58 protein-coding genes and 1 pseudogene (2 of these 59 cut by a window edge) are annotated in these 56,512 nt (G+C 63.7%); 4 read left to right on the plus strand and 55 right to left on the minus strand.

What is annotated here, in order from left to right; translation table 11 throughout:
- A protein-coding gene (gene ccmB / locus K8374_RS16090; RefSeq protein ID WP_411969532.1) for a heme exporter protein CcmB crosses the window boundary here: on the minus strand, positions 1-173 show its beginning. The gene continues 505 nt to the left of window position 1, outside the view; the window shows 173 of its 678 coding nt (coding positions 1-173); it begins with the start codon at positions 171-173; its stop codon lies off the left edge, out of view.
- Positions 161-793 (minus strand): cytochrome c biogenesis heme-transporting ATPase CcmA, encoded by a 633-nt coding sequence (gene ccmA / locus K8374_RS16095; protein ID WP_224456376.1) that lies wholly within the window; start codon positions 791-793, stop codon positions 161-163. Before ccmA ends, ccmB begins: the two co-directional genes overlap by 13 nt.
- Positions 794-971: 178 nt before the next feature.
- On the opposite strand from ccmA, the gene K8374_RS16100 reads away from it, so the two are divergent.
- Both K8374_RS16100 and K8374_RS16105 read left to right on the plus strand, forming a co-directional pair.
- Positions 972-2,537 carry a flagellar hook-length control protein FliK gene (locus K8374_RS16100; RefSeq protein ID WP_224456377.1) on the plus strand — a complete coding sequence of 522 codons (1,566 nt, stop codon included), beginning with the start codon at positions 972-974 and terminating at the stop codon, positions 2,535-2,537.
- Positions 2,534-2,863: an EscU/YscU/HrcU family type III secretion system export apparatus switch protein gene (locus K8374_RS16105; protein ID WP_224456378.1), complete on the plus strand. Its 330-nt coding sequence runs from the start codon at positions 2,534-2,536 to the stop codon at positions 2,861-2,863. Before K8374_RS16100 ends, K8374_RS16105 begins: the two co-directional genes overlap by 4 nt.
- Before the next feature lie 176 nt (positions 2,864-3,039).
- Here K8374_RS16105 and K8374_RS16110 read toward each other — a convergent pair whose 3' ends face one another.
- The 53 genes from K8374_RS16110 to flgB form a co-directional block, all read right to left on the minus strand.
- Positions 3,040-3,435 (minus strand): DUF2802 domain-containing protein, encoded by a 396-nt coding sequence (locus K8374_RS16110; RefSeq protein WP_084858209.1) that lies wholly within the window; start codon positions 3,433-3,435, stop codon positions 3,040-3,042.
- 1 nt (position 3,436) lies between these two features.
- Positions 3,437-3,916: a chemotaxis protein CheW gene (locus K8374_RS16115; protein ID WP_016393802.1), complete on the minus strand. Its 480-nt coding sequence runs from the start codon at positions 3,914-3,916 to the stop codon at positions 3,437-3,439.
- Positions 3,917-3,956: 40 nt separating this feature from the next.
- Positions 3,957-4,820, minus strand: a complete 864-nt coding sequence (locus K8374_RS16120; protein ID WP_224456379.1) for a CheW domain-containing protein — start codon at positions 4,818-4,820, stop codon at positions 3,957-3,959.
- Complete coding sequence (locus tag K8374_RS16125) at positions 4,820-5,608, minus strand: ParA family protein (RefSeq protein ID WP_084858211.1); 789 nt, start codon at positions 5,606-5,608, stop codon at positions 4,820-4,822. The genes K8374_RS16120 and K8374_RS16125 overlap by 1 nt, the downstream gene beginning before the upstream one ends.
- Before the next feature lie 91 nt (positions 5,609-5,699).
- Positions 5,700-6,557 carry a flagellar motor protein MotD gene (gene motD, locus K8374_RS16130; RefSeq protein WP_224456380.1) on the minus strand — a complete coding sequence of 286 codons (858 nt, stop codon included), beginning with the start codon at positions 6,555-6,557 and terminating at the stop codon, positions 5,700-5,702.
- A 3-nt stretch (positions 6,558-6,560) separates the two neighbouring features.
- A complete protein-coding gene (locus K8374_RS16135; RefSeq protein WP_084858213.1) occupies positions 6,561-7,301 on the minus strand; it encodes a flagellar motor protein in 741 nt (246 codons plus the stop codon).
- Complete coding sequence (locus K8374_RS16140) at positions 7,301-8,431, minus strand: chemotaxis response regulator protein-glutamate methylesterase (RefSeq protein ID WP_224456381.1); 1,131 nt, start codon at positions 8,429-8,431, stop codon at positions 7,301-7,303. The genes K8374_RS16135 and K8374_RS16140 overlap by 1 nt, the downstream gene beginning before the upstream one ends.
- Before the next feature lie 45 nt (positions 8,432-8,476).
- A complete protein-coding gene (locus tag K8374_RS16145; RefSeq protein ID WP_224456382.1) occupies positions 8,477-10,705 on the minus strand; it encodes a chemotaxis protein CheA in 2,229 nt (742 codons plus the stop codon).
- A gap of 12 nt (positions 10,706-10,717) precedes the next feature.
- Positions 10,718-11,506 carry a protein phosphatase CheZ gene (locus K8374_RS16150; RefSeq protein WP_084858216.1) on the minus strand — a complete coding sequence of 263 codons (789 nt, stop codon included), beginning with the start codon at positions 11,504-11,506 and terminating at the stop codon, positions 10,718-10,720.
- An 18-nt stretch (positions 11,507-11,524) separates the two neighbouring features.
- Positions 11,525-11,899, minus strand: a complete 375-nt coding sequence (locus K8374_RS16155; protein WP_011534888.1) for a chemotaxis response regulator CheY — start codon at positions 11,897-11,899, stop codon at positions 11,525-11,527.
- 105 nt (positions 11,900-12,004) lie between these two features.
- Positions 12,005-12,745: an RNA polymerase sigma factor FliA gene (fliA, locus tag K8374_RS16160; RefSeq protein ID WP_084858217.1), complete on the minus strand. Its 741-nt coding sequence runs from the start codon at positions 12,743-12,745 to the stop codon at positions 12,005-12,007.
- A complete protein-coding gene (fleN, locus tag K8374_RS16165; protein ID WP_224456383.1) occupies positions 12,742-13,575 on the minus strand; it encodes a flagellar synthesis regulator FleN in 834 nt (277 codons plus the stop codon). Before fleN ends, fliA begins: the two co-directional genes overlap by 4 nt.
- Before the next feature lie 88 nt (positions 13,576-13,663).
- Positions 13,664-14,974, minus strand: coding sequence for a flagellar biosynthesis protein FlhF (gene flhF, locus K8374_RS16170; RefSeq protein ID WP_224456384.1), 1,311 nt, complete (start codon positions 14,972-14,974; stop codon positions 13,664-13,666).
- Between the two features lie 11 nt (positions 14,975-14,985).
- On the minus strand, positions 14,986-17,115 hold the full coding sequence (flhA, locus tag K8374_RS16175) for a flagellar biosynthesis protein FlhA (protein ID WP_084858220.1): 2,130 nt from the start codon (positions 17,113-17,115) through the stop codon (positions 14,986-14,988).
- A gap of 137 nt (positions 17,116-17,252) precedes the next feature.
- Positions 17,253-18,395 carry a flagellar biosynthesis protein FlhB gene (flhB, locus tag K8374_RS16180; protein ID WP_224456385.1) on the minus strand — a complete coding sequence of 381 codons (1,143 nt, stop codon included), beginning with the start codon at positions 18,393-18,395 and terminating at the stop codon, positions 17,253-17,255.
- Positions 18,396-18,397: 2 nt separating this feature from the next.
- Positions 18,398-19,174, minus strand: a complete 777-nt coding sequence (fliR, locus tag K8374_RS16185) for a flagellar biosynthetic protein FliR (protein ID WP_084858222.1) — start codon at positions 19,172-19,174, stop codon at positions 18,398-18,400.
- A gap of 7 nt (positions 19,175-19,181) precedes the next feature.
- The gene (gene fliQ, locus K8374_RS16190) at positions 19,182-19,451 is read right to left on the minus strand and encodes a flagellar biosynthesis protein FliQ (protein ID WP_224456386.1); all 270 of its coding nucleotides are present in this window, start codon (positions 19,449-19,451) and stop codon (positions 19,182-19,184) included.
- 21 nt (positions 19,452-19,472) lie between these two features.
- Positions 19,473-20,240: a flagellar type III secretion system pore protein FliP gene (gene fliP / locus K8374_RS16195; protein ID WP_224456387.1), complete on the minus strand. Its 768-nt coding sequence runs from the start codon at positions 20,238-20,240 to the stop codon at positions 19,473-19,475.
- Positions 20,240-20,674, minus strand: coding sequence for a flagellar biosynthetic protein FliO (gene fliO, locus K8374_RS16200; RefSeq protein WP_224456388.1), 435 nt, complete (start codon positions 20,672-20,674; stop codon positions 20,240-20,242). The genes fliP and fliO overlap by 1 nt, the downstream gene beginning before the upstream one ends.
- A 12-nt stretch (positions 20,675-20,686) precedes the next feature.
- A complete protein-coding gene (gene fliN, locus K8374_RS16205) occupies positions 20,687-21,151 on the minus strand; it encodes a flagellar motor switch protein FliN (RefSeq protein ID WP_084858327.1) in 465 nt (154 codons plus the stop codon).
- A 47-nt stretch (positions 21,152-21,198) separates the two neighbouring features.
- Complete coding sequence (gene fliM / locus K8374_RS16210; RefSeq protein WP_084858225.1) at positions 21,199-22,167, minus strand: flagellar motor switch protein FliM; 969 nt, start codon at positions 22,165-22,167, stop codon at positions 21,199-21,201.
- A 9-nt stretch (positions 22,168-22,176) separates the two neighbouring features.
- Positions 22,177-22,674, minus strand: a complete 498-nt coding sequence (gene fliL, locus K8374_RS16215) for a flagellar basal body-associated protein FliL (RefSeq protein WP_084858226.1) — start codon at positions 22,672-22,674, stop codon at positions 22,177-22,179.
- A 177-nt stretch (positions 22,675-22,851) separates the two neighbouring features.
- Positions 22,852-24,111, minus strand: coding sequence for a flagellar hook-length control protein FliK (locus K8374_RS16220; RefSeq protein ID WP_224456389.1), 1,260 nt, complete (start codon positions 24,109-24,111; stop codon positions 22,852-22,854).
- 70 nt (positions 24,112-24,181) lie between these two features.
- The gene (locus tag K8374_RS16225; protein WP_224456390.1) at positions 24,182-24,529 is read right to left on the minus strand and encodes an Hpt domain-containing protein; all 348 of its coding nucleotides are present in this window, start codon (positions 24,527-24,529) and stop codon (positions 24,182-24,184) included.
- A 60-nt stretch (positions 24,530-24,589) separates the two neighbouring features.
- Complete coding sequence (locus K8374_RS16230) at positions 24,590-26,281, minus strand: fused response regulator/phosphatase (protein WP_224456391.1); 1,692 nt, start codon at positions 26,279-26,281, stop codon at positions 24,590-24,592.
- A 7-nt stretch (positions 26,282-26,288) separates the two neighbouring features.
- Positions 26,289-26,594 carry an STAS domain-containing protein gene (locus K8374_RS16235; RefSeq protein WP_224456392.1) on the minus strand — a complete coding sequence of 102 codons (306 nt, stop codon included), beginning with the start codon at positions 26,592-26,594 and terminating at the stop codon, positions 26,289-26,291.
- Between the two features lie 170 nt (positions 26,595-26,764).
- On the minus strand, positions 26,765-27,217 hold the full coding sequence (gene fliJ / locus K8374_RS16240; RefSeq protein WP_224456393.1) for a flagellar export protein FliJ: 453 nt from the start codon (positions 27,215-27,217) through the stop codon (positions 26,765-26,767).
- A gap of 6 nt (positions 27,218-27,223) precedes the next feature.
- Positions 27,224-28,582: a flagellar protein export ATPase FliI gene (fliI, locus tag K8374_RS16245; RefSeq protein WP_224456394.1), complete on the minus strand. Its 1,359-nt coding sequence runs from the start codon at positions 28,580-28,582 to the stop codon at positions 27,224-27,226.
- Positions 28,572-29,348 carry a flagellar assembly protein FliH gene (gene fliH / locus K8374_RS16250; protein WP_224456395.1) on the minus strand — a complete coding sequence of 259 codons (777 nt, stop codon included), beginning with the start codon at positions 29,346-29,348 and terminating at the stop codon, positions 28,572-28,574. Before fliH ends, fliI begins: the two co-directional genes overlap by 11 nt.
- Positions 29,349-29,515: 167 nt before the next feature.
- Positions 29,516-30,535: a flagellar motor switch protein FliG gene (fliG, locus tag K8374_RS16255; RefSeq protein ID WP_084858232.1), complete on the minus strand. Its 1,020-nt coding sequence runs from the start codon at positions 30,533-30,535 to the stop codon at positions 29,516-29,518.
- Positions 30,528-32,309, minus strand: a complete 1,782-nt coding sequence (gene fliF, locus K8374_RS16260; protein WP_224456396.1) for a flagellar basal-body MS-ring/collar protein FliF — start codon at positions 32,307-32,309, stop codon at positions 30,528-30,530. The genes fliG and fliF overlap by 8 nt, the downstream gene beginning before the upstream one ends.
- A gap of 14 nt (positions 32,310-32,323) precedes the next feature.
- Entirely contained in the window at positions 32,324-32,656 is a 333-nt protein-coding gene (fliE, locus tag K8374_RS16265) for a flagellar hook-basal body complex protein FliE (RefSeq protein WP_084858234.1), read from the minus strand.
- 105 nt (positions 32,657-32,761) lie between these two features.
- Entirely contained in the window at positions 32,762-34,123 is a 1,362-nt protein-coding gene (locus K8374_RS16270) for a sigma-54-dependent transcriptional regulator (protein ID WP_224456397.1), read from the minus strand.
- On the minus strand, positions 34,123-35,340 hold the full coding sequence (locus K8374_RS16275; protein ID WP_224456398.1) for a sensor histidine kinase: 1,218 nt from the start codon (positions 35,338-35,340) through the stop codon (positions 34,123-34,125). The genes K8374_RS16270 and K8374_RS16275 overlap by 1 nt, the downstream gene beginning before the upstream one ends.
- 147 nt (positions 35,341-35,487) lie before the next feature.
- A complete protein-coding gene (fleQ, locus tag K8374_RS16280; RefSeq protein ID WP_224456399.1) occupies positions 35,488-36,963 on the minus strand; it encodes a transcriptional regulator FleQ in 1,476 nt (491 codons plus the stop codon).
- A 170-nt stretch (positions 36,964-37,133) separates the two neighbouring features.
- Entirely contained in the window at positions 37,134-37,427 is a 294-nt protein-coding gene (locus K8374_RS16285; RefSeq protein WP_224456400.1) for a flagellar protein FliT, read from the minus strand.
- A 17-nt stretch (positions 37,428-37,444) separates the two neighbouring features.
- The gene (fliS, locus tag K8374_RS16290; protein WP_084858239.1) at positions 37,445-37,840 is read right to left on the minus strand and encodes a flagellar export chaperone FliS; all 396 of its coding nucleotides are present in this window, start codon (positions 37,838-37,840) and stop codon (positions 37,445-37,447) included.
- Positions 37,841-37,910: 70 nt separating this feature from the next.
- Positions 37,911-39,266, minus strand: coding sequence for a flagellar filament capping protein FliD (gene fliD, locus K8374_RS16295; RefSeq protein WP_224456401.1), 1,356 nt, complete (start codon positions 39,264-39,266; stop codon positions 37,911-37,913).
- Positions 39,267-39,346: 80 nt separating this feature from the next.
- The gene (locus K8374_RS16300; RefSeq protein WP_224456402.1) at positions 39,347-39,697 is read right to left on the minus strand and encodes a flagellar protein FlaG; all 351 of its coding nucleotides are present in this window, start codon (positions 39,695-39,697) and stop codon (positions 39,347-39,349) included.
- A gap of 78 nt (positions 39,698-39,775) precedes the next feature.
- Positions 39,776-41,713 (minus strand): flagellin, encoded by a 1,938-nt coding sequence (locus K8374_RS16305; RefSeq protein WP_224456403.1) that lies wholly within the window; start codon positions 41,711-41,713, stop codon positions 39,776-39,778.
- A gap of 379 nt (positions 41,714-42,092) precedes the next feature.
- Entirely contained in the window at positions 42,093-43,022 is a 930-nt protein-coding gene (locus tag K8374_RS16310) for a ketoacyl-ACP synthase III (protein WP_224456404.1), read from the minus strand.
- 367 nt (positions 43,023-43,389) lie between these two features.
- On the minus strand, positions 43,390-44,955 hold the full coding sequence (locus K8374_RS16315; protein ID WP_084858244.1) for a flagellar hook-associated protein 3: 1,566 nt from the start codon (positions 44,953-44,955) through the stop codon (positions 43,390-43,392).
- Between the two features lie 14 nt (positions 44,956-44,969).
- Positions 44,970-47,012: a flagellar hook-associated protein FlgK gene (flgK, locus tag K8374_RS16320; RefSeq protein ID WP_224456405.1), complete on the minus strand. Its 2,043-nt coding sequence runs from the start codon at positions 47,010-47,012 to the stop codon at positions 44,970-44,972.
- A gap of 10 nt (positions 47,013-47,022) precedes the next feature.
- Positions 47,023-48,177 carry a flagellar assembly peptidoglycan hydrolase FlgJ gene (gene flgJ, locus K8374_RS16325; protein ID WP_224456406.1) on the minus strand — a complete coding sequence of 385 codons (1,155 nt, stop codon included), beginning with the start codon at positions 48,175-48,177 and terminating at the stop codon, positions 47,023-47,025.
- Positions 48,178-48,189: 12 nt separating this feature from the next.
- Positions 48,190-49,299 carry a flagellar basal body P-ring protein FlgI gene (locus K8374_RS16330; RefSeq protein WP_084858247.1) on the minus strand — a complete coding sequence of 370 codons (1,110 nt, stop codon included), beginning with the start codon at positions 49,297-49,299 and terminating at the stop codon, positions 48,190-48,192.
- Between the two features lie 11 nt (positions 49,300-49,310).
- Positions 49,311-50,006 (minus strand): flagellar basal body L-ring protein FlgH, encoded by a 696-nt coding sequence (gene flgH, locus K8374_RS16335; RefSeq protein ID WP_196144946.1) that lies wholly within the window; start codon positions 50,004-50,006, stop codon positions 49,311-49,313.
- Positions 50,007-50,039: 33 nt separating this feature from the next.
- Entirely contained in the window at positions 50,040-50,825 is a 786-nt protein-coding gene (flgG, locus tag K8374_RS16340; RefSeq protein ID WP_196156517.1) for a flagellar basal-body rod protein FlgG, read from the minus strand.
- 47 nt (positions 50,826-50,872) lie between these two features.
- Positions 50,873-51,613, minus strand: coding sequence for a flagellar basal-body rod protein FlgF (gene flgF / locus K8374_RS16345; RefSeq protein WP_084858250.1), 741 nt, complete (start codon positions 51,611-51,613; stop codon positions 50,873-50,875).
- A gap of 163 nt (positions 51,614-51,776) precedes the next feature.
- On the minus strand, positions 51,777-51,968 hold the full coding sequence (locus K8374_RS16350) for a hypothetical protein (RefSeq protein WP_224456407.1): 192 nt from the start codon (positions 51,966-51,968) through the stop codon (positions 51,777-51,779).
- Positions 51,969-52,016: 48 nt separating this feature from the next.
- Entirely contained in the window at positions 52,017-53,339 is a 1,323-nt protein-coding gene (flgE, locus tag K8374_RS16355) for a flagellar hook protein FlgE (RefSeq protein WP_224456408.1), read from the minus strand.
- A gap of 30 nt (positions 53,340-53,369) precedes the next feature.
- Complete coding sequence (gene flgD, locus K8374_RS16360; RefSeq protein ID WP_224456409.1) at positions 53,370-54,068, minus strand: flagellar hook assembly protein FlgD; 699 nt, start codon at positions 54,066-54,068, stop codon at positions 53,370-53,372.
- A gap of 12 nt (positions 54,069-54,080) precedes the next feature.
- Entirely contained in the window at positions 54,081-54,524 is a 444-nt protein-coding gene (gene flgC / locus K8374_RS16365) for a flagellar basal body rod protein FlgC (RefSeq protein WP_084858254.1), read from the minus strand.
- A 2-nt stretch (positions 54,525-54,526) separates the two neighbouring features.
- A complete protein-coding gene (flgB, locus tag K8374_RS16370; RefSeq protein WP_224456410.1) occupies positions 54,527-54,934 on the minus strand; it encodes a flagellar basal body rod protein FlgB in 408 nt (135 codons plus the stop codon).
- A 404-nt stretch (positions 54,935-55,338) separates the two neighbouring features.
- Here flgB and K8374_RS16375 point away from each other — a divergent pair.
- A pseudogene (locus K8374_RS16375) lies at positions 55,339-55,920 on the plus strand (DUF6861 domain-containing protein); the annotation flags it as partial.
- A 128-nt stretch (positions 55,921-56,048) separates the two neighbouring features.
- Positions 56,049-56,512, plus strand: the 5' portion of a protein-coding gene (locus K8374_RS16380) for a GAD-like domain-containing protein (protein WP_224456411.1). 154 nt of this gene lie beyond the right edge of the window; 464 of the gene's 618 nt are visible here — the first part of the coding sequence; the start codon lies at positions 56,049-56,051; the stop codon falls past the right edge of the window.

Raw genomic sequence — 56,512 nt, forward strand, 5'->3', positions numbered from 1 at the left:
ACCAGGCCTGGCGACAAGGTTTGCAACAATTGTGTCTCAGGCCCGACCGCCAGTGGGAACAAGGCGACGACGATCGCGAAGAACACCAGCGGGTTGGCCAGCTCCGCCGGACGACGACATAACAGGCGCGCCTCGCGGCGCAGCAACAGGATGAATACGCTCATGCCGCCCATTGCCCCAGGTTCAGTTCGCGGTAGCCGGAGGGCTTGCGCTCGAGGTTGTGGTGAGTGGTCAGTACTACCGTCCCCCCCTGCTCGCAATGGGCCGCCAGGTGTGACTCGAGCTGGGCCACGCCCTGCTTGTCCAGGGCCGTGAAGGGTTCGTCCAGGATCCACAACGGTGGGCTGTCCAGGTACAACCGGGCCAGGGCCACGCGGCGCTGCTGGCCGGCCGACAAGGTATGGCACGGCACATCCTCGAAACCCCGCAGGCCTACCGCAGCCAAGGCCTGCCAGATCGCCTCGGTGCTGGCCGGCTGGTGCAGGGCACACAGCCAGGCGAGGTTTTCCTCGGCGGTGAGCAGGTCCTTGATGCCGGCGGCGTGGCCGATCCACAGCAGGATACTGGCCAGGGCATGGCGCTGCTCGGCCAATGGCTGGCCACCCAGCAGGATCTGCCCGGCCGTCGGCTGCATCAGCCCGGCCAACAGGCGCAGCAGGCTGGTCTTGCCGCTGCCGTTGGGGCCGCTGATCTGTAGCATGTCACCGGGCCGCAACTGGAATTCCAGGTGCTCGAAGAGCAATCGCCAGTCGCGCTCGCAGGCCAGGCCTGTGGCTTGTAGGTGAAGGGTCACGGTTTCGCCTTATACAGGTTGGGCCCAGGCTCGCTGCTTGAAGGCGGCAGCGAACCTCGACCCTGTGTCTCAAGTCGCCCCAGCCACTGCCGTTATAGTGGCAATGGCGGACGGGCGGGCATTATTACATGCAACGTCCCGCTGCCAAGAGGGCTGGTCCGACAGGTTGTATACAATCATGACTGAAATCAATAGTCTCGGTGCACAAACCGTGCTGGGCCTGCAGGCCGGCAAGGCCGCGATGACTGGCGAATTGCTGCGTCTGCTGCAGCCCCAGCCGGGCTTGATGGCTCCCGGCGAGACCGCCCGGGCCGATGTATTGTCGTTGCGCCAAGTCGGCCAGGATTTCCAGTTGTTGCTGCGCCTGACCCTGGCCAACGGCAACCAGACCCAGCTGCAAGCCAGCGCCAGCCAGCCCCTGCCCCAAGGTAGCCAGTTGACCGTTACCCAGACCGAAGGCAACCGCCTGGCAATCCTCGTGCAGCAGGCCAATGCCGGTAACAGTGCGGCCCTCACCCGCCTCGATACAGCCCAGGTGCCGGTAGGCACCCTGTTGCAAGGCAAGGTGCTGACCAGCCAGGCCCTGCCGACGAACCCCGGCGAAGCGGCCAGCTTCCGTTCGCTGGTGAGTCTGCTCAACAGCCCCCAGGCCGGCGCTACCCTGACCGTCGACAGCCCGAGGCCGTTGGCGGTGGGCAGCCTGCTCAGCGCCCTGGTACAGGGGGACCAGTCGCTGCGCTTCGTGCCTCTGGGCGGTCGCCAGGATCATCTGGCCATTACCCAAATGCTTGGTGCACAGCAGAGCCGCCAGGCCTCGCTGCCGGGGTTGCTCGATGCCTTGCAACAACTGGCCCGCGCCCCGAACGGCAACGGCGATCTGCGGGCCAGCGCCGAACGCCTGCTGGCCAGCCTTCCCGAGGCACGGCAACTGGGCGACGCCAAGGCCGTGGCCCAGGCGCTGCACAGCAGTGGCGCTTTCCTCGAAGCGAAGCTGCTGGCAGGGCTGGCAAGCGGCGTGGCAACGGACCTGAAGGCGCAACTGATCCGCCTGGTGGCCCAGGCCATGCCTTCCCTCCCTACCGGGACGCCCTTCAACCCAGCGCTGGCCAATACGCTGGCGCAGGCCTTTCCCGGCATGGCCCGAGGCGCCTTGGGCATGCTCGAGCGCAATACGCCCAAGCCTCAACCCGGCGCATTCCCTCTACCCTCGCGGTTGCTGAAGAGCCTGGAAGAGGAAGGCGACCTGCAGCAGTTGCTGCGCCTGGCCGCCGCCGCCATCGCACGCCTGCAGAGCCATCAGCTGTCCAGCCTGCAGCAAACCGGCATCAACGAAAACGGCAACCTGCTGACCACCTGGCAGTCTGAAATACCGATCCGCCATGGCCAGGAATTCATACCCTTGCAGGTCAAGCTGCAACGCGAGGAAACGCCGGAGCAACAGGCCGACCCGCAACGAGAACAACGCGACCCACTGGCGTCGTTGTGGCGTATCGAACTGGCATTCGACTTGCCACCGCTCGGCCCCTTGCAGGTCCAGGCACAGTTGAACCAGGGTCGGCTCTCGGGCCAGCTGTGGGCGCAGTTGCCCCAGACCGCGCAACTGATCGAACGTCAGTTGGGTGAGCTGCGCGAACGGCTGGTGGCCCGCGGCCTGGAGGTCGGCGACCTGGAGTGCCACCCCGGCACCCCGCCGCAAGGGGCCCGCACACGCCTGGAACAACGTTGGGTGGACGAAAACGCATGAGCAGCAAGCAACCGCGCCAGGCCATCGCCCTGAGCTACGACGGCCAGCAAGCCCCGACCTTAAGCGCCAAGGGTGACGACGAACTGGCCGAGGCCATTCTTGCCATCGCCCGCGAACATGAGGTGCCGATCTATGAGAATGCCGAGCTGGTGCGGTTGCTGGCGCGCCTGGAGCTGGGGGAACAGATCCCCGAGGCGCTGTACCTGACCATCGCCGAGATCATCGCCTTCGCCTGGCAGTTGCGTGGCAAGGTGCCTGCGGGCTTCGATGACAACCTGGCTCCCGAGCGCGACATCACGCCCACGCAGCTGCGTCTGCCCTCATAGCGCGAAATTCATTGATCTGACAGAAACTTGAGCGGCCTTGAGCCGCGATGGGGCGCAAAGCGGCCCTAATATCGGCCATACCGGTTTCTCGGGCAAACCGTGCACATGAACTCAGGGCCGCTTCGCGCCCCATCGCGGCGCAAGGCCGCGCCTACAGTAGAGGTCGATGGATCGCTTCACTCGCTGCGATGCAGCTTGCTCATCAGCTCCGCTTCGGCCTGGGTCAGGCCGCAGGTGCGGGTCAGCTCCTCGACACTGGCACCCATGCCCACCAGCTTGGCCGCCTGGGTGAAGGTCACGCTGTTGGGGTCGCGCTGCTCCAGTTGCTGGAGCTTGTCGGGCAACGGCGCGACCACCGCGCGCAATTCGTGGATCGCCTCGCCCATGCGCACGGTGCCATTCTGGTAGTCGTCCAGGCGCTTGGCCAGGTCCTTGATGCGCTGGTCACGCAGCGCATCGCCCTGGGCCTGCTGGGCGGCCAGCTCGCGCTGGCGCTTGCTGTAGTTGAGGAACAACCACAGGCTCAGCGCCCATAGCAGCGCCAGGAGAAGGACAGCAGCCTCGAAGATCAACTCAGATGTTCTCCAGCTCGGACCACTCTTCCTCGGTCATCATCTTGTCCAGCTCGACCAGGATCAGCAGCTCGCCATTCTTGTTGCAAACGCCCTGGATGAACTTGGCCGACTCCTCGTTACCGACATTCGGCGCGGTTTCGATCTCCGATTGGCGCAGGTAGACCACCTCGGCGACGCTGTCGACCAGGATACCGACCACCTGCTTGTCCGCCTCGATGATGACGATGCGGGTGTTGTCGGTGACGTCGCTGGGCATCAGGCCAAAACGCTGGCGGGTGTCGATCACCGTGACCACGTTGCCGCGCAGGTTGATGATGCCCAGCACATAGCTCGGCGCACCCGGTACCGGTGCGATCTCGGTATAGCGCAGGACTTCCTGCACCTGCATGACATTGATGCCGTAGGACTCGTTGTCCAGACGGAAGGTTACCCACTGCAGGATCGGATCTTCGGAACCTTGTGCAGACGACTTTTTCATTCCCCTACCCCTTGAAATCCGCGCTCGGCGGTGTGTTCGGTCATTGGTGTTTGGCGTGCATCTGCTTGACGGCGCCGCTGGCGATCAACTCAGCCAGTTCGGCGACATCGAGCAAGGCACACATGTGTTCGATCACCGTGCCAGCCAGCCATGGGCGCTGCCCACGCTGGCTGCGCCACTTGATCTCGGCCGGGTCCAGGCGCAGGGAACGGCTGACCTGGTGCACGGCCAGCCCCCATTCATAGCCCTGGACGGAAATCACATACTGCAGGCCCTGGCGGAAGTCCTCGCGGTAGCGGTCGGGCATGACCCAGCGCGCGGTATCCAGTACCTTGAGGTTACCCGCCTGGCAGGTCAGGATGCCGAGGAACCAGTCTGGCTGGCCGAACAACGGAGTCAGTTCCTGGCCAGCCAGGCTGTAGATCGAACCCAGGCAGACCAGCGGCACGGCCAGGGTCAGGCCGGCGACATCGAACAACAGGCATTCGAACGGCTCGGCCGCCCAGGCCGGGCGCCCATCGACAGTCTTGGGCGGCAGCACCGCGCCGGCTGATGGCAAGTGCACATCGACCAGGGGCGCCACAGGCGTGATCACCTCAGCTGCTTTTTCGGCCTCGCCCAGGACCTCGGCGGGCACCGGCTCAACCGCGACGGGTGCCAGCACCGAGGGCAAGACCTTGGCCTCGGGCTCCGCGAATGGCCGCAGCATTACAGGGGCATGGGCTTCACGCAGGGCGTCCTGTGCCTGCTCCTGGCGAACCGCCTCGGCAAATTCGTCGCTGGGCGCCGCCTCGGCCGGCTCCGGAACCGGGTCGAGTTCCTGCGTGGCTTCCTGGAGCAGACCATCGAGGTAGGACTGCAGGGCCAGTTGCGGCTTGGTGGTGGTTTGCCGTGCGGAATTCATCAGGCCACCTGCAGTGCCGATTGTTGGGTGAGCAGGTGCTTGAGCAGCGCCCGGTAAGCGATCAGGCCACGACTCTTGCCATCGAACTGCGAAGGCGTGACCCCTGCCCGGCTGGCGTCGCGCAGGCGTGTATCAACCGGGATGTAGCCCGGCCAGACCTGTTCGCCGTAGTTGTCGCGCAGCACCTTGAGGGTGCCCAGCGAGGCCTGGGTCCGCCGGTCGAACAGGGTCGGCACGATCTGGTAGGGCAAGGCCTGGCGCCGCGAGCGGTTGACCATGGCCAGGGTTCCAACCATGCGCTCGAGCCCCTTGACGGCGAGAAACTCGGTCTGCACCGGGATCACCAGCTGCTGGCTGGCCGCCAAGGCGTTGACCATCAGCACACCGAGCAGTGGCGGGCTGTCGATCAGGGCGAAGTCGAAGTCCTGCCACAGCTGCGCCAGACTCTTGGCGATCACCAGGCCCAGGCCACTCTGCCCCGGCGATTGGCGTTCGAGCACTGCCAGCGCGGTGCTCGAGGGCAGCAACGAAATACGCTCATCGCTGGTCGGCAGCAGCAGTTGCCCAGGCAGGCCCTCGGGTACCGAGCCCTTGTGCAGGAACAGGTCGTAGCAGCTGTGCTCCAGGGCGTCGGGGTTGTGCCCGAAGTAGCTGGTCATCGAGCCGTGGGGGTCGAGGTCGACCACGACCACGCGCTTGCCCGCCTCGGCCAGCAAACCGGCCAAGGCGATGGTAGTGGTGGTCTTGCCGACGCCACCTTTTTGATTGGCTACTGCCCAGACTCTCATAGGACGACTCATGACTCGTTGATGACGCTGCCCGCTGTGGGAGCCGGCTTCGTCGACTCCCACAGGGATGCGGTGCCAGAGAATTGACGAGTTACGGCCCCGCCACCGCTGCTGGCGTTGCTGGTGCACTTTGTGTGCCAGCACGGCGCAAAGCCGCATCTGGCGTGGCATTGGCGCTACCGGAGCCGGTCAGGCTGCGACGCACCTCGAGGTTACGGGAAATCACCAGGACCACCCGACGGTTGCGGGCCCGCCCTTCGGCGGTGTCGTTGCTCGCCACCGGCTGGTACTCGCCATAGCCCACCGAGGCCATGCGTGCCGGGTCCACACCATTCATGGCCAGCAAGCGGACGATGCTCGCCGCGCGCGCCGACGACAGTTCCCAGTTGGTCGGATACTGGGCCGTGCGGATCGGCAGGTTGTCGGTGAAGCCCTCCACGTGTACCGGATTGGCGAACGGCTTGAGGATGTTCGCCACCTTCTCGATGAGGTTGAAGGCCACGTCGCTTGGCATGGCATCGCCACTGCCGAACAACAGCGACGAGTTGAGCTCGATCTCCACCCACAGCTCGTTGCCACGCACCGTCATCTGGTCGGATTTGATCAGGTCGCCGAACGCCTCACGCACATCGTCGGCAATGCTCTGCAATGGGTCCACACTGCTCTGTGCCAGGCCCGCATCGGTCTGCTCGCTGTCCTTGACCAGGGGTTCGGTCGGCTTGATGGTCAGCGGGCGTTCGTCGCCGATGGGGATCGGCTTCATGCTCCGCTCGGGGTCGTTGAACACGCCGATCAATGCCTGGGAAATGACCTTGTACTTGCCCTCGTTGATCGAGGAAATCGAGTACATGACCACGAAAAAGGCGAACAGCAAGGTGATGAAGTCGGCGTACGACACCAGCCAGCGCTCGTGATTCTCGTGTTCCTCGGTATGGCGACGACGGGCCATGGTCTACTCCATGAAGCCTTGCAGCTTCAGCTCGATCGAGCGTGGGTTCTCCCCTTCGGCGATCGACAGCAGGCCCTCCAGGAGCATCTCGCGATAGCGCGACTGGCGCAGGGCGATGGCCTTGAGCTTGTTGGCGACCGGCAGCAGGATCAGGTTGGCGCTGGCCACGCCATAGATGGTGGCGACGAACGCCACGGCGATGCCATTGCCCAATTGCGAGGGGTCGGCCAGGTTGCCCATCACATGGATCAGGCCCATGACCGCACCGATGATGCCGATGGTCGGCGCGTAGCCGCCCATGCTTTCGAACACCTTGGCCGCCTGGATATCACGGCTTTCCTGGGTCAGGAAGTCGACCTCGAGGATGCTGCGGATAGCCTCCGGCTCGGCGCCGTCGACCAGCAGTTGCAGGCCCTTGCGCGCATAGGGGTCGGGCTCGGCATCGGCCACCCCTTCCAAGCCCAGCAGGCCTTCCTTGCGTGCGGTCAGGCTCCAGTTGACGACCCGATCGATGCCACCGGGCAGGTCCACCCGGGGCGGGAAGAAAATCCAACGCAGGATCTGCAAGGCCCGCTTGAACGCCGGCAACGGCGACTGCAGCAGTGCCGCCGCCAGGGTACCGCCCAGCACGATCAGGGCCGCCGGGCCGTTGATCAAGGCGCCGACATGACCGCCCTCGAGGAAGTTGCCACCGACGATGGCGACAAAGGCGAGGATCAGGCCGATCAGGCTCAGCACGTCCATCAGATGCATGCCTCGACCAGGTGCTTGCCGATTTCATCCAGGCTGTACACCGCATCGGCCAGGTTGGCCTTGACGATGGCCATGGGCATGCCATAGATCACGCAGCTGGCCTCATCCTGGGCCCATACGGTGCTGCCGCCCTGCTTGAGCAGACGCGCACCTTCACGGCCGTCGGCCCCCATGCCGGTGAGCACCACCGACAGCACCTTGTCGCCATAGGACTTGGCCGCAGAACCGAAGGTGATATCCACGCACGGCTTGTAGTTCAGGCGCTCGTCGCCCGGCAAGATCTTCACCGTGCCACGGCCGTCGACCATCATCTGCTTGCCGCCTGGGGCCAGCAAGGCCAGGCCCGGACGCAACACATCGCCGTCTTCGGCTTCCTTGACGCTGATCTTGCACAGTTTGTCCAGACGCTCGGCGAAGGCCTTGGTGAAGGCTGCCGGCATGTGCTGGATGAGTACGATCGGCGCAGGGAAGCTGGCCGGCAGCTGGGTGAGCACCCGTTGCAGCGCCACCGGGCCGCCGGTGGACGTCCCGATGGCCACCAGTTTGTAGGGCTTGCGCTTGGGCGCGGGCGCGTGGCTGCTGCCCGCTGCGCTGCGCGTCACCGGGGCAGCCGGAGCGGCACTGCGGGCCGGCGCTGCGCTGCCCAGGCTGCTGGCCGGGGCATGGTTGGCGGGTGCAGGCGTTGGCGTCGGGGTGGCCGTGGCATAGCCGCCGAAGCGACGGTTGCTGCGCGACAGGGTGTGGACTTTCTCGCACAGCAACTGCCTGACCTTGTCCGGGTTGCGCGAGATGTCCTCGAAGTTCTTCGGCAGGTAGTCCACCGCGCCGGCATCCAGCGCGTCGAGGGTGACACGGGCGCCTTCATGGGTCAGCGAGGAGAACATCAACACCGGCGTCGGGCAGCGCTGCATGATGTGGCGCACCGCGGTGATGCCATCCATCATGGGCATTTCGTAGTCCATGGTGATGACATCCGGTCGCAGCGCCAGCGCCTGGTCGATCGCTTCCTTGCCGTTGGTCGCAGTACCGACGACCTGGATCGTCGGGTCGGCCGAGAGAATTTCCGAGACGCGGCGGCGGAAGAAACCGGAATCATCCACCACCAGGACCTTGACTGCCATAAACACTCCATTAGGCGGCGCCACCGCCAGGGTGCGCCACCGAAATCAATAACGCCGCGCGGCGTAACGCTTGAGCATGCTCGGTACGTCGAGGATCAACGCAATGCGACCGTCGCCGGTGATGGTCGCACCAGACATGCCCGGGGTGCCCTGAAGCATCTTGCCCAGCGGCTTGATCACCACTTCCTCCTGCCCCACCAGCTGGTCGACGACGAAGCCGATGCGCTGGGTGCCGACCGAGAGGATCACCACATGGCCCTCCCGTTGCTCCTCGTGCACCTGGTCCTGGACCAGCCAGCGCTTGAGGTAGAACAGCGGCAGCGCCTTGTCGCGCACGATCACCACCTCCTGACCGTCGACCACATTGGTGCGCGACAGGTCCAGGTGGAAGATCTCGTTGACGTTGACCAGCGGGAAGGCGAACGCCTGGTTGCCCAGCATCACCATCAGGGTCGGCATGATCGCCAGGGTCAGCGGCACCTTGATGACGATCTTCGAGCCCTGGCCCTTGGCCGAGAAGATATTGATCGAGCCGTTGAGCTGGGCGATCTTGGTCTTGACCACATCCATGCCCACGCCACGGCCGGACACGTCGGAGATCTCGGTCTTGGTGGAGAAGCCGGGGGCGAAGATCAGGTTGTAGCAGTCCGACTCGCTCAGGCGCTCGGCGGCGTCCTTGTCCATCAGGCCCTTTTCCACGGCCTTGGCGCGCAGTACGTTCGGGTCCATGCCCTTGCCGTCATCGGAGATCGACAACAGGATATGGTCGCCCTCCTGCTCGGCGGACAACACCACATGGCCGGTACGCGCCTTGCCGGAGGCTTCGCGCTCGTCGGGCATCTCGATACCATGGTCGACGGCATTGCGCACCAAGTGCACCAGCGGGTCGGCCAAGGCTTCGACGAGGTTCTTGTCCAGGTCGGTCTCTTCACCGACCAGCTCCAGGTTGATTTCCTTCTTGAGCTGGCGGGCCAGGTCGCGGACCAGGCGAGGGAAGCGGCCGAAGACTTTCTTGATCGGCTGCATGCGGGTCTTCATGACCGCGGTCTGCAGGTCGGCGGTGACCACGTCGAGGTTGGAGACGGCCTTGGACATGGCCTCGTCGCCGCTGTTCAGGCCCAGGCGCACCAGGCGGTTACGCACCAGCACCAGTTCGCCGACCATGTTCATGATCTCGTCCAGGCGCGCGGTATCGACCCGCACAGTGGTTTCCGCCTCGCTGGCCACAGGCTTGTCGCCAGCCGGTGCCACAGCGCGTGCCGGGGCCGCGGGCTTGGCAGCGGCTGGCTTGGCGGCTGGGGCAGGCTCGGGTTTGGCGACCGGCTTGCTATCGGCCTTCGGTGCGGCGCTGGCGGCAGCGGGCGCGACAGGCGCCTGGGTGGCCAGCGCATCGCTGGAGAACTTGCCCTTGCCGTGCAACTGGTCCAACAGGGCTTCGAATTCGTTGTCGGTGATGTGCTCGCCGCCCGCCTCGGTTGGTGCTGCCGGGGCGTCAGGTGCGGCCGCACTCGCCAGCGCATCGGCGGCGAAGGTGCCCTTGCCATGCAGTTGATCGAGCAGCGCTTCGAATTCGTCGTCGGTGATTTCGTCGGATGCCGCAGGCGCCGAGGTGCTGGTCGCCGGTGTGGCGGCCACGACTTCAGGAGAGAACTGGCCCTTGCCGTGCAGTTGGTCGAGCAACGATTCGAATTCGGCATCGGTGATCTCGTCACCCTCGCCGCCCACGACCTCGCCTTGCATCTGCTCGGCGGCCTGGGCCTTGACCGCATCGAGGGAGTCGAGCAGCTGCTCGAATTCGCTGTCGGTGATGTCCGGCTCGACCGCCGGCGCTTCGGCCTCGGCCGCCACCGGCGCCTCGACGGCGGGCGCAGCGCTGTCGGCACCGGCAGGCTCGGCCAGGCGCGACAGCGCCGCCAGCAGCTCCGGCGTGGCCGGGGTGATGTCGCTGCGCTCGCGCACCTGGCCGAACATGCTGTTGACGGTATCCAGCGCTTCGAGGACCACGTCCATCAGTTCCGCATCGACCCGGCGCTCACCTTTGCGCAGGATGTCGAACACGTTCTCGGCGATATGGCAGCACTCCACCAGCTCGTTGAGCTGAAGGAAACCGGCGCCCCCTTTTACAGTGTGAAAACCGCGGAAGATCGCGTTGAGCAAGTCGGCATCTTCGGGTCGGCTTTCCAGCTCGACCAGCTGCTCGGACAATTGCTCGAGGATTTCGCCGGCCTCTACCAGGAAATCCTGGAGGATTTCTTCATCGGCGCCGAAGCTCATTGAACGTGCTCCTTAAAAACCCAGGCTGGACAGCAAATCGTCGACGTCGTCCTGACCGGACACGACATCTTCACGCTTATCGGCATGAATCTGCGGACCTTCACCCCGAGTCGGATGTTTTTCTTGATCTTTTTCAGCGCGCAGTTGCTGGTGGTCGTGTTCGATACCGGCAAAACGGTCCACTTGGCTGGCCATCAGCACCAACTTGAGCAGGTTGCTCTCCACCTCGGTGACCAGCGCGGTCACGCGCTTGATCACTTGGCCGGTCAGGTCCTGATAGTCCTGGGCCAGGAGAATGTCGTTGAGGTGACCGGCAACCTTGCGGTTACCCTCGACGCTGTGCGTCAGGAAACTGTCGACGCGCTTGACCAGCTCGCGAAACTCAGGCGCTGCGACTTCCCGGCGCATGAAGCGCTGCCAGTCGGCGCTCAAGCTCTGGGCCTCGGCCGCCAGGTCGTTGAGCACCGGCGTGCCGGCCTCGACCAGGTCCATGGTCCGGTTGGCCGCGCCCTCGGTCAGCTTGACCACGTAGGACAGGCGCTCGGTGGCATCGGTGATCTGCGAGACTTCCTCGGCCTGCGGCATGCGCGGGTCGATCTGGAAGCTGACGATTGCACTGTGCAGCTCGCGGGTGAGCTTGCCGACTTCCTGGTACAGGCCACGGTCACGGGTCTGGTTCAGCTGGTGGATCAGCTGCACCGCCTCGCCGAACCGGCCGCGCTCGAGGCTCTCGACCAGTTCCTGGGCATGTTTCTTCAGGGTCGTCTCGAACTCCCCGAGCGATGTATTCATTTGCTCCATGGCGCCCCCTGACGTGACTCAGCCGTTGACGCGTTCGAAGATCTTTTCGATCTTTTCCTTGAGCACCTGAGCCGTGAAAGGCTTGACCACGTAGCCGTTGACCCCAGCCTGGGCGGCTTCGATGATCTGGTCACGCTTGGCTTCAGCGGTGACCATCAGCACCGGCATGCCCTTGAGACGGTCATGGGCGCGGACCTTGCGCAGCAGGTCGATGCCGGACATGCCAGGCATGTTCCAGTCGGTCACAAGGAAGTCGTAATGGCCGTTTTCCAGCATCGGCAGCGCCGTGGTGCCGTCGTCGGCTTCTTCGGTGTTGGTGAAGCCGAGATCACGCAACAGGTTCTTGATGATCCGCCGCATCGTCGAGAAGTCGTCAACGATGAGGATTTTCATGTCTTTGTTCAATTAGACCTCCAAGCAGTCTTTAACGCGCCCGGCCCCCCGGGCGCGCGTTCAATCAATTCGGTACAACGTGCAACGACTGCAGCGAACCCTGGCTCAACGCGCCCGCCATTCTCCCAGGCGGCTGCGCAGGCGCGCCGCGCACTGGCTATGCAACTGGCTGACGCGCGACTCGCTGACCCCAAGCACCTCACCGATTTCCTTGAGGTTCAGCTCCTCGTCGTAGTACAGCGCCAGGACCAAGCGTTCGCGTTCCGGCAGGTTGGCGATCGCTTCGGCCAGGGCGGCCTGGAAGCGCTCGTCCTCCAGGTCCCGCGCCGGCTCCAGCTGGCCGCTGGCACCATCCTCGTGCAGCCCTTCGTGCTCGCCGTCCTGCAGCAGGTCGTCGAAGCTGAACAGGCGGCTGCCCAGGGTGTCGTTCAAGATCCCGTAATAATCATCGAGACTCAATTGGAGTTCGGCAGCAACTTCATGATCTTTAGCGTCACGACCGGTTCTGGCTTCAACGGCACGGATCGCATCGCTGACCATGCGGGTATTGCGGTGTACCGAACGCGGCGCCCAATCGCCCTTGCGCACTTCGTCGAGCATGGCGCCACGGATGCGGATACCGGCGTAGGTCTCGAAGCTGGCGCCCTTGCTGGCGTCGTACTTGTTGGCCACTTCCAGCAGGCCGATCATGCCCGCCTGGATCAGGTCCTCGACCTGCACATTGGCCGGCAGGCGTGCCAGCAGGTGATAGGCGATGCGCTTGACCAGCGGGGCATAACGCTCGACCAGTTCATACTGGGCATCGCGTGCCGCCCTGCTGTACATCTTGTAACCACTCGCATTCATAGTACCGGCCCTGCGCTGGTAGGTTGCACCAGGCGCTCGACGAAGAACTCAAGGTGCCCGCGCGGATTGGCAGGCAGCGGCCAGCTGTCGACCTTCTGCGCGATGGCCTTGAAGGCCAGCGCACACTTGGACCGAGGGAAGGCCTCGTAGACCGCCCGCTGCTTCTGCACCGCCTTGCGCACGCATTCGTCGTAAGGCACGGCACCGACGTATTGTAGGGCGACGTCCAGGAACCGATCCGTGACCTTGGTCAACTTGGCAAACAGGTTGCGCCCCTCCTGCGGGCTCTGCGCCATGTTGGCCAGGACGCGGAAGCGATTCATGCCGTAGTCGCGGTTGAGCAGTTTGATCAGCGCATAGGCATCGGTGATCGAAGTCGGCTCGTCGCACACCACCAGCAACACTTCCTGGGCGGCACGGACGAAACTGACCACCGAATCGCCGATGCCTGCGGCGGTGTCGATCACCAGCACATCGAGGTTGTCACCGATCTCGCTGAACGCCTGGATCAGGCCGGCATGCTGCGCTGGCGCCAGGTGCACCATGCTCTGGGTACCGGAGGCCGCAGGCACGATCCGGACACCGCCAGGCCCCTGCAGCAACACATCGCGCAGTTCGCAGCGCCCCTCGATGACATCGGCCAGGGTGCGCTTGGGCGATAGGCCCAGCAGGACGTCGACGTTCGCAAGACCGAGGTCGGCGTCCAGCAGCATGACCCGCCGCCCCAGGTCAGCCAGGGCCAGGGACAGGTTCACTGAAACGTTGGTCTTGCCGACGCCGCCTTTACCGCCGGTCACGGCGATCACCTGTACGGGATGCATGCTACCCATGTTTGTTCTTTACCTTGTCTCGGGGCCCAGGCCACACACGGGGTTGGCAAGCGCCCCTTTCGTGTAGGTACTTTGCGATGTCCATTCGTCAACCCACACGCTTGCCGGGGTTGTGGTAGAGATCAGCGAACATGTCGGCCATTGCCTCTTCGCTGGGCTCGTCCTGCAGCTGCACACTGACCGCACGACTGACCAACTGGTGCTTGCGCGGCAAGTGCAGGTCGTCAGGAATGCGCGGCCCATCGGTCAGATAGGCCACCGGCAATTCATGACTGATGGCAAGGCTCAGTACTTCACCGAGGCTGGCCGTTTCATCAAGCTTGGTCAGGATGCACCCGGCCAGGCCACAGCGCTTGTAGCTGTGGTATGCGGCGGTGAGCACCTGCTTCTGGCTGGTGGTCGCCAGCACCAGGTAGTTCTTGGCGGCGATGCCGCGCCCGGCGAGGGTCTCCAGCTGCATGCGCAGGGCCGGGTCGCTGGCCTGCAGGCCGGCGGTGTCGATCAGCACCACGCGCTTGCGCAGCAGTGGCTCCAGGGCCTGGGCCAGGGATTGGCCGGGGTCGACGTAGGTCACCGGTACATTGAGAATCCTGCCCAGGGTCTTGAGCTGCTCCTGGGCACCGATGCGGAAGCTGTCCATGCTCACCAACGCCAGCTGCTGGGCGCCATACTTGAGCACGTAGCGTGCGGCGAGCTTGGCCAGGGTGGTGGTCTTGCCCATGCCGGCCGGGCCGACCATGGCGATCACCCCGCCCTCCTCGATCGGTTCCACCTCGGGCACCTGGATCATCCGCGCCAGGTGCGCCAGGACCATGCGCCAAGCCTGGCGAGGCTCTTCGATCTCGCCGGTCAGCTCGAGCACTTCGCGGGCGATGGGGCCCGACAGACCGATGCGCTGCAGGCGGCGCCAGAGGTTGGCCTGCTGCGGCTTGTTGCCCTGCAACTGGCCCCAGGCCAGGGAGCCGAGCTGCACTTCGAGCAGCTCGCGCAGGCCCGAGAGCTCCGAACGCATGGCGTCGAACAGGCGTGGGTCGACCGGTGTCGGGGCAGGCACGGCAGCCGGGGCCGGCGCATCGACATGGGGTTCGACCAACGGCTCGGACGCGGTCAGCGAGAGGCCGGCGAACAATTGCCGGTTGCCTTCGTCACCTTCGTGGCGGCTGCTCAGCTCGGCCTGTGCCGTGGCAATGCGCGACTGGGTCTTGCGCAGCTCGTCCTCGAGCTCGATGTTCGGCACCCGCGGAGCCAGGGCGGACAGCTTGTAGTCCAGCGCGGCCGTCAACTCGACACCGCCGGCGATGCGCCGGTTGCCGATGATGGCGGCGTCGGCGCCCAGCTCATCCCGGACCAGCTTCATGGCCTGACGCATATCGGCGGCGAAAAAACGCTTAACTTGCATAACCCACTACCTCAGCCATTGGGGCCCACGGTGGCAACGATGGTGACTTGCTTGTTGTCAGGTATTTCCTGATACGCCAGAACATGCAAATTCGGTACAGCCAGGCGGCCGAATCGCGACAGCATGGCGCGGATCGGGCCGGCGACCAGGAGGATGGCCGGCAGGCCCTGCATCTCCTGGCGCTGGGCCGCCTCGATCAACGAGCGCTGCAGCTTCTCGGCCATGCTCGGCTCCAGGAGGACACCGTCTTCCTGGCCTTGCCCGGCCCTTTGCAGACTATTGAGCAAGATCTGTTCCAACCTTGGTTCCAGGGTGATCACAGGCAGCTCCGACTCAACGCCGACAATGCTTTGCACGATGGCACGACACAATCCGACGCGCACTGCCGCGACCAGCGCGGCGGTATCTTGACTCTTGCCCGCATTGTTGGCGATCGCCTCGGCGATACTGCGGATGTCACGCACCGGAACCTGCTCGGACAGCAACGCCTGCAGGACCTTGAGCAAGCCCGACAAGGAAATGACACCCGGCACCAGTTCTTCAGCAAGTTTAGGCGAACCCTTGGCCAGCACCTGCAACAATTGCTGGACCTCTTCATGGCCGATCAGTTCATGGCAATGCTTCTGCAGGATCTGGTTGAGGTGGGTGGCCACCACGGTACTGGCATCGACCACCGTGTAGCCCAGCGACTGCGCCTGGGCACGCTGGCCGACGTCGATCCATACCGCCTCCAGGCCGAACGCCGGGTCTCGTGCGGCGATGCCGTTGAGCGTCCCGAACACCTGCCCCGGGTTGATGGCCAGCTCACGGTCCGGGTAGATCTCGGCTTCGGCGAGGATCACCCCCATCAACGTCAGACGGTAGGCACTGGGCTGCAGGTCGAGGTTGTCGCGGATGTGCACGGTGGGCATGAGGAAGCCCAGGTCCTGGGACAGCTTCTTGCGCACACCCTTGATCCGCGCCAGCAACTGCCCACCCTGGTTGCGATCGACCAGCGGGATCAGGCGGTAGCCCACTTCCAGGCCGATCATGTCGATGGGGGTCACGTCATCCCAACCCAGTTCCTTGGTTTCCAGGGCGCGTTGCGGCGAGGGCAGCAGGTCCTGCTGGCGCTGCGCTTCTTCCTGGGCCTTGAGCTTGGCCTGCTGCTGCTTGCGCCAGACCAGGTAGGCGCCGCCAGCGGCCAACCCGCCAAGGCCGAGGAAGGCGATGTGCGGCATGCCCGGGACTAGACCCATGACGATCATCAACGCTGCCGATACAGCCAGGGCCTTGGGCGAATCGAACATCTGCCGGTTGATCAGCTTGCCCATGTCCTCGGAGCTGGAGGCACGGGTGACCATGATCGCGGCGGCGGTGGACAGCAGCAGCGACGGCAGCTGCGCCACCAAACCGTCACCGATGGTCAGCAGGGCGTACACCTTGCCGGCCTCGCCGGCGGGCATGCCATGCTGCAGCATGCCGATGAGCATGCCGCCGATGAGGTTGATGAACAGGATCAGCAGGCCAGCGATGGCGTCCCCGCGCACGAATTTGCTGGCACCGTCCATGGAGCCGTAGAACTCGGCTTCCTGGGCGACCTCGGCACGGCGGGCCTTGGCCTGGCCCTGGTCGATGAGGCCGGCGTTGAGGTCGGCATCGATGGCCATCTGCTTGCCGGGCATGGCGTCGAGGGTGAAGCGCGCGCTGACCTCGGAGATACGGCCGGCGCCCTTGGTCACCACGACGAAGTTGATGATCATCAGGATGGCGAAGACCACGGCACCGACAACGTAGTTGCCACCGATCACCACCTCACCGAAGGCCTGGATCACCTTGCCCGCGGCCTGGTGGCCTTCGTGGCCGTGGAGCATGACCACGCGGGTGGAGGCGACGTTCAGCGCCAGGCGCAACAGCGTGGCCACCAGCAGGATGGTAGGAAACGCGGCGAAGTCCAGCGGGCGCAAGGCGTAGACGCACACCAGCAGGACCACGATCGACAGGGCGATGTTGAAGGTGAAGAAGACGTCGAGCAGGAAAGGTGGGATGGGCAACATCATCATTGCCATCATCACCAACAGCAACAGCGGCACACCGATGTTGCCCCGGCCGAGGCCGGCCAGGTTGTTTCGGGCGCTGTTGATGAGCTGGGTGCGATCCACCGGGAGTCCTCTATGAAGCAAAACTTTGACGCGATTGGGCGGTTTGGCGGTGGCTTTGCAAGAAGCTTTCCAACTTTGGGTTTAAGACGGCAGGGTTTGTCTTGAGGTAGGCGGCGCCTGTGAAGGTCAGAGCCGCCTCAGTTATCCCGCCGCAGATCGGGCGGAATCGGCAGGTCAGGCTTGAGCGGCTCCGGCGCCTTGCCCTTGCCCGCCCGGTACTGGCGAATCTGGAACACGTAGGCCAGCACCTGCGCCACCGCCAGGTACAACCCCGCCGGGATCTCCTGCTCGAGTTCCGTCGAGTAGTAGATCGCCCGCGCCAAGGCCGGCGACTCGAGAATCTGCACCTTGTGCTCGACCCCGATCTCACGGATCTTCAAGGCGATGAAGTCGGTCCCCTTGGCCAGCAACAATGGCGCCGCCCCACCCTTCTCCGGGTCGTACTTGAGCGCTACGGCATAGTGCGTGGGGTTGGTGATGATCACATCGGCCTCCGGCACCGCCGCCATCATCCGCCGCTGCGACACTTCCCGCTGCAACTGGCGGATGCGCTGCTTGACCTCAGGCTTGCCCTCCGAGTCCTTGTACTCGTCACGCACTTCTTGCTTGGTCATCTTCAGCTTCTTGTGGGTCTGCCACAGCTGGAACGGCACATCCACCGCTGCGATCAACAGCAGCCCCGCCGCCATCCACAATGCACTCCAGCCCACCACCTGGGCACTGTGGATGATCGCCTGTTCCATCGGCTCCTTGGCGATCGCCAGCAACGCCTGGCGATCGTTGGCCAGCACCAGCAATGCCACCACGAGGATCACGAAGAACTTGGCCAGGGCCTTGAGCAGCTCGGTCAGCGAGTTCATCGAGAACATGCGCTTGATCCCCGAAAGCGGGTTCATGCGGCTGAACTTCGGCTGCAACAGGGTCCCGGAGAACAGGAACCCGCCCAGGGCAACCGGCGCGATGAGGGCGATCACGAACAACAGGATCAGGACCGGCTGAACGGCCCAGATCGCCATCTTGCCCGAGGTGAGCAGGAACACGCCCATGGCGCTTTCATCCACCAGCACTTCGCGGGGCAGGCTGAAGTTCAGGCGCATCAGGTCCAGCAGTGTCTCCCCCAGGTAGCCGCCGAACGCCAACAGCCCGCCGGCGCCGCCCAGGGTCACCGCCACGGTGTTGAGCTCCTTGGAGCGGGCGATCTCGCCTTTCTCGCGCGCATCGCGCTTGCGCTTGTCCGTGGGTTCTTCTGTCTTGTCCTGACCGCTTTCGCTCTCTGCCATGTTCAGCGCGCCCGTGCCAGTTCACGCAGCCATTGCAGCGCTTCGCTGGCCAATGCCTGGTAATGGGAAAGGACATCGGCGAGGCCGACCCAGAAGATGCCCATGCCCAGCACCAGGGTCAGCGGGAAGCCGATGGAGAAGATGTTCAGTTGCGGCGCCGCCCGGGTCATCACGCCGAAGGCGATGTTGACCACCAGCAGCGCGGTGATCGCTGGCAGGATCAGCAACAGCCCGGCGCCGAATACCCAGCCCAGGCGCCCGGCCATTTCCCAGAAGTGATTGACCACCAGGGCGTTGCCCACTGGCAGGGTGGTGAAGCTTTCGGTCAGCACCTCGAACACCACCAGGTGGCCATTCATCACCAGGAACAGGATGCTCACCAGCATGGTCATGAACTGGCTGATCACCGCCACGTTGACGCCGTTGGCCGGGTCGACCATGGACGCGAAGGCCATGCCCATCTGCACCGCGACGATCTGCCCGGCCACCACGAAGGCCTGGAACAGCAACTGCAGCGCAAAGCCGAATAACGCACCGACGATGATCTGCTCCCCACACAGCAGCACGCCACGCAGGCTCAGCGGGTCGATCTCGGGCAACGGCGGCAGGCCTGGGACGATCACCACCGTGATCGCCAGGGCCACGTACAGGCGAATGCGCATCGGCAGCATGCGCGTGCCGAAGATCGGCATGGTCATCAACACCGCGGCCACCCTGAACAGCGGCAGGATGAAGGTGGCGACCCAGGTGCCGATCTGCGTGTCGGTCAGCTCCAGCATGGGGGCCTCAACCGATCAGCTGCGGGATGCTGGTGTACAGGCCAATGAAGTACTCCATGAACTTCTGCACCAGCCAGGGCCCGACGACGATCAGCGTCACCAGCATCACCAGCAGGCGCGGCAGAAAGCTCAGGGTCTGTTCGTTGATCTGCGTGGCGGCCTGGAACATCGCCACCACCAGGCCGACCAACAGGCTTGGCACCACCAGTACCGCGACCATCAGAGTGGTCAGCCAGAGGGCATCGCGAAACAGGTCTACGGCCACTTCAGGTGTCATGCAAGGCTCTCCTTGGCGGCGTCACACGCCACCGAAACTGCCGGCCAGGGTGCCCATGATCAGCGCCCAGCCATCGACCAGCACGAACAGCATGATCTTGAACGGCAACGAGATGATCAGCGGCGACAGCATCATCATGCCCATGGCCATCAGTACGCTGGCCACCACCATGTCGATGATCAGGAACGGGATGAAGATCATGAAGCCGATCTGGAATGCGGTCTTGAGCTCCGAGGTGACGAACGCCGGCACCAGGATGGTCAGCGGCGCCTGGTCGGGACTGGCGATGTCGGTGCGCTTGGACAGGCGCACGAACAGGTCCAGGTCGCTCTGCCGGGTCTGCGCCAGCATGAAGTCCTTCAACGGCCCCTGGGCCTTGTCGATCGCCTGCTGGGCCGTCAGCTGTTCGTTCAGGTAGGGCTGCAGGGCATCCTGGTTCACCCGGTCGAACACCGGCGCCATGATGAACAGCGTCAGGAACAACGCCATGCCGGTGAGCACCTGGTTCGAAGGCGTCTGCTGCAGGCCCAACGCCTGGCGCAGGATGGAGAAGACGATGATGATGCGGGTGAAGCTGGTCATCAGGATGACGAACGCCGGGATGAAGCTCAGCGCCGTCATGATCAGCAGGATCTGCAGGCTGACCGAATATTCCTGCTGCCCGTCCGGCCCGCTGGAGAGGGTAATGGCCGGTACCGACAACGGGTCGGCGGCCACCGCCAAAGGCGCAGCCAGCAGCAGCGCGAGCGGCAACAAGGTGCTCAACAGGATGCGCAGGGCGCCACTCATCACGTCTTGTCCTTCTGGTCCTTGCCCATCAGCTCGAGCAACCGCTGGGCGAACTCCGGCGTGGCCGGGCGGGCGCCGGCGGGCACCTCCACAGGCTCTGCCAGCACATGCAACGCCTCGATGCTGCCGGGGGTATGGCCGATGAGGATCTGCTCCTTGCCCACCTGCACCAACAGCAGGCGGTCACGCGGGCCGATGGCGCGGCTGCCGACGATCTCGATGACCTGGGTGCCGCGGGGCGCTGCGCCCTGCATGCGGCGCAGCAGCCAGGCGAGGAAGAAGATCAGGCCGACCACCAGCAACAGGCCGAAGACCATCTGCGCCAGCTGCCCTCCCAGGCTGCCGGGGCTGGCCGGCGTCGGCGCGCCCGCCTGGGCCGCCGCGATCACCGCCTCGCTGGCCAGCAACGTACCGAGGGCCGTCAGGCCCCGCATCGCGCCCTTCACTCAGCGCAGCTTCTTGATGCGTTCGCTGGGGCTGATCACGTCGGTCAGGCGGATGCCGAACTTCTCGTTGACCACCACCACTTCGCCATGGGCGATCAGGGTGCCGTTGACCAGTACGTCCAGCGGCTCGCCGGCCAGGCGGTCGAGTTCGATCACCGACCCCTGGTTGAGCTGCAGCAGGTTGCGGATGCTGATCTCGGTGCTGCCCACTTCCATGGAGATGTTCACCGGGATATCCAGGATCACGTCCAGGTTCGGCCCTTCGAGGCTGACGTTGTCGCTGGGCCGCGGGGAGCTGGCGAATTCTTCCATGGGCAGGCGACCCGCGCCCGGCTTGCCGCTGTCGGCCGCCAGCAGCGCGTCGATGTCGGCCTGGCCGGCGTTGCCGGTTTCCTGCAGGGCAGCCGCCCACTCATCGGCCAGGGCCTGTTCCTCCGGGGAGGTGATCTCGTTTTCGTTAGCCATGATGTCCTCGACAGGCATTCAATTCGGAAATAGCGACCGGCACGCCGTCAGCGGCGTTCGATCGGGTCGATGATCTGCAGCGACAAGGTGCCCTTGTGCGAGCCCAGGCGCGCCTTGAACGACGGCACGCCGTTGGCCCGCAGCACTAGGTGCTCGGGCAGCTCGACCGGGATCACATCGCCCGGCTGCATGTGCAGGATGTCGCGCAGCTTCAGCTGGCGACGGGCCACGGTGGCTGACAGTGGCACGCTGACGTCCAGCACGTCCTCGCGCAGGGCCTTGACCCAGCGTTCGTCCTGGTCGTCCAGGTCGGACTGGAAGCCCGCATCGAGCATCTCGCGCACCGGTTCGATCATCGAGTACGGCATGGTCACGTGCAGGTCGCCGCCACCGCCGTCCAGCTCGATGTGGAACGTCGACACCACCACCGCCTCGCTGGGGCCGACGATGTTGGCCATGGCCGGGTTGACCTCGGAGTTCATGTACTCGAAGTTGACCGGCATGATCGCCTGCCAGGCTTCCTTGAGGTCGACGAAGCACTGGTCCAGGACCATGCGTACCACGCGCAGCTCGGTCGGGGTGAACTCACGTCCCTCGATCTTGGCGTGACGCCCGTCGCCGCCGAAGAAATTGTCCACCAGCTTGAACACCAGCTTGGCGTCGAGGATGAACAGCGCGGTACCCCGCAGCGGCTTGATCTTGACCAGGTTCAGACTGGTCGGGACATACAGCGAATGCACGTATTCGCCAAACTTCATCACCTGCACGCCACCGACCGCCACGTCAGCGGAACGACGCAGCAGGTTGAACATGCTGATGCGGGTGTAGCGGGCGAAGCGCTCGTTGATCATTTCCAGGGTCGGCATGCGTCCGCGGACGATCCGGTCCTGGCTGGTCAGGTCATAGCTCTTGACGCCGCCGGGTTCGCTGGCGCTTTCGGTTTGTACCAGCCCATCGTCGACGCCATGCAAGAGGGCGTCGATTTCATCCTGGGACAGCAGGTCCTGCACGGCCATCTGGGGCTCCTACTGCAATACGAAATTGGTGAACAGCAACTGGTCGATGACCGGCTTGCCGACTTCCTTCTGCGCCACTTCCTGGACCACCGCGGTAGCCTTCTGGCGCAGCATCTCCTGGCCCACCGAACTGGCAGCCAGGGTGTCGAAGCCTTGACCGGAGAACATCATCACCAGGTTGTTGCGAATGACCGGCATGTGCACTTTGAGCGCATCCAGGTCGGCCTGGTTGCGGCCTTGCAGGGTGATGCTCACCTGCATGTAGCGCTGGCGCCCGTTCTGGTTAAAATTGACCACGAAGGCCGGGGCCAGGGGTTCGTAGATCGCCGCGGGCTTGGCGTTGGCCTGGGCAGGGTCGGCCGCCGGGGCCGACTCGCTCTTGTGCATGACGAACCAGGTGGCGCCCACGGAGAGACCGACCGCCAGGAGCAGGGCCAGCACCAACAGCAGGATCAGCTTGAGTTTGCCTTTTGTGGCGGGGTCTTTGACTGCTTCGCTTTTCGCCATGCCAATAATCCGTCGTCCATCGGGGTTTCAAGGGAGGATGACGGGGTTGAGCAAGTGTTATGCCAGATTCGAGCGATGAGCTGCCTGGGCCGACGCAATCGCGGGACAAGCCCGCTCCCACAGGCGCTTAAAATCCTGTGGGAGCGGGCTTGTCCCGCGATTGCGTCAACCGGTATGTCAGGCGTAGTAGTCCACCGCACTGTCGCCGATGACCACCTGCGGCTCGATCGGCCGTGACGCCTCGGCCACTTCACCCTCCTCGCCGCCCCCGGCCATGGCACGCCGCGCCGCGACGCCCGAGAGGTTCGAACCGTCCTGCTGCCCCGGCTGTTGCTGCTGCCCACGGGACTGGTCGGCGACATTCACGTCCGGCTGCGCCAGGCCTTGCTGGGCGAACAGTTCGCGCAGGCGATGCACCTGGCTGTCCAGCGCGTCGCGCACACCGGCATGGCCGCTGATGAAGGTGACCTGGGTGGATTGGTCCGTCGCCACATTGACGCGGATGTCCAGGCGGCCGAGCTCGGCGGGTTCGAGCTGGATATCGGCGGATTTCAGGTTCTGGCTGGACAGGTACATCACCCGGTTCACCAGCCCTTCGGCCCAAGCGTTCTGGTTCATCGGCAACGGCTGGTGCAGCGGGCTGGCGGGCACGGCGCTGGCGGTTTTCGGCGTGGCGGCCTGGGTCAGGCTGGCCAAGCGGTCGGTGAAGTCGTCGACGCGGGTGTCGCTGCCGGCGCCCTTGATGTCCTTCAGGCCCTCTTCGAGCAGTTCGCCGAACGCCTTGTCACCCGGCTGCGACTGGCCACGCTCGGCGTCCACCGGGTCGACCAGGTTCGCCAAGGTATTGACGGAGGCTTGGCCATCCTCGGCCTGGGCGACATCGCCTGGGGAGGCGGCATGGGTGGACGTCGTACCCTTGGCCTGGGCGCTGTGCTCCAAGGCCAGGCGCAAGGTCGGCAGGTTGGCCAACGGGTCAGCCTCGGGATCGAACGGCTCGGCGCTCGCTTCTTCTTCGGGCAAAGGCTCGGCCGGTGACTGGACAGCCGCCTGCAACACAGGCGCCACCGCTTCGGCCTGGGCCTGGATCAATTGCGCACCGGGTTGCGCGTCGGTGACCTGGCCGGCCACCAGGTTGGCATCGAGGGGGCTGCTATCGCCAGCGCCTTGCGTCTGTTCGGAAGCTGGCAAGGTATTGCCGACGTCGGCAACCGGTTGCGCATCCTTCGGCTGCTCCTTGCCGCCGGCGGCGTCGTCGCGCGTGTCCTTCGGCTTGGCCTGGGCCGCCTTGTCATCGCCCCCTTGGCGCGCCATCACCTGGCCGAAGCCATCCCCCGCCTGATTGCCCGCCGATTGCGGCTTGTCGGCCGTCGCGGCACTGGCACGTGACGGCTTGGCCAGGGCATTGGCTTGCAACAGTGGGTTGGGTGCGACAGGCATTGAAAGGTCTCCGCGCCGGAAATCGTGAAATCGTCCAGGCAAAGACAGGCAAAACTCGCGCCAGGTTTGCTCAGCCGGCGGAAATACGTTGTCGCTCACTGCGATAGAAACGCTGCACCTCCAGGTATTCCTGGTCGATGCGGTTGATCAGGTCCTCGATTCCGTACAAAGGTCGCTGCCGCACCCGCTCCTCGAGCTGGCGGCACAACTCGGCGAGCCCGACAGCCCCCATGTTGCTGCTGCTACCTTTGAAGCTGTGTGCGGCCTGGCCCAGCTCCTCGGTGCTCTTGGCCCCATGCAGCTGGTTCAGGCGCCGCTCGGAGTCTTCGAGGAAGGTTTCCAGCAATTGCAGGTAACCATCCTCCATGACCTCTTGAAGATCCGCGAGGATCTTCTGGTCGATATGCATGTCAGTCACTTGTTCACTCCCTTGATCAAGCTCGATCGTACCTGCCTGGGCAGGGCCCGCGCCGAACACCTACCAGCAGAATACCACTCGTGCGCAACGGCCGCCCTCCAGCCATTCGGCGCCCTGGCAGAGGCTGCGGACCAATTGTACGCCCCGCCCGCTCAACCCATGTTCCGCCGGCTGGCGGGACAACACCCGTGCCACGTCGAAACCTGCGCCACTGTCGCGTACTGCTACTGTCAGACGGCCGCCTGCAGGCAAGGGTTCAACTTCCAGGTCGATGCGTACGAAGCCGTCCAGCGCTTGCCCCAGGCGCAGGTTGCGCTGGCGGTAGTACTCGGCGAACCCCTGGGCATCGTGCTTGAGCCGTGAATCCAGGCCCAGTACCCCATGTTCGAGCGCATTGGTATACAGCTCGCTGAGGACGGTATGCAAGAGCCCGCTGCTGGGTCGCAGGCCTTGGATTTCCTGCAACAGCTGTACTAGGTATGGCACGGGATTGAAACGTTTCAAGCTCTCGGCCTGCAGCTCGAAATGCAGCGACCAGTTCAAGGGGCTGCCATGGCCATTGTCAGCGTAGCCCGCCGGCACCGGCACCTGCCGTTGCGGCTCGATCATGGCGATGTCGCACAGGCTGATATCGTCTCGCCGGCGCCCACCGAAACGCTCCAGGGCGCCCATGACATCGTCGAGCAAGCTCGCACGGTCATGATTACCCGCCAGAACCGCCTGCAAGCGCGATACACCGAACAACCGGTCCTGATCGTCACAGGTGTCGACCACGCCGTCAGACAGCAACAACAGCCGCTCGCCGACTGCCAACGGCAACACCTCGGTACTGTCGTCGAACCGCTCCGGCGCCAGGATACCCAGCGGCAGATGGCGGGAAACCAGCGAGGCCAACACCTCACCGGTGGCCGCCAGGTGATAGGCGTCCGGCATGCCGCCGCTCCACACCTCCACCCTGCCGCGCTCGAAGCTCAGGTTGAGCATCACTGCGCAGCAGAACATGTCCACTGGCAGGATGCTCTTGAGCTTGGCGTTCATCTCGCGCAGCGTGTGCGCCACACCATAGCCCTTGGCACTCATGCCATAGAACACTTCAGCCAATGGCATCGCGCCGATCGCCGCAGGAAGGCCATGGCCGGTGAAATCGCCGAGCAGCACCTGCATATCACCGCAAGGGGTATAGGCAGCCAGCAGCAGGTCGCCGTTGAACAAGGCGTAGGGCGATTGTCGGTAACGGATGTTGGGCGCATGCAGGCAACCGGAGTGCGCCACCTTGTCGAACACAGCCTTGGCCACGCGCTGTTCGTTGAGCAGGTGATGGTGATGCCGGGTGATCTGGTCGCGTTGCTCCAGTACCGTGGCATGCAGGCGACGCAAGCGGTCCATGGCGCGGATCTTGGCGCCCAGGATCACGGCGCTGTAGGGCTTGGCCATGAAATCGTCGCCGCCGGCCTCCAGGCAGCGCACCAGGGCGTCTTCTTCGTTCAACGAGGTCAGGAAGATGATCGGCACGAAGGCCTCGCCGGCCAGCGCCTTGATCCGCCGCGCCGCTTCGAAGCCGTCCATGACCGGCATCAGCGCGTCGAGCAACACCAGGTGGGGGCGCTGTTCGGCGAACATCGCCACGGCCTGCTCGCCGTTCTGCGCGGTGAAGACTTCATGCCCCTGACGCCGGACGATCTGCGCCAGCAATAGCCGGTCCGCCGCGCCATCCTCGGCAACCAGCACGCTCAGCGCCCGTTCGGCCGGCATGATGGGCTCAGCTGATATCGAACAGTTTTTCGAAGTTGGAGATGGCGAGGACCTTGCGCACGTCAGGGCTGGTGTTGATCACGCTGATGCAGGCATCTTCGCCGCCTTCGTGGTCACGCAACAACAGCAGCATGCCCAGGGCGGAGCTATCGAGGTAGGTGGCATCCTTGAGGTCGACGACCACCGAGTCCGGACGCACAGGCTGGCGTTCGTAGGCATTGCGAAATTCCTGGTGCCTGCCGAAATCGAAACGGCCCGTGACCTTGATCGTCAGTTTTTTCTCGTCCTTTGAAAAATCGGACTCCACAGCCATGCCAGCGATTCCTTCGATGAAGATGGCGAATACGATCCTAGAAGGTTTAGCAGCCCGGCCTGGAGCCTGCAAGTCTTGAGGTAGGTGGTGTCGGTGGGATCGAGCGCCGCGCGGGCGGCGCTGGATCCCACAAGCACCACCCGCCTCAAGACCTGCTCAGCGTGGCAAGCTCACAAATGCCGCTCGCGCGGCAGGCGCTGGGACAATTCATCCAGCAGCTTCTGCTCGCGCTTGTCCTCGGCACGCCGGGCCTCGTCCTGGTAGCGCTGCACCAGCTTGCGCAGCCCCTCTACGCGGGCGTGAGCCTGCTGCCAAGTGTCTCGGGCATTGTTGAGGTTGTTCTGGTGCCAGGTCAGGCTCTGGCGCTGCTGGGTCATGGCGGTCTCCAGCTGCCCCAGGAAACGCTGGTAGTTGACCAGCCAGTTGCCGTTCACCCCTTGCCCACCACGGTCGATCCACTGCAGCTGGTAGTCCTCGCGAAACCGCTCGAGCTCGGCCAGCTTGGCCTGGGCCAGGGCCACCTGCTGCTGGAAATGCCCGAGGCGCTGGGCGGCCTTGCGCTCGGCCTCCTCGGCCATGTCCACCACCGGCGCCAGGCGCGCAGCTCGACTGGGCAGCCCCATGACCTATCAGCCTCCCACCGGCGCTGCGAAGATTCCGTGAAGCTGCTCGCGGCTCTGTGTCATGCCGACATTCTCCTGCAACCCCTGGCGCAGGAAGCCCACCAAGCGCGACTGCAAGGCGATGGCCTGGTCGGTTTCCGGGTCGCCGCCAGCGACATAGGCACCCACGCTGATCAGGTCGCGGCTTTGCGACAGGCGCGACCACAGCTGCTTGAACTTCTGCGCCTCGCGCAGGTGCTCGGCATCGACCACCTGGGGCATGACCCGGCTGATCGACGCTTCGATATCGATGGCCGGATAATGCCCCTCCTCCGCCAGCCGCCGGGACAGCACGAAATGGCCGTCGAGCACGCCCCGCGCCGAGTCGGCGATGGGGTCCTGCTGGTCGTCACCTTCGGACAACACGGTATAGAACGCGGTGATCGAACCACCGCCGGGCTCGCCGTTTCCGGCCCGCTCCACCAGCTTGGGCAGCTTGGCGAACACCGACGGCGGGTAGCCACGGGTCGCCGGCGGCTCGCCGATGGCCAGGGCGATTTCCCGCTGGGCCTGGGCGAAACGGGTCAGCGAGTCCATCAGCAGCAGCACGTTCTTGCCCTTGTCACGGAAGTACTCGGCAATACGTGTGCAGTACATGGCCGCACGCAGGCGCATCAGCGGCGCATCGTCGGCGGGCGACGCCACCACCACCGAGCGCTTGAGCCCCTCTTCGCCGAGAATATGCTCGATGAATTCCTTGACCTCGCGCCCCCGCTCGCCGATCAGCCCGACCACGATGATCTCGGCTTCGGTGAAGCGGGTCATCATGCCCAGCAGGACCGATTTACCTACGCCGGTACCGGCGAACAGGCCCAGGCGCTGCCCCCGGCCAACCGTGAGCAGGCCGTTGATGCTGCGAATGCCCACGTCCAGCGGCTGGCTGATCGGGTCACGGTTGAGCGGGTTGATGATCGGCCCGTCCATCGGCACCCAATCCTCGGCCTTCATCCCGCCCTTGCCGTCCAAGGCGCGGCCGGCACCGTCGAGCACCCGCCCGAGCATGCTCATGCCCATGGGCAGACGGCCGCCTTCATCCAACGGCACCACCCGGGCGCCCGGCGCGATACCGGCGACACTGCCGACCGGCATGAGGAAGATCTTCGAGCCGGAGAACCCCATCACCTCAGCCTCGACCTGGACGGGGTGGTGGCTGTCGTCGTTGATCACCAGGCAACGCCCGCCCACGGCAGTGCGCAGGCCCTCGGCCTCCAGGGTCAGGCCAACCATGCGCAGCAGGCGGCCCTCCACGATCGGCTGGCCCGGCAGCTTCACCGCCCCAACATAGCTGCCCAGACGCTTGGCGAAGCTGGTGCGCTCAAGACGCATCGCCGTGCTCCAGGTCCAGGTCCACCGAGAGGTCCGGCGCCGCCGGGTGCAGGCCTTGCTCGTGCAACTGGTCGAACAACTGCGCCAGGGCTTTTTCGGTGCGGGTCTCCATGGTCGCGTCGATGCGGCTGTGCAACGTCTCGATACGGCAGCCCCCGGGTAGCAAGGCCTCATCCTCGAGCAGCTTCCAACGCCCCTCGTGGCGCTCGCGCAGGGCCTTGACCTGCTCGAAATCCTGGGGGTTGAGGTGGATACGGATGTTCTCGGCACCCATCGGCAGCAGTTTGAGCGCCTCGCGCAGCACGTGGGTGATCTGGCTCGAGTCGCTGTGCAGCTCGCGGCCGATCACCTGACGCACCATGTGCGCCACCAGGTGCACCAGGCCTTTTTCGATCTGTTCGTCCTGCTCGGCGATTGGCTCGAGCAGGTGGCCCATCAAGCGCTCCAGGCTACCCAGCTTGGCTGCCAGGGCCGCTTCGGCCTCCTGCCGCACCTTCAGCTGGGTGCTGTGAAAGCCCTCGCGCTCGCCGGTGGCGAAGCCTTCGTTGTAGGCCTCCTGGCGAATGGCCTCGAGCTCCTCGAGGGTCAGCGGCTGGACTTCTTCCAGCGGCACTTCCTCGACTTCCTCCTCGACGACCTCCGGCTCAGGTTCCGGCGCAGGCTCAGGTTCCGGCTCCGGGTCGAAGCTGGGCAGCGGCCAGACGTCGACACCCTCGAGGTCGCGGGCGCGGATCAGGTCGCTGGGGTGGGATTCTTTGGTGGGCATGTTCTTCAGGTACTCATCAACGAGCAACGCAATCTTGTGTAGGAGCGGCCTCGTGCCGCGAAAGGGCTGCGAAGCAGCCCCGGCAATCTATGCGAAAACGTTGAAATCCAGGGGCTGCTGCGCAGCCCTTTCGCGGCACGAGGCCGCTCCTACAGGGGCTGGCTGGATCAGATCATTTCCTCGGCGCCCTTGCCGCCGAGCACGATTTCGCCCGCCTCGGCCATGCGCCGTGCGATGGTGAGGATTTCCTTCTGCGCCGCCTCGACATCGCTGACCCGCACCGGGCCTTTGGCCTCCAGGTCGTCGCGCAGCAGCTCCGAGGCCCGCTTGGACATGTTGCGGAAGATCTTGTCCTTGACCTTCTCGTCGGCCCCCTTGAGCGAAACCACCAGCACATCGGAGGACACCTCGCGCAACAGCGCCTGGATACCACGGTCGTCCACGTCGGCCAGGTTGTTGAAGACGAACATCAAGTCTTCGATCTGCTCGGACAGGTCGCCATCGATCTCGCGGATCGAGTCCATCAGCTGGCCTTCCACCGAACTGTCCAGGAAGTTCATGATGTCGGCTGCGCGCTTGATGCCGCCCAAGGTGGTACGCGCGGCGTTGGAGTTGCCGGAGAACTGTTTCTCGAGGATCTGGTTGAGCTCCTTGAGCGCCGCCGGCTGCACGGTGTTGAGCGACGACACGCGCAGGATGATGTCCAGGCGCACCTTGTGGTCGAAGTTGCTCAGCACCTCGCCGGCCTGGTCAGGGTCCAGGTAGGCGACCACGATCGCCTGGATCTGCGGGTGCTCGTAGCGGATGACATCGGCCACGGCACGCGGCTCCATCCACTTGAGGCTGTCCAGGCCGCTGGTGTTGCCGCCGAGCAGGATGCGGTCGATCAGGCCATTGGCCTTGTCTTCGCCCAAGGCCTGGTTGAGCATCTTGCGGATATAGCCGTCCGAGCCCACGCCCAGGCTGGTCTGGTCGCCGACGATCTCGACGAACTCGCTCATCACCTGCTCGACCTGCTCGCGGTGCACGTTGCCCATCTGCGCCATGGCCACGCCGACCCGCTGCACTTCCTTGGGCCCCATGTGGCGCAGCACCTGGGCGGCGTCGGTCTCGCCCAGGGACAGCAGGAGGATCGCCGCCTTGTCGACGCGGCTCAGCTTGGCGGTAACGGCTCGGTTGTCACTCATCGGCGTTGATCCACTCTTTCACGACCTGCGCCACGCGGCCCGGGTCTTCGGCCACCAGGCCCTTGATTGCGTTGAGCTGTGCTTCGTAGCCCTCGCTGGGGCTAGGCAACAGAATGCTTTGCGGGCCACCGAGGGTGACGCGGTCGTTGGCCAGTTCGCCATCCAGACCGATCATCCCGCCCAGCTCCATGTCGCTGTCGGTGGCGGCGGCCTGCTTGCCACCGCCGGTGATATTGTTGAGCACAGGGCGCAGCACGCCGAACACCAGCACCAGGATGAACACCACGCCCAGCACCTGCTTGACGATGTCCCAGAACCACGGCTGCGAATAGAACGGAATGTCGGCCAGCTCCACGCCGCGGTCGGCGGAGAACGGCACGTTGACCACGGTCACGCTGTCGCCGCGGCTGGCATCGAAGCCCACCGCGTCTTGTACCAGGCGGGTGAAACGTGCCAGGTCTTCGGCGCCCCAGGGCGCACGGGTGGTCTCGCCGGTGGCGGCATCGACCTTGACCTGGTCGTCCACCACCACCGCTACCGACAGGCGGGTCAGGCGACCCTGCTGCTGGCGGGTATGGCTGATGGAGCGGTCCAGCTCGAAGTTCTTGGTGGTCTGCTGACGCTTGTCGGCCGGGTACGGCGCGAGCATCGGCTGGCCGGTGGCCGGGTCCATGATCTGCTGGCCGTTGGCATCGACCAGCGGTTGCCCGGGCTGGATCGCCCCTGCGGGCGGTGCAGCGGCCGTGGCGTTTTCAGGGGCTGCGGCACCGGCCGGCGGCTGGTTGCTCAAGGCACCCGGTACGCCTTGCGGCGGCTGGCTGCTGGTGCGCTGCTCGTTCACCGACTGCTCGCTGCGCAGGGCCGGCTGGTCAGGGTTGAACTGCTCGGAGGTGGATTCCACCGCGCTGAAGTCGACGTCGGCGGACACCTCGGCCTTGTAGCGGTCGTTGCCCAGCACCGGCTGCAGGATGTTGTGCACGCGCTGGGTCAGCAGGCCTTCCATGCGGCGGCTGTAGTCGAACTGCTTGCCGGCCATGGTCAGGGCGGTGTCCTGCAATTGGTCGGACAGCAGGTTGCCCTTCTGGTCGACCACGGTGACCTGGGACTTGTCCAGCTCCGGCACGCTGGTGGCGACCAGGTTGACGATGGCCATCACCTGCCCGGCTTCCAGGGCCCGGCCCGGGTACAGCTCGACCAGTACCGATGCACTGGGTTTGCGCTCGTCGCGCACGAACACCGAGCTCTTGGGGATCGCCAGGTGCACGCGGGCGGCCTTGACGTTGTTCAGGCTGGAGACGGTACGCGCCAGTTCGCCTTCCAGGCCCCGGCGGTAACGGGTGGCCTCCATGAACTGGCTGGTGCCCAGGCCCTGCTCCTTGTCGAGGATCTCGAAGCCGATGTTGCCATCACTGGGCGCTACGCCTGCAGCGGCGAGCTTCAAGCGTGCGCGGGACAGGTCGTCGGCCTTGACCAGCAAGGCGCCGGAGTTGGGCTCCACGCGGTAGCCGATGTCGGCCGAGGCCAGGGTGTCCATGACCTGCTTGGCATCCATGCCTGCCAGGCTGCCGTACAGCGGCCGGTAGTCCGGCTGCTGCGACCAGAGCACCACGGCAAAGCCGATCGCCACGCTGGCGGCCAACCCGACCAACAGGCCGACCTGACGCAGCATGGGCATCTGCGAGATGTTTTCCAGGAACGCCATGCCGAACAGCGGCGGCTTGGCCGCTGGCGGACCGCTCTTGGCGGGGGCGTTATCGACGACTGCTTCGGCCATGACCTACCCTGCCCTCAAACCGGCATCTGCATGATGTCCTGGTACGCCTGGACCAGTTTGTTACGCACCTGGGTCAGGGCCTGGAACGATACGGAGGCTTTCTGCGAAGCGATCATCACGTCGGTCAGGTCGACACCGCTCTTGCCAATCTCGAAGGCGTTGGCCAGCTGAGTGGAGGCTTGCTGAGTCTCGTGCACCTTGCCAATGGCCTGGCCGAGCATGTCGGCGAAGCTGCTCTGGCCCGGGGCCAGCTCAGGCGCAGCCGCGACCTTGGGCTGGGACATGGCTTCGGCCTGCATGGCCCGCATGTCCAGCATCAGACGATTGAATTCAACACCTTGGGTCATGGATCTCTTCTCTCCGGCGGCCGCATTTTTTTGACGCTCATGCAGCGAATGGGCTGGAACTAGCAACAAGAGTGCCAGCCCCGCACGCAGCCCGTTAAACACTCGTCAGCCGTACAGGCTGGCCTCGACGTCGAACCCGGCATCACGCATCTGCGCCAGCTTGTAGCGCAGGGTACGCGGGCTGATCCCCAGCCGTTCGGCGGCCTCCTTGCGCCGGCCGCGCTCGGCGCGCAGGGTGTCGATGATCATCTGGAATTCGTGGCGACGCATGTCGTCGCCCAGCCCGCCCGGCTCGGCAGGCGCCTCGTTCACGGCCTGCTTGGCAGCGGACAGGGGGATGACCCCCGCCAGACAGAAATCCGCCGCCTCGATCAACCCGCCCTGCTGCAAAATCAAGGCCCGCTGCAAGGCGTTGTCCAGCTCGCGCACGTTGCCCGGCCAGGCATACCCCTGCAGGCACGCGCGCGCCTCAGCCGACAAGCGCACCGGGGCATGTTTCATCTTCGCCACATGGCGTGCCAGCAGGCGTTCGGCCAACGGCAGGATATCGGCGCCGCGCTCGCGCAACGGTCGCCAGGCCAGTGGGAAGACCGACAAGCGATAGTAGAGGTCTTCACGGAAGCGCCCGGCAGCTACCTCGCCTTCGAGGTCGCGGTTGGTGGTGGCCAGCACGCGGATGTCCAGGGCGATCGGTTTGCGCCCACCCACCCGCTCGACCTCCCGCTCCTGCAGCACACGCAGGAGCTTGGCCTGCAGGCCCAGGGGCATTTCGGAAATCTCGTCGAGCAGCAAGGTACCGCCGTCGGCCTGCTCGAACTTGCCCGCCTGGGCGGCGATGGCGCCGGTGAAGGCGCCCTTCTCGTGGCCGAACAGGGTCGCCTCGAGCATGTTGTCGGGGATTGCCGCGCAGTTGATCGCCACGAAGGGCTGCGCCGCACGGGGCGATTGCTGGTGGATGTAGCGCGCCAGGACTTCCTTGCCGGTGCCGGACTCGCCGGAGATCAGCACGGTGGAATCGCTGCGTGCCACCCGCGCCGCCAGCTCCAGCAACTGCCGGCTGGCCGGTTCGCAGGCCACCGGGCCCTCTTCGTCCACACCGCCCACACGACCGACGGCATGGCGCCCCACCAGGCTGATCAGGGCCTTGGGCTCGAACGGTTTGACCAGGTAGTCGACGGCACCCTGACGCATCGCCTCGACGGCCCGCTCCACGGCCGCATGGGCCGTCATCAGCAGCACCGGCAACTGTGGATGCAGGCAGCGCAGTTGCGCCAGCAACTGGTGCCCGTCCATGCCCGGCATGTTCACGTCGCTGACCACCAGGCTGAATGCCTCGCCGGCAACAGCCTCGAGCGCCTCTTCGCCACTGCCCACGGCACGGTAGGCGAAACCGCCGATCTCCAGGGTATCGCCCAGGGCCTGGCGCAGGACGCGGTCGTCCTCCACCAGCAGGACCTTCACCGCCATTACACGACCTCCCGTGGCCGACCATCGATCAACGGCAACACTACTTGCACGCAAGTGCCGCGCCCGACCTTGGAGCGAATGCCCAGGTTGCCCTGGTGCGCACGTACCACAGCCTTGACCACTGCCAGGCCCAAGCCAGTGCCGGTGGTCTTTGTGGTAAGGAAGGGTTCACCCAGGCGAGCCAGCAGGTCAGCATCGATGCCGCAGCCGGCATCGCTGATGCACAGGTGCAAGGCCTGCTCGCGGCGATACAGGTGGACCTTGAGGCGCGCCGGGCCCTGGCTGGCCTGTAGCGCATTCTCGATCAGGTTGAGCAAGGCACCGACCAAGGTGTCGCGGTTGCACAACAATTCACCCAGGTGGCTGTCGCATTGCCAGCGTACCGCATGCCCCTGGACATGGGGTTGGGCGGCCTGCTGCAAAGCCTGGAACAACGCCTTGGGGCTGATGCGATCGCCCAGCGGCAACTCGCCACGGGCAAACACCAGCATGTCACGGACCTGGTGCTCCAGCTCGTGCAAGCGCTCCTTGAGGTTGCCGGCAAAACGCTGGCGGGTTTCCCGCGGCAGGTCTTTCTCTTCATCAGCCAAGTGGCTGGCATAGAGCATCGCCGCCGACAATGGCGTGCGAATCTGATGAGCCAGGGAAGCGACCATGCGCCCCAAGGACGACAAGCGCTCATGACGCGCCAATTGGTCTTGCAGGCGACGGGTTTCAGTCAGGTCGTTGAGCAGCACCAGCTGCCCGGGCTCGGCGTCCAGAGAACGGGTGGCGATGGACAGGCGTCGACCGTCGCGCAGGGAGATTTCGTGGCCGTCGTCCTTGCGCGGCGCGAAGCTGCGCGCGATCACCTGGCGCCACAGCTGGCCCACCAGGGGCTCGCCCAGCAGTTCGCAGGCGGCGGGGTTGGCCTCGCGCACGTAGCCCTGGGCATCGATCACGATCACCCCACCGGGGAGCAGGTCGAGCAGGTTCTGCAGCCGGGTGGCCAGGCGCTCCTTCTCGTCCAGCTCGGCCATGCGCTGGGCACTGACCACCGCCAGCTCGCCCTTGAGTTCGCTGACCCGCGCTTCGAGCAGGCTGTAGGACTCGTTGAGCTGGCTGGACACCTGGCTGAACAGGGCGAACGCCTGCTCCAAGCCCTGGCGGCTGGCCTGCTCGACCGGGCTGCGCCCGTGCGATTCGGAGGTTCGGGAGATGTGGGCGGCCTGGGGCATCGTGCTCTCTCGCGTGGCTGACCGTCATAAAACCGGTATGTTGCCAGCGGTGTAGCAATAGGCGTGCCGGGTAGGGATGAGGGCGTGAGATGGGAGGGGGACGTGAGATCGAGCGCCGCGCGGGCGGCGCTCGATCCTACAGGCGCGTCAACCTTCCGCCCGATCGTCCCCTTCTCGACGGCTCATGCCGTACTTGCGCATCTTCTCCACCAGCGTGGTGCGGCGGATACGCAGGCGCTCGGCGGCCCGCGCGACGATGCCGTTGGCGTCGTCCAATGCCTGCTGGATCAACCCTTGCTCGAGATTGCCCAGGTAGTCCTTGAGATCCAGCCCTTCAGGCGGCAGCATCGCGTGGCCAGTGAAGTTCGGTGCATGACCATTGATCGCCGCACGCTCCTCGAGGTCGCTGCGCAGGCTGTCGACCAGTTGCTCGTCCTCGTCGTCGACGTAGCGGAATTTCTTCGGCAGCTCGGAAACGCCGATCACCCCGTACGGGTGCATGATCGCCATGCGCTCGACCAGGTTGGCCAGCTCACGCACGTTACCTGGCCAGCCATGGCGGCACAGGGACATGATCGAGGCCGAGTTGAAGCGGATCGAGCCGCGCTTCTCGTGCTCCATGCGCGAGATCAGCTCGTTCATCAGCAGCGGGATGTCCTCGACCCGCTCACGCAGCGGCGCCATCTCGATGGGGAAGACATTCAGGCGGTAGTACAGGTCTTCGCGGAAGGTCCCTTCCTCGATCATGGTCTCGAGGTTCTTGTGGGTCGCCGCGATGATGCGCACATCGATGCTCTGGGTCTTGTTGCTACCCACCCGCTCGAAGGTGCGCTCTTGCAATACGCGCAGCAGCTTGACCTGCATCGGCAACGGCATGTCGCCGATCTCGTCGAGGAACAGGGTACCGCCGTTGGCCAGCTCGAAACGGCCGGCCCGGCTGGTGATCGCCCCGGTGAAGGCGCCCTTCTCGTGGCCGAACAGCTCGCTCTCGAGCAACTCGGCCGGGATCGCCCCACAGTTGACCGGCACGAACGGCGCCTCGCGGCGCTTGGAATGGTAGTGCAGGTTGCGCGCGACCACTTCCTTGCCGGTACCGGACTCGCCGAGGATCAGCACGCTGGCATCGGTGTCCGCCACCTGCTGCATCATCTGCCGCACATGCTGGATGGCCCGGCTGGTGCCCACCAGGCTGCGGAACAAGTTCGGTTCGCGCTGGCGGCCGCGCTCGCGGGCCTGGTCGTACATCTCGCGGTAGACCTGGGCACGGTGCAGCGAATCGAGCAACTGGCTGTAGCTCGGCGGCATCTCGAGGTTGAACAGAACGCGACGGCGCAGGTCTTCCGGGAACTCCGCAGAAGAAATTTCACCTAAAAGCAGAACCGGAAGGAACTCATCCCAGGCTGCCACTGTCTTAAGGAGCCCCAGCACACCGCCTGGAGCATTCACGGTCCCGATCAACACGCACAGCACGTCACGACTCGAAGACAAAGACTCTACCGCCTGCTGCCAATCTTGGCTGGAGCAGGAGAGGTTTTCTTCGCCTAGAAAATTCAGGACCACCGCCAGATCGCGGCGGCGTTCGCTGTCGTCATCGATCAGGAGGATCTTGGTTTCACGCCACATGCGTTAGCAACTTCCCTAGTCATTTCGACGCCCGAGGGCGTGTTCGACATCATTCCGACTGAAATGATTCAGTGCTCGGACGTCTGAATTTGCGAAAACAGTCACTAGTTAAGTCAAAAAACCGCGCACAGTCAAATTAATGGCGCGCGATTCTCTGTACCTGTCCAGCGTCAACTGAACAGATGGTATACCTTTGCGGCGCTCTTCGCTTGGGTGATCGCAGTCATCTCGTCGACTATCGATTGACGTTCACCACTTGCAATTTCAATTAGTTGGCGATAGACGTCGAGCAAGGCCTCGAGTTCCTGCTGCACCGCCCTCTCTTCTCCTACCCCAACTTCCATCAGTTGATTCACCGCGTCCCGGCAGGCCAGGTCCAGCCCGCCGATCACGGTCCAATCACGGGCCTGCAGAGCTTCGCACAGGGCTTGGCGGGTCGCTTCGATTCGCTGCAGTGCGCTCATATCGGTGTCCTCGCGCCTTATTGCTCGGCGCTGGCGATAGCATCCCAGCCGCTCTTGACGGTGATCATCAATTGCGCGACTTCGTCGATGATGGCCAGGTCGCTGTGCAGGTTGGCCTGGGTCAGGCGGGTGGCCATGTAGGCGTAGAGGCTGTCCAGGCGCTCGAGGTCGTCCGGGTTCTCGGCTTTTTCCTTGTCCAGGCCTTCACGCAGGCCGCCGATGATGTCGATCGCCTTGCCCAGCATGAGGCCCTTCTGCGCCACGTCGCCCCGGCTGATCGCACCCTTGGCCTGGGCCATGCGATCGAGCGCGCCCTCCATCAGCATCTGCACCAGGCGGTGCGGCGTGGCTTCGGAAACCTGGGCGTGGGAATTGACCTTCTGGTACTGACGAAGGGCTCTCATCGGGTGCATGGTGGTTCCTCATCGAACGGGGCAGCGAACAGGCCGGATACCCAATGGATCGGCCGTTCGCAGGTTTTCTTTAGCGGTCTTTGTTGGGGTTGTTCAGGGCGTTGAGCGTGGTCATCACGCTGTCGCTGGTACCTTTGAGCTGAGCGACCAGAGTGTCCATGGCGTTGTACTTCTTGCTCAAGGTCTGGGTCAGGGTCTCGATGCGGCGATCCAGGGAGGCCTGGGACTGTTCGAGCTCCTTGAGCTGCTTGGTCAGGCTGTCCTGGCGCGTGGCGAGAATGCCGCCGGCCTTGGTGTAGTCGTCGGTCGCGGCGGTCATGCGGCTGAGCAGGCCATCCTTGCCGGTGAACAGGCCGCTGATGTCGGCACCGTAGGTCTTGACCGCGGCATCCCACTTCTTCTCGTCGAGCTCCAGCAGGCCGGTCTTTTGCACGGTGTTGATACCGAGCTGCGACAAGGTGCGCAGGCCACCGGAGCCCATGCTGCGGGACACTTCGCTGCGGATCGAGTTGACCAGCGAGCGCATGGTCGAATCGCCGGTCAAGGTGGCGCCCTTGGCGCTTTCATCGTTGGCGCCGGTGGTGACCTTGGTTTGCGTGTTGATGGCAGTCATCAACGCGTTGTAGGCGGTCACGAACGACTGCACCGACGCCTTGAGGGTGTCGTTGTTGGTCGACACCGAAAGGCTGGACTTGCCGGCGGCCACCAGCTCGATATTCACGCCACTGACTGCGCCGGTGATCGTGTTGGACTTCGACTCCAGGGCCAAGCCATCGAGGGTGTACTTGGCATTCTGCGGCTTGGCGATCACCTGGGTGTCGGTCGCCAGCTCCGAATCACCACCCAGGGTCAGGTCGGTCCCCTCCCCCATCTTGGTGGACGAGAACACCAGGCGAGAACCGCTGGCATCGGTGACGATGTTGGCGGTGATGCCCTTCGATTGCAGTTGGCCGTTGATCGTGTCGCGCGCCTGCTGCAGGGTCGCGCCGGCGGCGATGCTGACGCTGTAGGTGGCATCACCTTGGCCGATGGTCAAGGTTTGCGCCTCGCCCGAGCTGTTCACCGATGTGGAGGTGCCGCTGTAGACCTTGCTGGCGATCTTCGAGGCGGTCGCCAGCTGGGTGACTTCGAGGGCGTAGTTGCCGGCAGAAGCGCCGTCGGCCAAGGTGATCTTGGCCACCTTGTCATCCGACGATGTCGCGGCAAGGCCGTTGAAGCTCGCCTGGGTATTGAGCTTGGCGATGGCCGCGCGGAAGGTTTCCAGCGCGCTCTTGATCGTGCCGATAGCCGACAACGTAGTGGTGGCGGTGGTGGTCTGGGTATTGATCTGCTGCTGCTTGGGCGCCTTCTCGGCATCGGCCAGGGCCTTGACGATAGCCTGGGTGTCGATCCCGGAACCAATACCACTGACGGTTGTGCTCGCCATCTTCACTCTCCTTTTTCGGTGACCGTCGTTTTTCCGACGAAAACGCGTCCGTGCTGCTTTACAACAAAAGCCGTGCCAACTCAGGCCTGGGTATCGAACAGCAGGCTGTTGGCGTCCTTGAGGTTCTGCGCCAGCTTCAACGCCACTTCGGACGGCAGCTGGCGAATGACTTCGCCGCTTTGACGGGCGATGACCTTGACCACCACCTGGCCGGTGGCGTCATCGATCGAGAAATTGAGTTGCCGCTCCGAGGCTTTCACGAATTCCTGGATGGCACTGACAGCCTGCTCGAGGACGGTACGGTCCGCAGGCGGGTCTTGCTTGTCGTCCAGCTCGCTGGCGGGCTGGACAGGTTCCTGACGCTTGGCCGGCGATGCATCGGCTGCGACAGGCGTCGGGTAGGACAGGCCCAGTTTCACGCTCATGTCCATGTCTGGCACCTCTTGTGAATGAAAAGACGAAAGGGGCGCGTCGCCGCACCCCTCCGTCAACTACTCGACCGATCAGGATCAGCCCAGCAGTTTCAGTACCGACGACGGCAGCTGGTTGGCCTGGGACAGGATCGCGGTGGAAGCCTGTTGCAGGGTCTGCTGCTTGGTCAGCTCGGCGGTTTCAGCAGCGAAGTCGGCGTCCTGTACACGGCTGCGAGCAGCGGTGGAGTTTTCCGAGATGCTGTTCAGGTTGGCGACGGTGCTGTCGAAGCGGTTCTGAACGGCACCCAGCTGGGCGCGCTGGCTGTCGACCTGGGCGATGGCGGCGTCCAGGGCCTGGATGGCGACCTGGGAAGCCTTGGCATCGGTGATGCTCAGGTTGGAAACGGTGGTTTCCATTGCAATAGCGGTAGCGCCGGTTTGCCCAGTCAACCCTAGGGCCGCCAGGCCGGTACCTGCACTGCCGTCGGAGATGGTGATGTCTTTGTCGGAGAAAAGAGACAATTTCCCATCATCAGTAAGACTGGCAGTCACTCCAGTGCTCGCGCTATTGATTGCAGAGACGATATTTTGCGCGGTGGACCCAGCGGCAAATTTCACCTCGACACCATTCAGGGTGACAGAAGTATCTGCCGAAGTTTTGGCTTCTGAAGTGCCAGCAGTGAGACCAAGCTGTGCCAGGGAGCCGCTGCTGGAGTTAGCGAGCTTGATATCATTACCGTCTTCGGATTTGATACTTACGCGACCGTCTACAATCGAAGCCGATCCGACTCCATCGACAGCACCAATTTTAGTCAAGACAGAAGCGACATCATCGCCTGCGGCCCAGCTAACATCTTTACCATTAACACTGATGCTACCTGCTGAACCCAACAGAGTACTGGTGGAGGTCTTATAAGTACCAGCGGTGATACCGATATCACTCAAGGGAGTTCCCGCAACGGTCAGATCGGTAGTACTACTCAGCTCGACTTGACCGCCAGTAACCTTAGCAGTAACACCCGAAATGTTTGCGTCGTTGATTTTCTTAACTACTGCGGCAGCATCATCACCACTTGACAGATCTACGTCTGTACCATTCAAAGTAAGAGTACCATCGGCGGTGAGGGGCGTAAAACCAGTACCGACAGTAGAAGCATTGGTGAATGTAGTATTCGCTACCGCGTAAGTGCCCGCTGTAAGACCAACATCGTCCAGTTCGCTAGCAACGCCAGCGATGGTCAAATCAGCGGTGCTGCTGAGCTTAAGCTGGCCATTTTCTACCGAAGCGGTTACACCGCTGATTTTGGCATCATTGATCTTGCCGGCCACATCAGCAGCTGTATCAGCCGTATCAAACGCAACATCAGTACCATTCAGAGTGATAGTACCGCTAGCCGTTGGAGTATTGGTATCAGTGAAGCCGCCAGCACCAGTGACCCCAGCGCTTTTCTGAACAGTACCCAGCGCAGTAGCAGTCAAACCACTCATTGCAGTGCCCGCTACAGCAGCTTCACTGTAGGAACCTTTCAGTCCGGTCGAGCTAATATCACTCATGCCAAACGAAATAGTTTCGTTAGCGCTGGCACCAATCTGGAAACCAACGTTCTGGAATGAACCATCCAGAATGTTACGACCACCGAAGGTGGTAGTATTGGCGATACGGGTCAGCTCACCGGACAGGGCAGTGAATTCCTGTTGCAGGGAGGTGCGGTCGTCATCGCTGTTCGAACCATTGGCCGACTGCAGGGCCAGTTCGCGCATACGCTGCAGGATGGAGGTGGATTCCTGCATCGCGCCTTCAGCGGTCTGGGCGATGGAGATGCCGTCGTTGGCGTTCTTCACGGCAACGCTCAGGCCTTTGATCTGGCTGGTCAGACGGTTGGCGATCTGCAGGCCAGCGGCGTCGTCCTTGGCGCTGTTGATTTTCAGGCCGGAAGACAGGCGGGACATCGAAGTACCCAGTGCGTCGGAAGCACGGTTCAGGTTCTTCTGAACGCCCAAGGAAGTGATGTTGGTGTTAACGGTTAAAGCCATGACGAATTCCTCGTTGGATGGATACAGCGGCTTCCGGCCTTGGCAACCGCCGGGTGTGGCCTAGAGAACCTTCGTAATGGTTATCGTCGGCTGGCTCGGTTGCTTGAGGGCTTTTTGCAAAAAAAAATGCCATTACAGTGCCACCCTTGGAAATCAGAGGGTTATGGGGGTGCCATAGGCTTGTGGAAGGGGTTTGGGATTCGTTGGCAGTGCCGGCCCAATCGCGGGACAAGCCCGCTCCTACAGGCTCACCGCCCGGCCGAACCAATGGCGAATAACCTGTGGGAGCGGGCTTGTCCCGCGATTGGGCCGGAAAACCCGAGACACAAAAAAAGCGCCTGGCGGAAAACCCGCCAGGCGCTTTTTTCAACAACCGAGGTCAGTCGCGATAGAGAATCGCCGAACCCCACGACAGGCCCACGCCGAAGCCGCTGATGGCCACGCGCTTCCAGGCGCTGTCGAACATGTGCTTCTGCAGCAGCAAGGGCACGCTGGAGGACACGGTGTTGCCGGTCTCGAGCATGTCCTTGACGAACTTCTCGGGGTGTTCTTCCTCGAAGCGTCGCGCCACGGCGTCGACGATCGCCGCGCTGCCCTGGTGGATGCAGAACGCATCGATATCTTCGGACTTCAAGCCACTGGCATCGAGCAGCTCATGCAGGTGCGCCGGCACCTTGACCAAAGCGAAGTTGAATACCTGGCGGCCGTTCATGAAGAAGGTGCCATCGCTGACCTTCAGGTGCTCGGCACCCGAACCGTCGGTGCCGAAACGGGCTTCGCCCAGCTGCCAGACCGCACCCTCGCCCATCCAGGTGGCGGTGGCGGCATCGCCGAACAGCATGGTGGTGTTGCGGTCTTCGGGGTCGACGATCTTCGAATACGGGTCGGCGGTGATCAGCAGGCCGTTCTTCAGGCCGGTCGCCTGCATGAAGCCTTTGATGGCGTACAGGCCATAGACATAACCGGAGCAGCCCAGCGACACGTCGAAGGCCGCCACGCGGGTGGACAGGCCCAGCTTGTCCTGGACGATGGCGGCGGTATGCGGCAGGCCTTCCTCGTCGCCGTTCTGGGTGACCACGATCAGCACATCGATCGACTGCGGGTCGAGCTCCGGGTTGTTGGCGAACAGGGCCCTGGCGGCCTCGACGCACAGGTCGGAGGTTTCTTGCGCTTCATCCTTGCGCGGCAGGAAGGATGCACCGATCTTGCCGAACATGAACGCTTCGTCCTTGCCAAACTTCGCACCCTGGACGTAGTTGTCCAGGCCAGCGCTGGGCACGTAACTCGCGATGCTTTTGATGCCAATCATTCTGGCTTCCCAATGAAAACAGCCAAAGACCACCACTCGATGAATTGAGGGCGCCAAATACCGGGGCGATGCCACCGTGGGTTCGAGACAGGCCGACTACCAGGTACGCCGCTCGCACACCGGTAACAAAATGCTGCAGCAGCAGCTGCATAGAATACAGGGAAGATGAACGTTTTGACTCATTAGTCACATTGAAATGCTACGAAAGCCGTGCCAAGGGGCAGACGCAGCCTCTGTAGGAGCGGCCTTGTGCCGCGAAAGGGCTGCGTAGCAGCCCCGGCTTTTCAGCGTCACCATCGGATTTCGCCGGGGCCGCGGAGCGGCCCTTCGCGGCACAAGGCCGCTCCTACAGGGCGCGCCGGCTGAATCAGAGCTTGTTGAACAGGCTCAGTTGGGAGATGCGCGCAAACGCCAGCTGCGAGGCCTCGAGCATTGCCTGCTGCAAGGTCAGGGTGATGGTGGCCGAGGCCATGTCGGTGTCACCAATGGCGCTCTGGGTGCTCTTGTTGGCCAGGTCCAGGCTGGTGTTCTCCTGCAGCTGGATTTCCAGCGAGTTGCCCCGCGCACCGATGGAGCCGCGGGTGATGTCGATACGCTCGCGGGCGCTGGCCAGGTTGGAGATCGCCGAGTCGGTGGCCGACTTGAGCGCGGCTTGCGCCTGGGGGCTGTCCACCGGCTGCTCCAGGGCGCTGCGCAGCTGGCCCAGGGTATCGAGCACGTTCTGGGTGCGGTGGGTGTTGGCGGTGACCGAGAACTGGTCGCCTTCACCGGGCGGGCCGTCGAGCTGGAAGGTGACACCCGCCACGGTCAGGCTGTTGCTCGCATCCAGGGTACCCGTGGCCACCGGCTTGCTGTCGGCCGAATACGGCTGCGCATACAGGGCGAACTCGGTGTCGCTGGTGAACTTGATCACCGCACCGTCACTGGGGAAGGTGCTGCGGTACTTGTCGCCATCGGTGATGGTGGTGCCGGTGACCTGCGCCGTCGAACCGTTACCGGCGCTGCGGGTGGCGGTCAGGGTATCGGGCTTGGCCTCGACGGTGAAGCTGTGGTTGGCGATGGCGGTGTCCGGGTCGTCGCCTTCCTGCAGGTTGATGTCGATCTCGAACTCGACACCGCGCAAGGAAATGATGTCGCCGCCTTCGGCGTTACGGTCGAACTTGCCGTTGGTCGGGGTTTCGCTGGTGATGTCGTTGCCCGCGGCGTCGGTGACGCTGTATTCGGTGGCGCTCTTGAAGGTGATGGTGTACGGCTGCCCTGCCCCGAACTTGTCGTTGTAGGTGTTCACCGAACCCAGCAGCCCCTGGGACAGGCCGACACGGCCATCGTCGGGCAGCGGCGCGGTCAGGTTCGACTGGGTGCGGCTGTTGTTGATGGCCTGGTCGAAGATGCTGTAGCCGCTGTCGTTGGTGGCCAGGTGCAAGGTATCGGACACCTGCAGGCTGAGCTGGGTCTGGTCGCCGCGGTAGCTGTAGGTGCCATCGCTGTTGCGCACATAGGGCGGCGAGGAGGTCTTGGAACCGCCGAACATGTAGTCGCCGTTGGCGTCGCGGGAGTTGAGCAGGCCGAAGACGTTCGCCTCGATCTCCTTGATCTCCTTGCTGATCGAGGTGCGGTCGGCGTCGCTCAGGCCGCCGTTGCCCGCCTGGATCGCCAGTTCGCTGGCACGCTGCAGGGCGTCGTTGATGGTCGAGAGCACGCTCTCTTCCTGCAGCAGCGCATTGTTCACCGTGGTCATGTTGGCGCTGTATTGCCCCAACAGCGCGCTCTGCTGCTGCAGCAGCAACAAGCGAGCAGCCCCCACCGGGTCGTCGCCGGCGGTCTGGATGCGCGACTTGGAGGTGATCTGCTCCATGGTCTTGGCCGTACTGGAGAAGTTCCTCGAGTAGGTGTTGGCATTGGTCTCGTAGAACTGAGCAGTTGAAATTCGCACGGTCAGCTACTCCTTCAGAGGGCGTTGATCAAGGTGGAGAAGGTTTCTTGCGCGGTCTTGATGATCTGCGACGACGCGGTGTAGTAGTGCTGGAATTTCACCAGGCTGGCGGCCTCGTCATCGAGGTTGACCCCCGACACGGCACTGCGGCTTTCGCGTGCCGACTTGAGCACGGCTTCGGTCGCCGTGCTGTCGATGCCGGCCTGGCTGGCCTTGGCCCCTACCCGCTCGACCAGCGAGGCGTAGGCGGACGTGAAGCTGATGCCGCCGCCGGAGCCAGTGCCCACGGTCGATTTGGTTTGCAGGCCAAGCAAGGCGTTGGCATTACGGTTATCGGACTTGCCATCGGCGTTGAACGATAGGGTGAAGCTGTCATTGGCCGTCGGGTTGCCGCCGATCGTGGTGTTCACGGTGAACGAACGCGGCTGGCCGTCGCTGCCGATAATCGGGTTACCCGCGCTGTCGAGCATGGGCACGGCGATGGCCAGCTCGTTGTCCTGGCCCGGGACGATGCTGCCCGTGCCGATCTGGGTGCCCTTGGCGTCGAACACCGCATACCCCTGCGAGCCATCGCTGGCAGCCTGGAACACCACGCGCACCGGCATCGAATCGCGGATGGACTTCTGGATCAGCGCGGTGTCGGCACCGCCGTAGATATCCAGGTTGTCGCCCAGCACCGGCTGGGTGATGGTGCCGGTACCGCCATTGCCGCTACCAGCCGTGGCACTGATCGGGCCGGCGAAGGCCAGCTTGTTGGCATCGGTGAGCACGGTGCTGATCGAGCCGGCCGCAGCCCGGGCGGGAATGACCTTGAAGCTGTCGCCGGCGGCCAGGTTGCCACCCTTGAGCTCGAGGCTGAAGCCATCGATCACCGGCGCTGGGTCAGCATTGAGGTCGAAGCTGCCCATGTCGGTGCCGTCCGAACGGCGCACGCTGTACTGCGTGCCGCTGGTGAACTTCACCTCGTAGTCGTAGGTGGTCAGCGCGCCACTGTCGGCGATGGTCACGTCGAGGTTGCCGGAGCCTGCGCTGTTGTTGGAAGAGGCCAGGCTGCGCTGGGCGATGGCCGTGGCGCTGTTGATGCTGGAGAACAGGCCGCTGCCGAACTGCCCGTTGATGTCCAGGCCCTGGCCCAGTTGGCTGTTGATGCTGTCGGCGACCACCAGGGCCACCCGCCCCAGCTCGTTCATCGAGGGGATCAGCACATCGCTGCGATAGCGCAGCAGGCCACCGATCTGCCCGCCGCTGGCCACCGAGGTGACATCGGAGCTGAAGTTTTCGTAGTTGACCTGCAGGCCGTACTGGCTCTTGTCGGCCACACCCGGGGCGACAGACAGTGTGTTGGCACGGTAGCCGGTGACCAGCGACTGGCCAGTGCCCAGGTACACGTCGTAGTTGCCGTCACGCTCCTGCACGGTGACACCCACCAGCTCGTTCAACTGGCGCACAGCTTCGCTACGGGCATCGAGCAGGCTATTGGGCGTGTTGCCTGAGGCGGACAACTCGGTGATCTGCTTGTTGTACTCGGCGATGCTGGCAGTCAACTTGTTGACCTGCCCGGCCAAGGTGTCCAGCTGCGAATTGATCACCTCGTTCTGCTGGCTCAACTGGCTGGAAACCGAATTGAAGCGGTTGCTCAGGGTCTGCGCCTGGGTCAACAGCAATTGCCGCGACGCCACGTCGCTGGGCTTGGCGGCAGCGGTCTGCAAGGCCGAGAAAAAGGCGGTGAGCACCGAGCTGATTCCGGTGTCGCGGTCGGCCAGCAGCTTGTCCACGGCCGTGATCTGGTCCTGGTAGGCGACAGCATCGGCCTGCAGCGAGGTCGCGGTCTGCAACTGGTTGTCCAGGTAGGCGCTGTAGATGCGGCGAACGTCGGAAATGGTCGTGCCGGTACCCAGGAAGCCTGCGCCGATGTTCTGCACCGGGCCTGCATGCTGGATCGCCTGCTGGCGCGAATAACCGGCGGTGCCGGCATTGGCGATGTTGTTACTGGTAACCGACAACGCCGCCTGGCTGGCATTCAGGCCGCTCAGGCCGATCGAAATCAGGTTCGACATGCTTCAATCCTTATAAATTCGTGGTTCTGCCAGCCATGGCGTATTGCGGGGTTGGCTGCATCTGCCGGGCAATGCTGATGATCTTCTTCGCGTAGCCGGGGTCGGTCGCGTAGCCGGCCTTCTGCAGCTCTCTGGCGAACTGTTCGGGGTTATCGGCCGACTTCAGCGCATCTTGATAGCGCGCATTGTTCTGCAACAGGCTGACCAGGTCGTGGAAGCTGTCCTGGTAGGAGTCGTAGGAGCGGAACGCCGCGGTCTCCTTGACGAACTGCCCATCACGGAACTCGCTGGTGATCGCCCGCGCATGTCCGCCCTGCCAATTACCGGTGGCCTTGATGCCGAACAGGTTATGGCTGCTGGTGCCGTCGGCGTTGCGCATCACCGACTTGCCCCAACCGGTTTCCAAGGCGGCTTGGGCCACCAGGTAGCGGGGGTCGATACCGATGCGCTTGGCCGCCTGCTCGGCCATCGGCAGCATGGTGGCGACGAACTGGTCGCTGTCGCTGAAGGCCTTCTTCGGTGCCAGCGGCGGCTGGGCCACGGCACGGCCAAGAATGCGCAGGCCGTCAACTGGCACGGCGAAGCTGCGCGCGACCTGCTGCCCTTCGCGGGCCGGCACTGTGGCAGTGTTGCTGGTGGCCGCCGATGGTACGATACCGGCCAGCAGACGATCGGTGAGCTTGCCCGGTAGCGCCAGGCGACGGGCATTGAGCGCCGCGACGTCGTTGCGGGTCGCCGTCGATTCGGTGTTGTGCACCGGCTCGGCCACCTTGTTACCCCACAACGCAGGGGCGTGCCCCTCGATGCGTGGGAACGGGCTGGTATTGACGGATGGGCCCTTGTTCTTCGACAGCTGGCGCACCAGCACATCCTGCAGGCCGATGCCGCCGCCTTCGCGCGACATGCTCACGGCCAGCTGCTGGTCATACATGTCGCGGTACTGCTTGACCGTCTCGCTGTTCATCGGGTTGTCGTCGGCCAGCACGTCGCTGGCCTTGCGCGAGGCCTTGAGCATCTCGCTGATGAACAGCGACTCGAACTCCTGGGCCACCTTGCGCACGTTGGCGTCGCTGTCGCGATCACCGTGCTTGAGCGCGCTCAGGCGGTTGAGGTCGGTATAGGCGCCGCTGTCGGCGTGTCCGGAGACCAGGCTCTTGGGCGTCATGGGCAGGCCTCCTCAGATCACGATCAGGTCGGCCTGCAAGGCGCCGGCCTGCTTCAGGGCTTCGAGGATCGCCATCAGGTCGCTGGGCGCCGCGCCGACCTGGTTCACCGCACGGACGATCTCGTCCAGGGTGGTACCCGGGCCGAACTTGAACATCGGCTTGGCTTCCTGCTGGGCATTGACGCGCGAGCGCGGCACCACGGCGGTCTGGCCATTGGAGAACGGCCCCGGCTGGCTGACGATCGGGTCTTCGGTGATGGTCACGGTGAGGCTGCCGTGGGTCACCGCCGCCGGCGAGACCTTGACGTTCTGGCCGATGACGATGGTGCCGGTACGCGAATTGATGATGACCTTGGCCACGGCCTGGCCTGGGTCGATCTCCAGGTTCTCGAGGATCGACAAGTAGTCCACCCGCTGGCTCGGGTCCATGGGCGCAGTGACGCGCACCGAGCCGCCGTCCACGGCCTGGGCGACACCTGGGCCGAGCAGTTCGTTGATCTTGTCGACGATGTGCTTGGCGGTGGTGAAGTCCGGGCGATTGAGGTTCAGTGTCAGGCTGTTGCCCTGGTTGAAGCCGCTCGGCACCGCACGCTCGACGGTGGCACCGCCTGGGATACGGCCGGCCGAGGGCACGTTGACGGTGATCTTGGAGCCATCCCGCCCTTCGGCGTCGAAGCCGCCCACCACCAGGTTGCCCTGGGCCACGGCGTAGACATTGCCGTCGATACCCTTGAGCGGGGTCATCAGCAGGCTGCCGCCGCGCAGGCTCTTGGAGTTGCCGATGGAAGAGACGGTGATGTCCACCACTTGGCCGGGCTTGGCGAAGGCCGGCAGGTCGGCGTGCACCGATACCGCCGCCACGTTCTTGAGCTGCACGTTGCCCGACCCTGGCGGCACCTTGATGCCGAACTGCGAGAGCATGTTGTTGAAGGTCTGCAGGGTGAATGGGGTCTGGGTGGTCTGGTCACCCGTGCCGTTCAGGCCTACCACCAGGCCGTAGCCGATCAACTGGTTGGTACGCACGCCGGAAATACTGGCGATGTCCTTCAAGCGCTCGGCCTGGGCGCCGAAGGCACAGGACAGAAGCAGGGTCGCGGCGATCAGCTGCCTTACGTTGAACATGGTCATTCGACTCAGAAGGGCCAGAGCGGGCTGATGAAGAAGCGGTCCAGCCAACCGGGCTGGCTGGCATCGGCGAAGGAGCCGGTGCCCGAGTAGGTGATGCGCGCATCGGCCACGCGGGTGGACGGCACGGTGTTGTCGGTGGCGATGTCATCGGCGCGGATCAGGCCGGCGATGCGCACCAGCTCCTCGCCGGTGTTCAGGGTCAGCCACTTCTCGCCACGCACGGCGATGATGCCGTTGGGCAGCACCTCGGCCACGGTGACGGTGATCGAACCGGTCAGGGTGTTGCCCTGGGTCGCCTTGCTGTCGCCCTTGGTGGCGCGCTCGCCGCTATAACCGGCCTCCAGCGACAGGTCACCGCCGCCGAACGGGTTGTTGGTGTTCGGGGTGGTGCCGAACAGCGAGGTCAGGCCGATGTTGGCATTGCTGTTCTTCTGGATCTGCGAACCTGCGTTCTTGCTCGCCGAAGTGCGCTCGTTGAGGGTGATGGTGATGATGTCACCCACTCGGAACGCCTTGCGGTCGGTGTACAGGTTCTGCTCGAAACCGGCCTGGTAGATTGAACCGTTGTTGGCCGCTGCGGGCAACGGGGTACGCGGCAACACCGGCGCGTAGTACGGGTCGTTGGGCTTTGGCGTCGGCGCGACGCAACCGGCCAACAACACCGCGCCCCCGAGGGCGAAGACGGACAACAGACGATTCATGACGCTTACCTCACGGTGTAACGGGCTTGGGGCTTACAGCTGCTGGGTGACGAACGAGAGCATCTGGTCGGCGGTGGAGATGACCTTGGAGTTCATCTCGTAGGCGCGCTGGGTGGTGATCATGTTGACCAGCTCTTCCACGGTGCTGACGTTGGAGTTCTCCAGGGTCTGCTGCAGGGTGGTGCCGAAGCCGTTCAGGCCCGGGGTACCGATCTGCGGCGCACCGCTGGCGGCGGTCTCCAGGAACAGGTTGTTGCCGATGGCCTGCAGGCCGGTCGGGTTGATGAAGTCGGCGGTCTGGATGTTGCCGATGATCTGCGCGGCCGGGTTGCCGGCGGTGGTGATCGACACGGTGCCGTCCTGGCCGACGGTGAAGGTCTGGGCATCCGGCGGTACGACGATCGCAGGCTCCAGGGCGAAACCGTTGGCGGTGACGATCTGGCCGTCGGAATTCAGGTGGAAGGTGCCGTCTCGGGTATAGGAGACGGTGCCGTCCGGCTGCAGCACCTGGAAGAAACCGCGGCCGTTGACGGCCATGTCCAGTGGGTTCTCGGTGGTCTGCAGGCTGCCAGCGGTGAAGTTCTTCTGGGTGCCGACGATGCGCACACCGGTACCGACCTGCAGGCCCGAGGGCAGCTCGCTGTCCTGGGTCGACTGGGCACCGGGCTGGCGCTTGATCTGGTACAGAAGGTCCTGGAATTCGGCGCGATCACGCTTGAAGCCAGTGGTCGAGACGTTGGCCAGGTTGTTGGAGATGACAGTCAGGTTGGTGTCCTGGGCGGACAGGCCGGTCTTAGCGACCCAAAGAGCCGGAAGCATTAGTGTTCTCCTCGTGCGCCTGTTTTACGGCACCCGTTCATAAGTGATTAGCCGATTTGCAAAACCCGAGCCATGGCTTCATCGCCTTCCTTGGCCGCGTTCATCATCTTGACGTGCAGCTCGAACTGGCGGGACAGAGCCAGTACCGAGGTCATTTCCTCGACGGCGTTAACGTTGCTCGACTCCAGGAAGCCCGATACCACTTTGACGTTGACGTCGGCATCGGCCGGCTGGCCGCTGGTGGTGTGGATCATGCCGTCCAGCCCCTTGGTCAGGCCCTTGGTATCGGGGTTGACCAGCTTGATGCGATCGACCTCGGCCATCACCCGCGGGTCTTCACCCATGGCGCGGATGCTGATGGTGCCGTCTTCGCCGATCTCCACCTTCTGCTCCGGCGGAATGGCGATCGGGCCGCCATTGCCGATCACCGGCATGCCGTTGCCAGCACGCAGCACGCCCAGGGCATCGATGTTCAGGCTGCCGGTGCGCACGTAGGCTTCGCTGCCGTCCGGTGCCTGCACGGCGATGAAACCGTCACCGCTGACGGCCACGTCCAGCTCGCGGCCGGTTTCCACCAGGGCACCTGCGGTGAAGTCGGTAGCCGGGCGTTCGGTCATGGCAAATGCACGCGCCGGAAAGCTGTCGCCGAACACCGGCATCGACCGCGCCTGCTCCAGATCACGCTGGAAGCCGTTGGTGGAAACGTTCGCCAGGTTGTTGGCGTGGGCCCGCTGGGCCAGCGCGTTCTGGCTGGCGCCGGTCATGGCCACGTAAAGCATCTTGTCCACAGTCTCTCCTTCTGCGCGTACCCCTGCCGCGCGCTTGCTGAGCAGGGATAAGCAAATATCGAACCAAGGTTGCCAAGCCAGTGATTACGGGGGCTGTAGCGCCTGGTTCGACCTTGACCGTCAGTTTGTCGGCGAATCTTTGCCGTCAGCGGCAAGGCACTGCTCAGTAATCGCGGCAACCGGCATTGTTGTAGGGGCCGGAGTGACGCACCCAGCCTTCGCCCGGGTTGTTGGCCGAGCACATGAAGCGGCCGGTGGCCAGGCTTTGCCATTGATAGAAAGGCGCGGGGGCCGCAGACAGTGACAGGGAGATGCACAGCGCGGCGAACAGGCTGAGCAGGAGGCGTTTGTTCATGAAGGGGATCTCGATAGCAGGGGCTGCCCGACAGCCCCCGCCCGATCATCAGGTCATCTGGATGATGGTCTGCATGATGGTGCTTTCAGTGGAGATGGTCTTGGCGTTGGCCTGGTAGTTGCTCTGGGCCTTGATCAGGTTGACCAGCTCGCCGGTGAGGTCGACGTTGGAGTCTTCCAACGCACCGCCCGCGATCTGGCCCAGGGTGCCGGTGCCAGGCTCGCCGATGACCGGCACACCCGAAGCATAGGACTCCTTCCAGGCGGTGCCGCCTACTGGCGTGAGGCCCTGCAGGTTGGCGAAGTTGGCTACCACCACCTGGCCGATCACTTTGTCCTGGCCATTGGTGAAGTTGGCGAACAGGTTGCCGCTCGGGTCCACGGTCAGGCCGGTGAGCTCGCCGGTGGCGTAGCCATCCTGGCTCTTGGCGGTGGTCGCGGACGCTGCGTTGTACTGAGTAGTCGCCAGCATGTCCAGGGTCACGCCGCCCGTGCGCGCGGTGGCGCCGTTGCTGACCCAGTCGCCCGCCGCATTCTTCTCGGCCGGTACCCAGCCATTGAGGGTGAAGGTCTTGTCATCGCCGATGTCCAGACCGCCGGGCACCGCGCCCGCCGTCATGGCGGCGGTGTCCAGGGTACCGTCGGACTTGAACGGCAGCTTGTTGACCAGCGGCGTATCGAGAGTGGGGTCACTCGGATTGCGGCCGTCAATGGTGGTGTACATGGTCCACGAGTTGGTGCCCACATCCTTGATGAAATACTGGTTCAACTGGTGCGCATTACCCTGACTGTCATACACGTCGGTGTTGAAGGTGTAGTTGTAGCTGTTGACATTGGTCGGGTCGAATGGCGTCACGCTCGGCGTCGAGGCGCTGGAGTTGAGGTTGACGGTTTCGGAAATCCGGCCGGTCGGGTTCGGCGAGAGGTTCGAGGTATCGATCTGCAGGTTAGTCAGGATACCCTGAACGATCTTGCCGTCGGCATCGACCGCATAGCCCTGCAGGTTGGCGCCCGAGGCATTGACGATGTAGCCGTCCTTGTCGCTGTAGAACGCACCGGCGCGGGTGTAGATCTTCGAGCCATTGTCGCTCAGGGCGAAGAAGCCGTTGCCGTCGATGGCAAGGTCCAGGGCCTGGCCGGTGCCGTTGATATTGCCCGGGGTGAACATCTGCGATACCGCGGCGGTCTTCACACCGCTACCGACGGTGGTCTTGCCGGCGCTGGTGCCGCGAATGGACGCCGAGTACTGGTCGGCGAATTCGGCACGGGAGGACTTGAAGCCTGTGGTGGCCACGTTGGCGATGTTGTTGCCGGTAACGTTCAGCGCCTTGTTCGCCGCGTAGAGCCCGCTCAGGCCAATATTGAAAGACATTTACTTGCTCCTTCTGCCGATTGCGCGGCGTTAGATTCCGATGGTAGTGACTTTGGAGATGCCGATCTTGCCGATGCCGGCAAGGTTGAGCATCATCTCGCCGCCGTTCTGGAAGCTGACACTGTTCACCGTTGCCGGCAGCAGCGTGGCGAGCGTCACGCTCTTGCCATCGACCGTGGTGCTGGCGGCGAAGGTGTAGTTGCCGGGGTCGACTTTCTCGCCCTTGTCGTTGGTGCCATCCCAGATGAAGTCGGCGGTACCGGCCTTCTGCGCACCCAGCTCGATGGTCTTGACCACGTTGCCGTCCTTGTCCTTGATGGTGACCTTGCCTTCGGTGATGTTCTGCGGCAGTACCACCTGGCCGGTGAAGCTCTTGGTGGTGTCGACCACGGCCTTGTCGTTCTGCACGATCACCGAACGGCCGACCAGGGACGAGGCCTGCAGCGCCTGGGAAGAGCCCATGCCGCTGAGGATGCCGTTGACCGACTGGTTCAGCGCCTGGATACCTTCAAGGCTGCTGAACTGCGCCAGCTGGGCGACGAATTCGCCGTTCTCCTGAGGGTCCAGTGGGTTCTGGTTCTTCATTTGAGTGACCAGCAGCTGCAAGAACGCATCCTTGCCCAGCGCACTGCCGGCGGTACCGGTGCTGCTGTCGGTCTTGGGGTTCTGCTTTTGCAGCGACGTCAGGTAGGCACTGCCGACTTCGCTGGTGGAATTAGTCGTGGTCATGTCGATGTCCTATCACTGACCCAGGGTCAGGACCTTCTGCATCATGGTCTTGGCGGTGTTCATCAGTTCGGCGTTGGTCTGGAACGCACGGCTGGCGGAGATCATGTCGGCCATCTCCTCCACCACATTGACGTTCGGGTAGTAGACGTAGCCGTCTTTGTTCGCTGCCGGGTGGTTGGGCTCGTAGCGCGCCTCGAGGTTGCTCTGGTCTTCGACGATGCCCATCACCTGCACGCCCTGCCCCGCCTCGCCCTGGTCCTGGAACAGCGACTGGCCGGCGCCGTCCTGGGCCTGCTGGAAGGTGGTGGCGAACACCGGGTGGCGTGCGCGGTAGGTCTGGTCGATGCTCGAGGACACGGTCTCGGCGTTGGCGATGTTCGAAGCGACGGTATTGAGGCGGGTGTTCTGCGCACTCATGCCGCTACCGGCAATGTTGAAGACACTGGCAAGGGACATGGTCACTCTCCGCGCAGGGCCGAAATCAGCCCTTTGAATTTACTGTTGAGCAGGGTGAAGCTGGCCTGGAAGCCAATGGCGTTCTCTGCGTAGTTCGACTGCTCGATCTGCGCATCGACGGTGTTCTGGTCGATCGAAGGCTGCATCGGCGTACGGTACTTGAGGGTGTCGTCGCCCATGGCCAGGCCCTGGGCCTCGATGTGCCGAGTGTTGGTACGGTCCAGGGCGATGCGGCCGCTCTGCTGTTTGGCCGCCTCGGCGGCGAGCACCGCCGAGAAGTCCATGTCGCGTGCCTTGTAGTTGGGCGTGTCGGCGTTGGCGATGTTGTTGGCCAGGACCTCGGCGCGCTGGGCGCGGAAGCTCAATGCCTGCTCATGGATGCCGAGCGCCTTGTCGAAGCTGATGCTCATGTCTGGGAAACCTTCGAAGGTTGACCGGAAGAATCTTGAGCAGGCTAGAGCAAGGTTTGTGCCAAGCGGCAGAGACCCAGTAAAACCGGAGGTTTGGGGCGCGGGTGGCAAAGCAGGATGCCAGAAAAGCGGCAAAGTGCTTCCGCCTGGTGAAGGGAAAGCGGCAATCGCGTGGTGGCAAAAGCGGCAAAACAAAAAATTGACACCCATTGAGGCCATGGTCGAACCACGCACAGCTTGAGGCTCAGGGTCCGGGCGAACCAGATCCCTCTCGAGCTGTATCATCGACGATTTTGTCGGCTACTTCAGTGGAATTTGCGATTTTTCCCACAAGCCACACGGAAATGATCACCATTTTTTCGTGATGTGATTTCCCCCTGCACACGCTGTCAGGGAGACACCACATGTTTCTAGGCCACTACATACCTTCGTGGCAGGAAGTCGAGTCACGCATTATCAATGAAATGGGCTATCAGGGAGGTGCCCATTTCCGCACGCACCTCAACGAACAGGTCGCCTCGCTGGCGCTCAACCTACGCCGGGTCAGAGCCGTTCAATCGGCCTTCGACCAGGCTGAATGGCAAGCTGCACGTATGCTGCGCCAACGCTTCGCCGACCTCGAAATCGCCAGCATCGTCGACGAACTGCTCATCGTCGTGAGGCAGATGGCGATGATCGTCGCCAGCAGCGTCATCACCGGCGGCGCCATTGGTGCAGGAATAGGCGTATTGGGTGCAGGAGCGGGGGCCATTCCCTTTGCCGGCGCGGGCGCGGCGATGGGTCTTAAGATCAGCGGCTGGATCCTCGGCGTACTGGGGCTGGCGTCCATCGCCGAGTTTTTCATCGACGGCCTGCCACGCATCGGCGAGTACTACCTCGATGGCATCTGCATAGCCTGGAAAGGTACGCGTGGCGACGAAGGTCTGAGCCCATTCAGCAAGGACGACCCGAATGCGGTCTCCCGAGCCGCCCATCATATTGCTCAACTCAAGTATCGGACCACAATGGAAGACCAAGGTCGAGAACCTAAGAAATGCCGCAGCGGCAGTACCAGAATCCTCTCGTGGCAAAACGTTGATAAATGTAAATCTTCACAAATGCTAGGAGACAATACATGGATGAAGCTTTTTCTGTTTTTCTAGAAGAGTTTGGAAATACCATCGAGCGCCGAGAAGTCCCAGTATCGAGCATTCAGCACTATCGCGGGACACTGCCTGATCAGCTACTGGAGTATTGGAGCGAGCATGGATGGTGCGGTTATGGCGATGGGATTTTCTGGATGGTCAACCCACAAGAGTATAATGGCGTTGTAGCATCCTGGCTTGAAGGCACCGCGCTCGAAACCATCGACAACTATCATGTGATTGCCAGAAGCGCCTTTGGAGACTTGTATCTCTGGGGAGAGAAGACAGGCGCATCACTCAAAATCACAAGCGTGCTTTCGCGCTACAGAGTTCACGACTCCATTTACGTTGGAAACAAAATGAACAAAGGGGTGAAGGCCTTCATGGTATCCAAGCGGGTAGATACCAACGACTACGGTGGCCTATTCAAGCCGGCTCGACAAAAACTTGGCCA

This window comes from Pseudomonas sp. p1(2021b) (assembly GCF_020151015.1).
GTDB lineage: Bacteria > Pseudomonadota > Gammaproteobacteria > Pseudomonadales > Pseudomonadaceae > Aquipseudomonas > Aquipseudomonas putida_K.

Bases quoted from the DNA above. Each gene is read 5' to 3' on its own strand.
- K8374_RS16305 (WP_224456403.1), bottom strand. From the start codon at position 41,713: ATGGCTTTAACCGTTAACACCAACATCACTTCCTTGGGCGTTCAGAAG.
- flgK (WP_224456405.1), bottom strand. From the start codon at position 47,012: ATGTCGAACCTGATTTCGATCGGCCTGAGCGGCCTGAATGCCAGCCAG.
- fliA (WP_084858217.1), bottom strand. From the start codon at position 12,745: ATGAATGCGAGTGGTTACAAGATGTACAGCAGGGCGGCACGCGATGCC.
- fliL (WP_084858226.1), bottom strand. From the start codon at position 22,674: ATGGCGAAAAGCGAAGCAGTCAAAGACCCCGCCACAAAAGGCAAACTC.
- flgB (WP_224456410.1), bottom strand. From the start codon at position 54,934: ATGAGCATCAGCTTCGACAAGGCGCTCGGCATCCATGAGCAGGCATTG.
- K8374_RS16350 (WP_224456407.1), bottom strand. From the start codon at position 51,968: ATGAACAAACGCCTCCTGCTCAGCCTGTTCGCCGCGCTGTGCATCTCC.
- K8374_RS16120 (WP_224456379.1), bottom strand. From the start codon at position 4,820: ATGAATTCCGCACGGCAAACCACCACCAAGCCGCAACTGGCCCTGCAG.
- K8374_RS16155 (WP_011534888.1), bottom strand. From the start codon at position 11,899: ATGAAAATCCTCATCGTTGACGACTTCTCGACGATGCGGCGGATCATC.
- fliE (WP_084858234.1), bottom strand. From the start codon at position 32,656: ATGACCCAAGGTGTTGAATTCAATCGTCTGATGCTGGACATGCGGGCC.
- fleQ (WP_224456399.1), bottom strand. From the start codon at position 36,963: ATGTGGCGTGAAACCAAGATCCTCCTGATCGATGACGACAGCGAACGC.
- flhF (WP_224456384.1), bottom strand. From the start codon at position 14,974: ATGCAAGTTAAGCGTTTTTTCGCCGCCGATATGCGTCAGGCCATGAAG.
- K8374_RS16135 (WP_084858213.1), bottom strand. From the start codon at position 7,301: ATGGACGTGCTGAGCCTGATCGGCCTGATCCTCGCCTTTGTCGCCATC.
- K8374_RS16145 (WP_224456382.1), bottom strand. From the start codon at position 10,705: ATGAGCTTCGGCGCCGATGAAGAAATCCTCCAGGATTTCCTGGTAGAG.
- flgG (WP_196156517.1), bottom strand. From the start codon at position 50,825: ATGCTTCCGGCTCTTTGGGTCGCTAAGACCGGCCTGTCCGCCCAGGAC.
- fliP (WP_224456387.1), bottom strand. From the start codon at position 20,240: ATGAGTGGCGCCCTGCGCATCCTGTTGAGCACCTTGTTGCCGCTCGCG.
- K8374_RS16150 (WP_084858216.1), bottom strand. From the start codon at position 11,506: ATGGAGCAAATGAATACATCGCTCGGGGAGTTCGAGACGACCCTGAAG.
- K8374_RS16125 (WP_084858211.1), bottom strand. From the start codon at position 5,608: ATGAGAGTCTGGGCAGTAGCCAATCAAAAAGGTGGCGTCGGCAAGACC.
- flgC (WP_084858254.1), bottom strand. From the start codon at position 54,524: ATGTCCCTTGCCAGTGTCTTCAACATTGCCGGTAGCGGCATGAGTGCG.
- flgH (WP_196144946.1), bottom strand. From the start codon at position 50,006: ATGAATCGTCTGTTGTCCGTCTTCGCCCTCGGGGGCGCGGTGTTGTTG.
- K8374_RS16310 (WP_224456404.1), bottom strand. From the start codon at position 43,022: ATGATTGGCATCAAAAGCATCGCGAGTTACGTGCCCAGCGCTGGCCTG.
- K8374_RS16300 (WP_224456402.1), bottom strand. From the start codon at position 39,697: ATGGACATGAGCGTGAAACTGGGCCTGTCCTACCCGACGCCTGTCGCA.
- fliS (WP_084858239.1), bottom strand. From the start codon at position 37,840: ATGCACCCGATGAGAGCCCTTCGTCAGTACCAGAAGGTCAATTCCCAC.
- flgD (WP_224456409.1), bottom strand. From the start codon at position 54,068: ATGACCACGACTAATTCCACCAGCGAAGTCGGCAGTGCCTACCTGACG.
- fliH (WP_224456395.1), bottom strand. From the start codon at position 29,348: ATGCCCACCAAAGAATCCCACCCCAGCGACCTGATCCGCGCCCGCGAC.
- K8374_RS16270 (WP_224456397.1), bottom strand. From the start codon at position 34,123: ATGGCGGTGAAGGTCCTGCTGGTGGAGGACGACCGCGTCCTGCGCCAG.
- fliJ (WP_224456393.1), bottom strand. From the start codon at position 27,217: ATGGGGCTGCCCAGTCGAGCTGCGCGCCTGGCGCCGGTGGTGGACATG.
- fliO (WP_224456388.1), bottom strand. From the start codon at position 20,674: ATGCGGGGCCTGACGGCCCTCGGTACGTTGCTGGCCAGCGAGGCGGTG.
- fliR (WP_084858222.1), bottom strand. From the start codon at position 19,174: ATGCTGGAGCTGACCGACACGCAGATCGGCACCTGGGTCGCCACCTTC.
- flgE (WP_224456408.1), bottom strand. From the start codon at position 53,339: ATGTCTTTCAATATTGGCCTGAGCGGGCTCTACGCGGCGAACAAGGCG.
- K8374_RS16105 (WP_224456378.1), top strand. From the start codon at position 2,534: ATGAGCAGCAAGCAACCGCGCCAGGCCATCGCCCTGAGCTACGACGGC.
- fliD (WP_224456401.1), bottom strand. From the start codon at position 39,266: ATGGCGAGCACAACCGTCAGTGGTATTGGTTCCGGGATCGACACCCAG.
- fliQ (WP_224456386.1), bottom strand. From the start codon at position 19,451: ATGACACCTGAAGTGGCCGTAGACCTGTTTCGCGATGCCCTCTGGCTG.
- K8374_RS16115 (WP_016393802.1), bottom strand. From the start codon at position 3,916: ATGAAAAAGTCGTCTGCACAAGGTTCCGAAGATCCGATCCTGCAGTGG.
- fliM (WP_084858225.1), bottom strand. From the start codon at position 22,167: ATGGCCGTGCAGGACCTGCTGTCCCAGGATGAAATCGACGCCCTCTTG.
- K8374_RS16330 (WP_084858247.1), bottom strand. From the start codon at position 49,299: ATGTTCAACGTAAGGCAGCTGATCGCCGCGACCCTGCTTCTGTCCTGT.
- K8374_RS16220 (WP_224456389.1), bottom strand. From the start codon at position 24,111: ATGCCTGTCGCACCCAACCCACTGTTGCAAGCCAATGCCCTGGCCAAG.
- K8374_RS16285 (WP_224456400.1), bottom strand. From the start codon at position 37,427: ATGAGCGCACTGCAGCGAATCGAAGCGACCCGCCAAGCCCTGTGCGAA.
- fliI (WP_224456394.1), bottom strand. From the start codon at position 28,582: ATGCGTCTTGAGCGCACCAGCTTCGCCAAGCGTCTGGGCAGCTATGTT.
- fliG (WP_084858232.1), bottom strand. From the start codon at position 30,535: ATGAGTGACAACCGAGCCGTTACCGCCAAGCTGAGCCGCGTCGACAAG.
- fliF (WP_224456396.1), bottom strand. From the start codon at position 32,309: ATGGCCGAAGCAGTCGTCGATAACGCCCCCGCCAAGAGCGGTCCGCCA.
- motD (WP_224456380.1), bottom strand. From the start codon at position 6,557: ATGGCCCGTCGTCGCCATACCGAGGAACACGAGAATCACGAGCGCTGG.
- fliN (WP_084858327.1), bottom strand. From the start codon at position 21,151: ATGGCTAACGAAAACGAGATCACCTCCCCGGAGGAACAGGCCCTGGCC.
- K8374_RS16275 (WP_224456398.1), bottom strand. From the start codon at position 35,340: ATGCCCCAGGCCGCCCACATCTCCCGAACCTCCGAATCGCACGGGCGC.
- K8374_RS16100 (WP_224456377.1), top strand. From the start codon at position 972: ATGACTGAAATCAATAGTCTCGGTGCACAAACCGTGCTGGGCCTGCAG.
- flhB (WP_224456385.1), bottom strand. From the start codon at position 18,395: ATGGCAGAGAGCGAAAGCGGTCAGGACAAGACAGAAGAACCCACGGAC.
- K8374_RS16230 (WP_224456391.1), bottom strand. From the start codon at position 26,281: ATGCCGGCCGAACGGGCGCTGAGCGTGCTGGTTGCCGAGGATGGCGCG.
- K8374_RS16235 (WP_224456392.1), bottom strand. From the start codon at position 26,594: ATGGCTGTGGAGTCCGATTTTTCAAAGGACGAGAAAAAACTGACGATC.
- K8374_RS16140 (WP_224456381.1), bottom strand. From the start codon at position 8,431: ATGGCAGTCAAGGTCCTGGTGGTGGATGATTCCGGTTTCTTCCGCCGC.
- flgJ (WP_224456406.1), bottom strand. From the start codon at position 48,177: ATGACGCCCAAGAGCCTGGTCTCCGGACACGCCGACAGCGGCGCCTAT.
- fleN (WP_224456383.1), bottom strand. From the start codon at position 13,575: ATGGGTAGCATGCATCCCGTACAGGTGATCGCCGTGACCGGCGGTAAA.